Origin of the sequence: Clostridium sp. AM25-23AC, from assembly GCF_003435125.1 — a bacterium.
GTDB classification, from domain to species: domain Bacteria; phylum Bacillota; class Clostridia; order Lachnospirales; family Lachnospiraceae; genus Pilosibacter; species Pilosibacter fragilis.
The window spans coordinates 57672-115342 of the sequence record NZ_QWGI01000006.1 but is presented as its reverse complement, the minus strand read 5'-3'; the positions used below and the strand labels follow the sequence as shown (position 1 = coordinate 115342).

At 50.3% G+C, this 57671-nt stretch carries 42 protein-coding genes, 1 pseudogene and 1 other annotated feature (2 of these 44 cut by a window edge); of the genes and pseudogenes, 8 read left to right on the top strand and 35 right to left on the bottom strand.

The features are described from left to right. The 9 genes from pstC to DW677_RS05535 all read right to left on the bottom strand — a co-directional run. A protein-coding gene (pstC, locus tag DW677_RS05575; RefSeq protein ID WP_117485479.1) for a phosphate ABC transporter permease subunit PstC crosses the window boundary here: on the bottom strand, positions 1-364 show its start. Its footprint begins 620 nt before the window's first position; only the first 364 of its 984 coding nucleotides appear in the window; it begins with the start codon at positions 362-364; its stop codon lies off the left edge, out of view. A 167-nt stretch (positions 365-531) separates the two neighbouring features. Beyond that, a complete protein-coding gene (locus tag DW677_RS05570; protein WP_242992112.1) occupies positions 532-1488 on the bottom strand; it encodes a phosphate ABC transporter substrate-binding protein in 957 nt (318 codons plus the stop codon). 533 nt (positions 1489-2021) lie between these two features. Beyond that, positions 2022-3782, bottom strand: coding sequence for an LCP family protein (locus DW677_RS05565; RefSeq protein WP_242992111.1), 1761 nt, complete (start codon positions 3780-3782; stop codon positions 2022-2024). A gap of 16 nt (positions 3783-3798) precedes the next feature. Continuing rightward, on the bottom strand, positions 3799-5217 hold the full coding sequence (locus tag DW677_RS05560; protein ID WP_117469303.1) for an undecaprenyl-phosphate glucose phosphotransferase: 1419 nt from the start codon (positions 5215-5217) through the stop codon (positions 3799-3801). Between the two features lie 329 nt (positions 5218-5546). Then, positions 5547-6533: a glycosyltransferase family 2 protein gene (locus DW677_RS05555; RefSeq protein WP_117566640.1), complete on the bottom strand. Its 987-nt coding sequence runs from the start codon at positions 6531-6533 to the stop codon at positions 5547-5549. Next, the gene (locus DW677_RS05550) at positions 6530-8728 is read right to left on the bottom strand and encodes a glycosyltransferase family 2 protein (protein WP_117566639.1); all 2199 of its coding nucleotides are present in this window, start codon (positions 8726-8728) and stop codon (positions 6530-6532) included. Before DW677_RS05550 ends, DW677_RS05555 begins: the two co-directional genes overlap by 4 nt. Beyond that, the gene (locus tag DW677_RS05545) at positions 8725-9687 is read right to left on the bottom strand and encodes a glycosyltransferase family 2 protein (protein ID WP_015553360.1); all 963 of its coding nucleotides are present in this window, start codon (positions 9685-9687) and stop codon (positions 8725-8727) included. Before DW677_RS05545 ends, DW677_RS05550 begins: the two co-directional genes overlap by 4 nt. Positions 9688-9952: 265 nt before the next feature. Beyond that, positions 9953-10906: an NAD(P)-dependent oxidoreductase gene (locus tag DW677_RS05540; protein ID WP_117504181.1), complete on the bottom strand. Its 954-nt coding sequence runs from the start codon at positions 10904-10906 to the stop codon at positions 9953-9955. Between the two features lie 157 nt (positions 10907-11063). Further along, the gene (locus tag DW677_RS05535) at positions 11064-13040 is read right to left on the bottom strand and encodes a thiamine pyrophosphate-binding protein (protein ID WP_117566638.1); all 1977 of its coding nucleotides are present in this window, start codon (positions 13038-13040) and stop codon (positions 11064-11066) included. A gap of 499 nt (positions 13041-13539) precedes the next feature. Between DW677_RS05535 and DW677_RS05530 the strand changes: the two genes are divergently transcribed. Then, the gene (locus DW677_RS05530) at positions 13540-14862 is read left to right on the top strand and encodes a cell wall-binding protein (RefSeq protein ID WP_117566637.1); all 1323 of its coding nucleotides are present in this window, start codon (positions 13540-13542) and stop codon (positions 14860-14862) included. Between the two features lie 128 nt (positions 14863-14990). Here the strand turns inward: DW677_RS05530 and DW677_RS05525 are convergent, their stop codons facing one another. The 8 genes from DW677_RS05525 to DW677_RS05495 form a co-directional block, all read right to left on the bottom strand. Further along, the gene (locus tag DW677_RS05525) at positions 14991-15182 is read right to left on the bottom strand and encodes a hypothetical protein (RefSeq protein ID WP_117469206.1); all 192 of its coding nucleotides are present in this window, start codon (positions 15180-15182) and stop codon (positions 14991-14993) included. Continuing rightward, on the bottom strand, positions 15182-15328 hold the full coding sequence (locus tag DW677_RS18255) for a hypothetical protein (protein ID WP_015553355.1): 147 nt from the start codon (positions 15326-15328) through the stop codon (positions 15182-15184). The genes DW677_RS05525 and DW677_RS18255 overlap by 1 nt, the downstream gene beginning before the upstream one ends. Before the next feature lie 408 nt (positions 15329-15736). After that, entirely contained in the window at positions 15737-16528 is a 792-nt protein-coding gene (locus DW677_RS05520; protein WP_015553354.1) for an HAD family hydrolase, read from the bottom strand. Positions 16529-16538: 10 nt separating this feature from the next. Beyond that, complete coding sequence (tig, locus tag DW677_RS05515) at positions 16539-17726, bottom strand: trigger factor (RefSeq protein ID WP_181968305.1); 1188 nt, start codon at positions 17724-17726, stop codon at positions 16539-16541. A gap of 302 nt (positions 17727-18028) precedes the next feature. Next, entirely contained in the window at positions 18029-19420 is a 1392-nt protein-coding gene (locus DW677_RS05510) for an aminopeptidase (protein WP_117566635.1), read from the bottom strand. Between the two features lie 141 nt (positions 19421-19561). Beyond that, on the bottom strand, positions 19562-20017 hold the full coding sequence (dtd, locus tag DW677_RS05505; protein WP_015553351.1) for a D-aminoacyl-tRNA deacylase: 456 nt from the start codon (positions 20015-20017) through the stop codon (positions 19562-19564). Between the two features lie 109 nt (positions 20018-20126). Further along, positions 20127-20846 (bottom strand): GTP pyrophosphokinase family protein, encoded by a 720-nt coding sequence (locus tag DW677_RS05500; protein WP_117483783.1) that lies wholly within the window; start codon positions 20844-20846, stop codon positions 20127-20129. Between the two features lie 68 nt (positions 20847-20914). Beyond that, on the bottom strand, positions 20915-21811 hold the full coding sequence (locus tag DW677_RS05495) for a S1 RNA-binding domain-containing protein (RefSeq protein WP_015553349.1): 897 nt from the start codon (positions 21809-21811) through the stop codon (positions 20915-20917). A gap of 306 nt (positions 21812-22117) precedes the next feature. On the opposite strand from DW677_RS05495, the gene DW677_RS05490 reads away from it, so the two are divergent. Next, entirely contained in the window at positions 22118-22846 is a 729-nt protein-coding gene (locus DW677_RS05490; RefSeq protein WP_117566634.1) for a phosphatase, read from the top strand. Between the two features lie 130 nt (positions 22847-22976). Here the strand turns inward: DW677_RS05490 and DW677_RS05485 are convergent, their stop codons facing one another. The 3 genes from DW677_RS05485 to DW677_RS05475 form a co-directional block, all read right to left on the bottom strand. Then, positions 22977-23420 (bottom strand): hypothetical protein, encoded by a 444-nt coding sequence (locus DW677_RS05485; RefSeq protein ID WP_015553347.1) that lies wholly within the window; start codon positions 23418-23420, stop codon positions 22977-22979. 201 nt (positions 23421-23621) lie between these two features. Continuing rightward, positions 23622-25067: a HAMP domain-containing sensor histidine kinase gene (locus DW677_RS05480; protein WP_165859942.1), complete on the bottom strand. Its 1446-nt coding sequence runs from the start codon at positions 25065-25067 to the stop codon at positions 23622-23624. Further along, positions 25064-25768 (bottom strand): response regulator transcription factor, encoded by a 705-nt coding sequence (locus tag DW677_RS05475; RefSeq protein ID WP_015553345.1) that lies wholly within the window; start codon positions 25766-25768, stop codon positions 25064-25066. The genes DW677_RS05480 and DW677_RS05475 overlap by 4 nt, the downstream gene beginning before the upstream one ends. Positions 25769-26092: 324 nt before the next feature. On the opposite strand from DW677_RS05475, the gene DW677_RS05470 reads away from it, so the two are divergent. The 4 genes and pseudogenes from DW677_RS05470 to DW677_RS05455 all read left to right on the top strand — a co-directional run. After that, on the top strand, positions 26093-27538 hold the full coding sequence (locus DW677_RS05470; RefSeq protein ID WP_117504167.1) for an amidohydrolase: 1446 nt from the start codon (positions 26093-26095) through the stop codon (positions 27536-27538). A 451-nt stretch (positions 27539-27989) separates the two neighbouring features. Next, positions 27990-29129: a glycerate kinase gene (locus DW677_RS05465; protein WP_117504166.1), complete on the top strand. Its 1140-nt coding sequence runs from the start codon at positions 27990-27992 to the stop codon at positions 29127-29129. A 226-nt stretch (positions 29130-29355) separates the two neighbouring features. Continuing rightward, positions 29356-30324, top strand: a complete 969-nt coding sequence (locus DW677_RS05460; protein WP_117504164.1) for a D-2-hydroxyacid dehydrogenase — start codon at positions 29356-29358, stop codon at positions 30322-30324. Positions 30325-30541: 217 nt separating this feature from the next. Continuing rightward, a pseudogene (locus DW677_RS05455) lies at positions 30542-30706 on the top strand (sugar phosphate isomerase/epimerase); the annotation flags it as partial. Between the two features lie 169 nt (positions 30707-30875). Here DW677_RS05455 and DW677_RS05450 read toward each other — a convergent pair. The 15 genes from DW677_RS05450 to ftsH form a co-directional block, all read right to left on the bottom strand. Next, positions 30876-32081 carry a pyruvate kinase gene (locus tag DW677_RS05450; RefSeq protein WP_117566633.1) on the bottom strand — a complete coding sequence of 402 codons (1206 nt, stop codon included), beginning with the start codon at positions 32079-32081 and terminating at the stop codon, positions 30876-30878. Positions 32082-32311: 230 nt separating this feature from the next. Continuing rightward, positions 32312-32524 carry a FeoA family protein gene (locus DW677_RS05445; protein WP_015553338.1) on the bottom strand — a complete coding sequence of 71 codons (213 nt, stop codon included), beginning with the start codon at positions 32522-32524 and terminating at the stop codon, positions 32312-32314. Between the two features lie 442 nt (positions 32525-32966). Then, a complete protein-coding gene (gene tuf, locus DW677_RS05440) occupies positions 32967-34160 on the bottom strand; it encodes an elongation factor Tu (protein ID WP_015553337.1) in 1194 nt (397 codons plus the stop codon). 140 nt (positions 34161-34300) lie between these two features. Further along, positions 34301-36427, bottom strand: coding sequence for an elongation factor G (gene fusA, locus DW677_RS05435; RefSeq protein ID WP_117469197.1), 2127 nt, complete (start codon positions 36425-36427; stop codon positions 34301-34303). 15 nt (positions 36428-36442) lie between these two features. Continuing rightward, positions 36443-36913: a 30S ribosomal protein S7 gene (gene rpsG / locus DW677_RS05430; RefSeq protein WP_021905592.1), complete on the bottom strand. Its 471-nt coding sequence runs from the start codon at positions 36911-36913 to the stop codon at positions 36443-36445. A gap of 256 nt (positions 36914-37169) precedes the next feature. Continuing rightward, a complete protein-coding gene (gene rpsL / locus DW677_RS05425) occupies positions 37170-37589 on the bottom strand; it encodes a 30S ribosomal protein S12 (protein ID WP_117483763.1) in 420 nt (139 codons plus the stop codon). Positions 37590-37832: 243 nt separating this feature from the next. After that, positions 37833-38237, bottom strand: coding sequence for a PaaI family thioesterase (locus DW677_RS05420; RefSeq protein ID WP_015553334.1), 405 nt, complete (start codon positions 38235-38237; stop codon positions 37833-37835). A gap of 308 nt (positions 38238-38545) precedes the next feature. After that, positions 38546-39880: a hypothetical protein gene (locus DW677_RS05415; RefSeq protein WP_181968304.1), complete on the bottom strand. Its 1335-nt coding sequence runs from the start codon at positions 39878-39880 to the stop codon at positions 38546-38548. A gap of 59 nt (positions 39881-39939) precedes the next feature. Then, the gene (locus DW677_RS05405) at positions 39940-41106 is read right to left on the bottom strand and encodes a glycosyltransferase (RefSeq protein ID WP_242992110.1); all 1167 of its coding nucleotides are present in this window, start codon (positions 41104-41106) and stop codon (positions 39940-39942) included. A gap of 261 nt (positions 41107-41367) precedes the next feature. Continuing rightward, on the bottom strand, positions 41368-42438 hold the full coding sequence (locus DW677_RS05400) for a hypothetical protein (protein ID WP_117566632.1): 1071 nt from the start codon (positions 42436-42438) through the stop codon (positions 41368-41370). A 238-nt stretch (positions 42439-42676) separates the two neighbouring features. Continuing rightward, positions 42677-43846, bottom strand: coding sequence for a cation diffusion facilitator family transporter (locus DW677_RS05395; protein WP_117566631.1), 1170 nt, complete (start codon positions 43844-43846; stop codon positions 42677-42679). A 265-nt stretch (positions 43847-44111) separates the two neighbouring features. Beyond that, positions 44112-47783: a DNA-directed RNA polymerase subunit beta' gene (gene rpoC / locus DW677_RS05390; RefSeq protein WP_117566630.1), complete on the bottom strand. Its 3672-nt coding sequence runs from the start codon at positions 47781-47783 to the stop codon at positions 44112-44114. A 19-nt stretch (positions 47784-47802) separates the two neighbouring features. Next, a complete protein-coding gene (locus DW677_RS05385) occupies positions 47803-51666 on the bottom strand; it encodes a DNA-directed RNA polymerase subunit beta (protein WP_117505298.1) in 3864 nt (1287 codons plus the stop codon). A gap of 240 nt (positions 51667-51906) precedes the next feature. Beyond that, positions 51907-53118 carry a hypothetical protein gene (locus tag DW677_RS05380; protein WP_117566629.1) on the bottom strand — a complete coding sequence of 404 codons (1212 nt, stop codon included), beginning with the start codon at positions 53116-53118 and terminating at the stop codon, positions 51907-51909. 372 nt (positions 53119-53490) lie between these two features. After that, on the bottom strand, positions 53491-55341 hold the full coding sequence (gene ftsH / locus DW677_RS05375; RefSeq protein ID WP_021905601.1) for an ATP-dependent zinc metalloprotease FtsH: 1851 nt from the start codon (positions 55339-55341) through the stop codon (positions 53491-53493). Between the two features lie 320 nt (positions 55342-55661). Continuing rightward, positions 55662-55898 (top strand) — a binding site (T-box leader). Positions 55899-56096: 198 nt separating this feature from the next. Here ftsH and DW677_RS05370 point away from each other — a divergent pair. Next, positions 56097-57191 (top strand): ABC transporter substrate-binding protein, encoded by a 1095-nt coding sequence (locus tag DW677_RS05370; protein ID WP_117566628.1) that lies wholly within the window; start codon positions 56097-56099, stop codon positions 57189-57191. A 152-nt stretch (positions 57192-57343) separates the two neighbouring features. Continuing rightward, a protein-coding gene (locus tag DW677_RS05365; RefSeq protein WP_015553324.1) for an ABC transporter permease crosses the window boundary here: on the top strand, positions 57344-57671 show its 5' end (the start). It continues 563 nt past the right edge of the window; only the first 328 of its 891 coding nucleotides appear in the window; the start codon lies at positions 57344-57346; its stop codon lies off the right edge, out of view.

Below are 57671 nucleotides of genomic sequence, written 5' to 3'. Positions count from 1 at the left end.
CGACTACCGGGCGGTAGAATTTCTCTCCGAACTTCGGGGAGATCTCCGTGATGAAGATCGCTGATCCCAGGGAAAACGGAGTCGCGATAAGAAGTGCCAGGCCGCAGGTGCAGAGCGACCCAGCGATGAAGATCAGCGCACCGATGCTGCCGCCGCCTGCCATATTATCTTCCGGTGCCCAGTCTGCAGATCCTAAGAATTCCAGGAAGGAATGTCTGTAAACCAGGAATGTGGATGATCCCTTGTATACAAGGAACGCGCCGATCACGATCGTCAGAAGAATTACGAACAGTCCACAGACGGTCATCAGATCCCGCCACAGATATTCTCTGACGAACATGCTTTTTTCTTTACCATTCTTCATAAGTCCTCCTGCTTCCGATATTCGAAGCAAATTCTATCATAAATCATATCGGGGCGGGCCAGATTCGTCTGCCCCGCCCCTGTTTCGCAGCTCTCTTGTCCATGTCCTCTTTTTTCTTTCATCCGGTCGGATCATGGCTCACTGCCCGGTCTTAAGTTTTGTCTCAATTAATGCTCAGTATTTGTCATCTTGGAAGATACGCCGTATCCTAAGGATTCCATCTTTGCGCCGTACTCATCGGACATGATGTAGTCAAGGAATGCGCTTACAACTTCGTCCGGCTCACCCTTTGTATACATATGCTCAAATGTCCATACCGGATATTTTCCAGCGTATGTATTTTCAAGTGTCGGCTCTGCGCCATCGATCGCTACAGTTGCAACTCCCGCATCACCTGTCAGATAGGAAAGTGCTACATATCCGATCGCACCCTTTGTATCTTTTACATTCTGAAGAAGAACACCGGAATCATCTGTTTCCATGGAAGTATTGGAAGCTTCCTCGTTTCCGTCGAGAGCGTATTTCTGGAAGGTTGCTCTTGTACCGGAAGATGTCGGTCTTGTTACAAGGACAATGCTCTCATCCGGTCCGCCAACCTCTTTCCAGTTTGTTGTCTTTCCTGTGAAGATGTCGATGAGCTGCTGTTTTGTAAGATCCTCAACACCGCCTTCTTTTACATCGTTGTTTACGATCGGAGCCATTGTGACTACGCATACCTGATGATCAACAAGCTCTTTTGCCTGTGTCTCGTCAAGCTTTGCGGAGGCCTCAACATCGGAGTTACCGATATTTACGGTTCCCTCGGAAACCTGCTTTAAGCCCTCTCCGGATCCTCCTGCGTCGATCGTGATGGAAACGTCCGGGTATTTCTCGATAAACATGTCTGCTGCATCGTCAACCAGCGGTTTTAATGCGGAAGAACCTGCCGCTGTGATCGATCCTGTAAGATCTGCTTTTTTCTCTGCTGCTGTTGTCGCTGCTTCTTTTGCTGTCTCTGCTGCTGCCGCAGTTGTTGTCGCTGCTGCTGTCGTGGATGCTGTACTACTGCTGCTTCCGCATCCTGTCATCATGCTGACTGCTAATACTCCTGCACCTGCAAGTGCCATTACTTTTCTTGTTTTCATAATTCTTTTCTCCTCCTCAAAGGTCTTTGTTTTTGTTTTTTCGTAACTGTTCAGTAGGTCTGCGCACTTGCTGCGCTGACCGTAAGAAAACATAGGCTGGAAGGCAAAAATCCCATCAGCGAAGCTGATCTGGAATGGATTTTTGCACGTAACTATGAAGGTACTGAATAGTTACGTTTTTTCTTTCTCTGTACAGTATTATTTTTATCACGAATCCCCGAAACCAAAAACCATGGTTCGGTAACTACTTTGTATAATCTATGTAAATTGTAAATTCAGATTTTCGTTTGAAAATATAGCCGGGTAAAACCTTTCCACTGTGCCGGACTACCGCGAATTCAAAAAAATCAGCCATTTGTCGAGATTTTTCACAGTAGTACCGTTATCGCACAGGTATGGATATGGCCCGCTGCACGCAAAAAAAGACGCACCATCTGGTAGTCTGGAATATTTCTTCCAAATCAATCAGACGATGCGTCTTGATCCTTAAGATCCTATATTTCCTTTATAACCTTTTTGCCTGGCCCTTGTTTCTAAACTCCAGCAGCCGGACCTTCCGGTGCAACTGTTCCGCCTGGAACAGTCACAGAACTCGGTCCTTCTGTCTGGGCTGCCGGGCCGGCGCTTGTGGTCGCCTCCGGAACAGCGGTGGACTTTTCATATCCCGGTCCCACCGGATTCTCCGCTGTGGTCTCCTGCGGATTTGACGGACGGAACTCCTCCGTGGAAGTCTCCGCCTCATCTGTCGGGCTCACTGCGTGACTCTCTGTCGGCTTCACATAGATATTTCCATGCTCATCCGTCTCATAAGCGGCGCTGGTCTCATGGCTTCCGGAAGAAGTTTCGATCGGCTTGCCGTCCGGTCCTGTCTCAGTTTCACCCGTGCTCTCAGATTCCTTCTTGGATTCTTCGAGCATGGACTCCATCTGGGATTCTTCCTGACTCTCCTTCTTACTCTCCTCTTCAGCGGAAAGTGTTGTGGCCTCCGTCTCGCCCTTCGGGATATATCCCTGATCCGTCGCTACATGATCGATTTCCTTGCCAGCCTTATTCAGTCCAGTAAGTTCAGCGATCTTATTGCTGATCGTCTGGACCGTGCTGGATGGCTTGTAGTCCTCTTCACCATAGAGGAACTTGTGAAGGCTTGTAACATTGCTCACGAGTGTCTGCGGGATAACACAGGACAATTTCAGCTTGCCGATCTTCATCTTCTGCTCTCCGCGGGCTGCCGGGAATCCGGTCGTCTCACCGAGATGGTATTTCGTGACATTCTTCGCCATCGGAAGGATATCATTCATATTGATATTTGTCGCGCACATCGCGGACATATTGCCGATCAGGCTGTTTAATGTCGCAAAGTCTGCCTTTTTCGCCTTCTCGAATGCCTTCTGGATTACAAGTCTCTGGCGCTCTGTACGCGCATAGTCACTGTCCATCAGACGAAGACGTCCATAGGCAACGGCCTGTACGCCATCCAGATGGTTCACACCTGCTTTCTTTAACTGTACAGAACCAATTCCGGTACCTTTTACCGTCTCTGTGATGAACGCGTTGATGTAGTAGAACTCGGACTTACTGATATCGATGTCGACACCGCCGAGGATGTTGATCGCTGTTGCGACTGCCTTCCAGTTGAACGCTACATAGTGGGTGATGTTGAGATCCAGATTCTTATTCAGGGCTTTTACGGCCTGTTCCGGACCACCCATCGCATATGCCGCGTTGATCTTATTGTATGTGTTCTTGTCGCTCACATTCAGGTAAGTGTCGCGGAATACGGATGCCAGCTTGATCTCTCCGGTCTCACGATTTAAGTTCACGATCATGATAACATCGGACTGGTTGCCTTTTCCTGTGGAATTGTCACGGGAGTCCAGGCCAAATACCGCAATGGTCCAGTAGCCTTTTTCCATCTTATCTCTCATTTCCAGAGAGATGTTCTCATTCCGAACGTCCGCAATATCAAAATTATTCTGTCCGTTCATCTTTCCGAAGTTGTGCTGGATATAGCCGTATACCGCTGCGGCAAAACCCAGGACCAGAACGATCAGGGCGATCAGAACACCGATGATGATCTTTTTCTTCTTGTTTCCGTTTTTCCGTCTTCTGTGATTGTGGGAAGCTGCCCCATGGCTCTTTGCTGCGGCACGGCCTGCACGGCTTCCCGGGTCAGCACTCATAGAATACAGATCTTCCGTCCTGTGAGTGCGGCGTTTTGCGGACGTCTCACTCTCGCTCTCACGCCGTCTGCTCTTTCTGGCGCGGGAACGGTCTAATTCGTCTTCATAATTCATGTCATTTGTCCTCGTCTTAGTAAGCGTTTTTATTGATGAATCCCTTGAAAACCGTCAGGAACATGATCTTGAAATCAAGACCAAGTGTCCAGTTCTCGATATAATAGAGATCATGCTCGATCCGTTTAATGATCGAAGTGTCTCCACGGTAACCATTCACCTGCGCCCAGCCGGTAAGGCCCGGACGAACCTGATGCTTGATCATATATCGCGGGATTTCTTCCTTAAATTTTTCAACGAAAAATGGCCGTTCCGGTCTCGGACCCACAAGACTCATATCACCAATCAGGATATTAAAGAACTGCGGCACCTCGTCGATGCTTGTACGGCGGATAATTTTTCCGATGAGAGTTACACGGGCATCTCCCTTTGTTGTCCAGCGGCTCTTCTCCTTGCCCGGATCCTGAACCGTCATGGAACGGAATTTATACATTTTAAACGGCCGGTTGTGAAGGCCGACTCGTTCCTGACAAAAAATGATCGGTCCCGGAGATGTCAGCTTTATGAGCACTGCCACGATCAGCATGATCGGGGAGAAAAGTACGATCCCCACGATCGCACCCACGATATCGACGGCTCTCTTTACCATCGCATTCATCGGATCATTCAACGGAACGCGGCGGATATGGATCACCGGCAGGCCCTGGAGATCTTCCATATACGGGATCGTCGGGATAATGTTCCCGTAATCCGGGATAAACTTCGTGTGCACGCCGGATTTTTCACAGAGAGCAACGATATGGCGGAGTTTTTCATACTCGCTCAGGCTCAGTGTGACGGCGATCTCATCGAGACTGTTCTGCTCTAAAATATAGTCGAGGTCCTCGATGCAGCCGATGACCTTTACTCCCTTATACTCACTTCCGCGTTCCTTCGTATCATCAATGATCCCGCGAATCGTGTACCCCCATTCCGGATTCTTGTTTACCCGGTCGATAAACCCTTCCGCTGCGGAGGAATAGCCAACTAACAGGATATGTTTCTGATTGTATCCTTTTGAGCGCATGGAACGAAGCACGATCCGGATTCCATTCCGCTCAATGGTCATAAACGCCACGTTCAGCACATAGAAATATACGACCAGTCTCTGGGAGAAGTTGTAGAGATGCGGCTCTTTTCTTCCAAAGTACAGGATCAGACCAAAAATAAGGAGTCCGATCGTGTTTGCCTTGAATATCTTTCCGAATTCATTTCTGCGTCCGAGTACACGCTTCGGCGTGTACAGTCCAAAAAAGGAGTACAAAAGCAGATACGCCGGAATAATGACAAGGAGCGCGCCAAAATAAAAACCGACCTCAAGTGTCCGTTTTCCGAGCAGGTTCGCCCATCCGCTTCCGATTACGATAAACCATGCAAGCAGATAAGAGAATGCGGTCACGAAGGCGTCAAGCACAACGTGAAAACGGTTGAGGCTCTTCTGATTATCTTTGATCATATAATTTTCACCCTGTTTTCCAAGGAACATGCCGGTCAGAATTCTTTCCGTGGTCAGCGCATGCACAGCTGCGCCAGCCAATTCCCCACGGCAGGTATTTTCAACTATACCATGCCCCGGCAGACTGCCTTTCTAAGGTCACTCCTCCGGACATGGTACCGCCATCATAAAAAATATGCATACATAGTATACATAAAATTTACCCATTTGCATATAAACGATTTCTTAAGAAAATCTGAGATTTCCGTAAATTATTCGTTTATTTTGCATAAAAGCAGCCGTTCAGCCTATCCGCACTGAGCCGGCCGCACAGCGTCCGGCGAAGAATCTCAGACTTTCGCTCCAAGCTTCGCCGCCTGTCTCCTGGAAAACTCATAAACATAGACTGCGGTTCCGGCGATCAGCTCAAGCTGGATCCCGATCTCCCGCTGTATTCTTCCTTTAAAGGAAGGGACGCGTTTACAGTTCTTTAATGTTCTGATCCCCTCAAGGAATCCGGACACATAGTCTTTTCCGAATCCCATCTTTTTAAAAAACAGGAACTTTACAAATGTTCCCGCGAGAAGACACGGAGAATTTAAAAGTAACTGCCAGGTGCGCATATTTTTGTAATTCAGATACACATTATTCCTCGCGGCAAGCTTCACCTTAAAGGAATTATACTTCGATCCGCTTGTCCCGCTGCCTACATGGTACACCACAGCTTCCGGGCAGAATACGTTGTCATATCCGTAAAGCTTCGCCCGGTATCCCACATCGATATCCTCGAGGTAGGCGAAATGCATCTCATCGAAGTATCCGATGGTCTCAAACACTTCCCGGCGGTAGATTGCCGCACCGGCACACGCCGTAAAGACGCGGCAGCTCTTTTTATAAAGCTTTTCCGGACGCCCGACGCCCCGCTGGAACGCCCAGCCGAGGACGCTGTACATGTCTCCGGCATCGTCCATAAGATCCGGGTGGTACATCTGGATCATCTTGCTGCTGACGGAAAAGATCTTCTCCGACCGGTCCATGGCCCTCTCCAACGCTTCGACGTAGTGGGGAGCCACTTTTGTATCATTATTTAATAAGATCACATAAGGCGTATCTGCCGCCCTGATCCCCACGTTTACCGCACCGGAAAAGCCAGTGTTTTCCGGAAGAAAGATCGACGGGATCTCCCGCTCCTTCAGCCACTCCACGCTGCCGTCCGTGGAACCGTTGTCCACCACCAGGATCTTGAAATCCTTTGTCGTCTGCTTTTCCAGTGCCTCAAAGCACGGTTCCATAAACGAAAGTCCGTTGTAATTCGGAATTATGATCGTTGTCTTCATTCGTCTAACGGTACCTCCAGTTTATATGGTTCCCCGATTTTTTCCTTTTTCAGGTCACGCAGCGCAAAATTTGATTTTCTCAGTGTCAGGTTCGGATTGTAGTACGGATCTCCGTCTCTCAGGATCTCCGGCCAGCGCTTCGCGAAGGTGGCGATCTCACGGTTAAATCGCTCCACCTTCTCCGGTGTGTCCTCAAGTCCGCGGGACTTGGATTCATAGTGATGAAGCACCGCATAAGGCGCGTATACTACAAGTTTTCCGAGCTTTCTCACCTTCATGCAGTAATCAATATCATTGAAAGCCACCGCGAGCTCTTCTGTAAATCCCCCCACAGCGTCAAATACGGAACGCTTGCTCATCATGCAGGCCGCTGTGACCGCGCTGTAATCCTGGGCACACATCGCGCGGTTGAAATAGCTGTTCTCGGATTTATGAAGTCCGATAAACGTATGACCGGCGATACCGCCGAAACCGATAACAACACCGGCGTGCTGGATCGTGTCATCCTCATAGAGCAGTCTCGCACCGGCGATCCCCACGTCCTCCCTCTGGACAAAGCCAAGCATCTCTTCCACAAAATTCTTTGCGATCAGTTCGATATCGTTGTTCATGAACAGAAGGTACTCGCCCTTTGCGTGCTGTACGCCGAAGTTGTTGATCGCGGAGTAGTTGAACTCTCTCTCCCAGCGGACAACGTGCACGTTCGGGAACTCCTTCTGGATCTTCTCGTAGTAATCCCAGGTCGCCTGTTCCGTACTGTTGTTCTCCACGATGACGAACTCCAGGTTCTTATAGGTTCCCTCCGTCAGCATCGGGCGGATGCAGTTGTCGAGGTCCACGGTGTGGTCCTTGTTCGGGATAATTACAGAGACAAGCGGGTCATCCTTGATCTTAAACGTCGTGTGATAGATCCCGTAATCCACACCCTTTTCTACCTTTTCTGCCTCAATTCCCACTCTCTTATAGTGGTCCATAATGGCACGGGAACCGGCTGTGAAGGCATAAAGCTTGCTCTCGGGGTTGCTTGCCGTGGAATTTGGGTGGCAGCGCCAGTGATAGAGCACCTTCGGGATATGGCAGATCTGCTTTGCATTCTCTGTACAGCGGAAAATAAAGTCGTAATCCTGGGCTCCGTCATATTCCGGCCGGAAACCGCCGACTTTATCGAGCAGTTCTTTTTTCACCACAAACAGATGGCAGATATAGTTGACGCTCGTCAACAGGTCCGGATTGAAATCCGGCTTGAAATGCGGGTCGAACAGTTCATCCCCATCCATGTCAAGCTTGTCCTCATCGGAATAGAGGACATCGCAGTTTTCATTCTCATTCAGTTTTTTCGCGCACTCAAAGAGCGCGTTCGGTGTCAGACGGTCATCATGATCCGCAAGAACAATGAAATCACCTTCTGCCATCTCAAGGGCGACGTTCGTATTTCCGGAGATACCGCGGTTTTCCCCCAGTACCTGATAGCGGATCCTCGCGTCTTTCTCCGCATATTTCTTTAAAACATTCTCGACACTCTCACCCGCCGGGCTGCCGTCCGCGATGCAGAGTTCCCAGTTCGCGTAGGTCTGCTCCACGATGGAGTCCAGCATTTCCTTCAGGAATTTCTCCGGAGTCTTATAGACCGGGATCACGATCGAAAATTTCGGCATATAATCGAACTTCTTTTTCTTCTGCTCTTCCAGCTCTTCCTCTGACGGTTTCGTGAGATTCCACCACTCTGCGTAGTCGTAATCGTCATCAATCCCCTGGATCTTGTGCTTGGATTTTAAGATCAGGGCTTTCAGGCCATTTTCCTTTAAGAAGTCCCAGGCAACATGGACTGTCTCCATGTTCATAAGGTTCATGAGCTTCTGTACCTTGCGGTTTGCCGCGCCGGTTTTTCTGCGGATCGTCATATCGCTGTATTTCACACGGGTCGTCTTCTTCTCGCCGCAGATCACAAGATAATAATTCTTTCCATGTTCATACGGAAAACGGATATCAAAGCCGAGATCACGGTCGATGATCTTCTTATAATAGATCTGGCTCACGTCATCTCTTCTCGTCGGAACGATCTTTGCCTTCACCGGCTGTCCCGCTTCATCCTCGACCCGGTAGGTGATCACGGAATCCGGGTTGCTCTCAACAGCCCAGCCATTTAACTGGATCGTCTGCTCCCGGACTCTCATCACTTCAACACTGTACTTCATACTTCCTCCTGTGCACCGGCCGGTGTATCAAAATTGATGCGCTCCTCCTCCACAACGAGCGGGCGGTGCATCACACGGGTATTGATGCTCATGATATACTCGCCAAGCAGGCCGATAAAGAAGATCTGGACAGATCCAAGAAAACACATTCCGATGAGAAGCGGCGCCATACCTGCCATAAAGCGGTCCCAATATAAGAGTTTCATGATCAGATATATGACTGCTACGATAAAGCTCACGCCACCGCAGAAGGCGCCGAAAAAGGTTGCCAGGCGCAGGCCCGCTTTTGTGTAGGACGTAAAGCTGAGCATCGCCGCGTCATATAATTTATAGAAGTTATTGTGGGTCTTCCCCGCGCGGCGCTTCGGCTGCTCGTACGGGATCTCTTTTCTCTTAAAGCCCAACTCCGCAACAATCCCGCGAAGGAACGGGGTCGGATCGTTTAAGTTTCTTAAGACCTCGATAAACTGTCTGTCGTAGAGTCCGGAGCCTGTAAAGTGCTCGATCTGCTCCACGTCGGATAATTTCCGGATCAGTTTGTAGTAGCAGCTTCTGAGCCAGTACATCACCGGGTTCTCTTTGCTGCTCGTCTTGATTCCGATGACGATCTTATAGCCATTCTCCCACTCGTGGACATACTTCGGAATCAGTTCCACCGGATCCTGGAAATCCGCCACCATGGAGATCACGCAGTCACCGGTTACCTGAAGGATTCCATAATATGGAGAATTGAACTGTCCAAAGTTTCTCGCGTTGAAGATCGCCTTGATCTTCGGATTCTTCGCGCAGAGCATGCGGAGCAGTTCTCTCGTCTTATCGGTGGAGTCGTTGTCGATGAAGACCAGCTCATAGTCGTACTGAGGCAGTTCTTTTGTGATAATGCCGATGACCGCTTCGCTGATCGGAACGACATTCTCCTCCTCGTTATAGCATGGAATCAAAACGCTGATTTTTTTCATGTTATATTTTCTTCTTCCTTAAATTTTACCTGACCGGTACCTTCGGGCACCTTTGTCAGTTTCTTTCAGCAGTGCGGCGGGCGCCGATCTGCTGAACTTTTTTTCTAAATTGTTGCCTAGTCTTTAACTTTTATCATTGTAACCATTTTTTCTGTTTTGTCAATACTCGACGTATTTCGCGGCATTTTTTCCCAATCTGTGATCGGTCTGCATTTTCAACTGATTGCTGCCCTCTCTGCCACCCCAGAATTGCTTTCTCGTTCAGTTAAATGGTTCTCTTTCTGAGCGCGATCATCCTTGTAATTCCGGTCTTGAAATCGACCTCTGGCTTCCATCCCGTCACCGTCTCCAGCTTTTCGATGGACGGCATCAGATTGATCAGACCTTCGGCGTTCTCCCCGCGGGTGTTGTATTGGCTCTCGCCCTGTCCGCCGCAGAGTTCGTGGATCTCCTCCACAAATTCCTTTAATACCTTTGTCTCAGCACCGCCGAAGTTAAATACAGGATTTTCAAGTCCCTCAAACGCACTTTCCGGGGCTTCGCAGAGTGCCGCCATCCCTCTAGCCAGATCGTCGATATAGAGGAAATTCCACTTCTGGGTACATGCCCCCAGAGACATTTCCTTATTACTTAAGAATATGTCCAAACAGGACTCCACTAACGTCCACGGGTGGTCCCCGGGGCCGTAGGCGCTGAAGATCCTGGCGTGAATGTACCGCAGTCCCAGTTCATCACAGAGTTTTTCTCCCTTTTCCCGCATGGCAAGCTTCGCCTCTCCATACAGGGATTTCGGCTCGCAGACCGCGTCCTCCGTGATCAGATCCTGGTGCATTCCGTACTCCGCCTGGGAGCCGGAGAACAGGAACTTTTTACAGCCTAGGGCTTTCGCCGTCCGAATCGTCTCCAGAGAGATCTCCATATTCTTCTCCTGAAGCGCCTTGTCCGTTCTTGACACGCTCCCGGATCCTCCCCAGCCGAAATGGCAGAACACGTCCTGCGGTTTTGTCACTTTTTCTAAAAGTTTTTCCGGCTCGGAAAGATCATTTTCCGTCACGAGAAGACGCCCGGATAAAAGTGCCTCCTCATTTCCCTCAAGGATCGTATCAAGTTTTGAGGATTTGGGGCGCACAATGGCGGTCACCGTGTGCCCTCTCCGTAAGAGTTCCCGCACCGTTGCCGCGCCGACAAAGCTCGTCGAACCTGTCATGATGATATTCATATTCTGCTGCCCCTTTCCTCATTTAACGCTGATCAATCATCCATCTTATTCCCGATTGCCAGTATATTGTACATGATGTTACTGTATACGGGTAGGAATTTTCTGAACCATCTTGCATTTTCTTCTAAGTTCCATGTCCCAGGCACACTGAACCTTCTTATTTATTCTCTACTAACGGAATAATCATATTTTCCTTCAGCTCTTCCTCCGGAAGGAACGGAGCCAGATCCTCCAGCGGCACGGATACCATAGTTCCGTCCGGCAGCATCTTTGCGGCTGCCTTCGGCTCGAAGCCCTGTTTCATATCCACGAAGATCTCACAGATCACCGGACCCTCCATGGCAAGTGTCTTCTCCACCGCCTCGCCGAGCTCGCTGTTGTGGTGGGCTGCCACATACGGATAACCATATGCCCACGCAAGCTTCTCCATGCTCGGGAAGCTTAAGTCGTGGCTGTCCACGCCGATTCCCACTAGCGGCTCATGGAAGTGGGTCTTCTGGGTCTGGCGGATGGAGTGGTAACCACCGTTGTTGATCAGGAAGATCTTGATTCCCATATGATGGTGAACGATGGTCTGGAGCTCCTGAAGATTCATCTGGATACTTCCGTCACCTGTCACAAGGATGATGTCCTTTGTATGGTCTGCGACCCAGGCACCGATAGCTGCCGGAAGGTCGTAGCCCATGGACGCGATGGCAGAGTTGCTGATGAACCGCTGTCCTTTCTTCATCTCATAGGCATGTCCGCCTACCACGCACGCGGAGCCATTTCCCACAACGGTGATCTGATCTTCCTCGCCGCGCCTGCTGATCTCCTTGATCGCCGCGTAAACATTTGCTGGCTCGTCATCTCCAGCCTCATAGTGTTTCGGAAGAACGACCGGATATTTTTCTTTCCATTCCTGACATCGTCTGATCCACCAGTCTACGGCTTCTTTGTCCTTTGCTCCGCCGTTCGGATCGAACTCTTCCTCGTCGAGGACGAGCTCCAGCTTCTCGAGAAGATCCTTGACATCCGCATGGACCGGCATGTCAACATGGACCGTCGGTTTCTTTAACTCCTCGGCGTCGATATCATTGTAGATCACATAGGCCTCTCTCGCCCAGGTCGGGTAGTTATAGCCCACCTGACGGATCGAGAGACGGCTTCCCAACGACAATAAGAGATCGCTGTTCTGTACTGCAAAGTTTCCGGCACGGTCACCCATATGTCCGGCACGTCCCACATAGAGCGGGTCTGTGTCATACATGCAGTCGATGCTGTTCCAGCCAGTGACAACCGGGATTCCAAGCTTCTTTACGACTCTCGCGAATACATCGAATGCCTTTCCGATTCGGATTCCGTTTCCGGCGTTGATCACCGGGCGCTTCGCCTCGCGGACCTTCTTTAAGATTTCTCTCGCCTGCTCTACCGTCACAGGATCCGGCAGTTTCACACGTTTTTCGCCCTGTCCGCTCACATCGGACGGGATCATTGCCGGTTTCCCTTCAACTTTATTCATCATGCAGATCGTACATCCGGAACATCCGGTTCCGTGACCGGACCAGCCGGTTCCGCCTGCTTCGTAATCGTCCTTATCAAATCCGAGAAGCGCTTCCGTCTCAATGTATGCCCCCTGAACATTCAACGGAATATCGAGCCAGCACGGTCCCGGTCTTCCTGTCTGCGCCAGATAAAGTGATTTCTCCAGACAGAAACGGATCCGCATCGGGTCCAGCACCATCTCGCTGTACTTTGTCATGCAGTCGATCGCTTTTGTGATCTCGAATTCCTGATCCCCCATCGCACGGATCCCCAGTCCTGTGCTGTGGGCGGTCGTGTCATAGCGGACCTGTCCGGATAAAACGAGCATCGGGATCGAGTCGAGCCATCCGCCGACTACTCCGGTGATCGCGTTTGTTCCACCAGGACCTGTTGTCACGCAGAGAGCCGCGATCTTGTTATGGATCCTCGCGTAGGCCTCAGCCGCGATGGCACAGGCCTGCTCGTGATGGTTAAAATAACAGTGAAGTCCCGGCTGGTGTCCAAGCCCGTCATCCAGGTGCATCGCGCCTCCGCCCGTCACCATAAACGCGTCGGTGATGCCCTCGTCTACCAGCTTCTGGGCAATATAATCAGAAACCTTCATTCTCATAAGTGAAACCTTCTCCTCTCTCAAATCGACAAATTCAACCCTACAACTCTTCTCGTTTTCCTTTACCTGGGTGCATGGCTGAATTTGTACCAAATATACCTTTCTAGATTATACCATGCGGACCGCATACAGTCCAGTAGATCATATTTTTGTAAGGTTTTCAGTAACTGTTCAGTAGGTCTGCGCACTTGCTGCGCTGACCGTAAGAAAACCTAGGCTAAAAGGCAAAAATCCCATCGGCGTAGCCGATTTGGAATGGATTTTTGCATGTAACTGTGAAGGTACTGAACAGTTACGGTTTTCGCAGGTCCTCCCCGGCGGCACTCTCCGCCTTAATTTTCCGCATTTTCCATCCCATGAAATGCTTTCCACGGCGTTCCAGATATGCCAGGAACCTACACTGGAATTCGGCCTCCACAGCCTGTTATAATCAGCCCGTAAACGAAAACACCACGGCAAAACATTTCAATTTTCATATCAAAAAGGAGAGAAAACGATTATGAAAAAACAGACAAAGATCGCTGCGGTCTTATCCGCGGCAGCATTTATGATGATGGTCTCCGGCCTGCCGGTCTATGCGGCATCCTACGGCTGGGTGACAGAAGGTGACGCAAAGGTCTACTACGATGAGGACGGGTACCTCACCACCGATGCCTGGAGAAAGCGTGGAGAAGACTGGTTCTATCTCGGTGAAGATGGACAGATCGTAAAAAACGCGAAGATCGACGAGTACTATGTGGATGACGAAGGAAAGATGGTCACAAACGCATGGGTGGAGTTAAAGAATGAGGAAGATCCGGACTCCCCGGAGACACCGGATGCCTTCTGGTACTACTTTGAGAAGGACGGGAAGTCTGCTATCTCCAAGTGGGTGAAATTCGACTCCAAATGGTACTATTTCGATGAATCCGGCCATATGGCAACAGGAAAGACGGAGATTGACGGGGCGACCTACTACCTCGGAACAGAAAAAGACGGTTTCATGCGGACCGGCTGGATCCGTTTAGAGGAAAACGGCCACGCACCAGGCGCTTCCGAGAGCTGGTACTACTTCAATTCCGACGGCAAGATGGTGACCACCCAGTACGATAAGAAGATCGACGGAAGCTACTACACCTTCATCGACGGAAAGATGCAGACGGGCTGGGTCCTGATGCCGTCCAAGTCTGACGTAACAGACAGCAACGCCGCATCCCCGAAGATCACCGACTACCAGTACTACGGAGCAGCCGGGGACGGAAAGCGCGCCGAAGGTTTCCGCTCCATCGAGGGCATTTCCGGGATCCACGCTGCAGATGAGGTCTACACCTTCTACTTTAAGGCCGGAAAGCCGTATGTTTCCGATAAAAAGGGAAATTCCCTGTTCACCATCAACGCGAAAAAGTATGCGTTCAGTGACCTGGGAATCATGCAGACAGGCAGACAGATCGCGAACGTGGCGAACGATGAGATCGCAAACTTTTACTTCGGTGAGGACGGTATCGTAAAGACCGGAAAACAGGCGATCTACAACGAGGAGACCGGTGAGACCGAGAACTGGTTTTTCCACACCGACGGTGACAAGAAAGGACAGGGCTACCACGGGCTCCGCGACGGCATCCTCTACGTCTACGGAAAAAGACAGGACGCCACCGCCGACCAGAGATATGCACCGGCCGTCTTAAACGGTGTGACCTACCTCGTAGGGACCGCCGGAAACGTGCAGAAAGCATCCGCTTCCTCCACTTCCTCCGAGAAGCCGGAGTTAGGGCGCGGATATAAGGACATCAAAGACGCGAACGGCAAAATCTGGACCGTGGATACGGCCGGAATCGTGCAGTAACGCTGACCATCCACACCATAGATAAAGTTTGAGTCCTCTGGGACTCTTACAAAATGCATAATTGCAAAGGTGCCGGACTCTCTCGCTCAGAGTCCGGCACCTTTTATCTCTATACTGTAATTATCCTTTTATCTTCCTGCTTCTTCATCCCAACTGCCGTCCTCTTTTACAAGCCAGCCGTCCGGAGTTCTCTTCCTTGCGCACATAATTCCTCTGGTTCCGTCGGAGACAGGATTCAGATAATACCACCTTCCATCGATGAACTGCCATCTTCCGCTGATCTTCTCCCAGTGATACTCGCCTGCGCTGCCTTTCCTCACTATTTACTTTCCGTAATATACTCTTTCACCAGGCGGTTCAGTGTGCATTTCATCTGTACCACAATGTCCATCAGCCTGTCGTTCTCTTCGCGAAGCCTTTGGTTTTCTTCTTCCAGAGCATTTTTGCAATGTCTCTCCATGCTCATTGTTTTCGTCCCCCTTACGCCTCGTCAGCAGCCGCCCTTTCCTGCGTCCACTTCCTTTTACTTAAATATATAATACATTTTCCGGCAATTGAAAAGTGGTTTTTGAACGCAAGTTTCGACACGGTTCGAAGGACACACGATATGCATGGACAAAGTTCTGCGCCGCAAGACTCCTGCTGCCCACAAACGGCAGACCTCGTGCAACAGCGAAATCAATATAAAAAAGAATGTGCCTTGGCACATTCTCGCGCCTCGCGCGGTCGCTTGCGACAATCTACATCTTCGCGCGAGTGCGCATCTTTGGCACGTTAGTGCCTTTTTATGTAACAGGGAATTCCTCGGAATTTCCTGTTACATAAAAAAGCGGCAGTCCCACCAAAAAAAGCAAGACTGCCGCCAGATTTTCTCTTATATGATATGAAGCTGCTCAAACGCCCAGGCGATCCCGTCGTCTTCGACATCTTTGGTGATGAAAGTTGCGTAGGGCTCAAGCCCCTTCGCATGTTTCTCCATAATAATGCTGTTTCCGGCATACCGGATCATCGCCAGATCGTTCATGCTGTCCCCAAAGGCATAGGAATCTTCCCTCGCGATCCCATATCTCTTTAAGATCACTTCCATCGCCGTCGCCTTATCGTACCCCGTCGGCACGCACTCGTAGAGTCCGTGTCCCCGGTCGATGGCGGTCACGTCCGGTGCCAGGATCTTTAAAAAACCTTCCTCGTCACTGTTCTCGTCCGCAAGAACACAGAACTTATCAAAATCCACCAGCTCCGTATTCCAGTCCGCGCTGGCCAAGCCCTGGTTCTTGTAGACCACATTTTTCACATGCTCGATCTCGTCCATGTGGGAGACACCGGTCTGCACCGTACATGCCTTCGGTCCCTCTAAGATTCCGTCAAGTTTACACTCGAGGATCGCCTTTTGGAGCTCCCAACGGCGTTTTGCGGAGATTTTTCTGTGGAGCAGGGCTTTTCCCTCCGCCTCTATGTAGGTTCCACAGCCGCAGAGGTAACCGTCCACCGGTACTTTCCCCTCAACATCCTTCATCAGACATCTCGTCCTCCCGGAGTTGATGAAAACCAGGTGTCCGGCGCGGCGCGCCTCTGTTAAAGCAAGCGCCGCACTCTTCGGGAGCTCCTTCGACGCATCCACCAGGAGCGTCCCATCGATATCAAAAAATAATGCTTTTCTCTTCATGATCTCCGTATTAGTTTGCTGCGGAACTGCTCTCGCTCTCCTCCGCAGCAGTCTCTTTCTCTTCAAGAATATTCTCAGCCTCTGTTGTCTCGGCTTCTGTCTCCGGTGCCTCTACATATGTGGAGTTGTCGATCAGGTAGTAGTAAACAGCGCCCATGTCGAAAATCTGCTTTGCGGAATCCTCGCCGTAGGTCGTGATCATCTGCGCCGCGTTCTTGAAGTAGTTCATAACAGCGAGCTTATCTTTCTGTTCATCTGTCGCAGAAAGGTTCTCCTCTGCCTGGATCGCGTTTAAAATGATCTGCTGTTTTACAAGGTTCTCTGCTGTGTCGCGGAGTCCGTCCTCGTCCGTTCCCAGGAACATGCTGAGGAACTGATCGAACTCAAGTCCATAGCTGCTTGCATAGCTGGAATATGTGTTCTTTAACTGGTTGAACATATCATCAACGGCATCCGGGTCAGCTGTAACCTCGGAGTTGTTGATGACCTCGTTTAAGAGCTCACTTCCTGCCGCGTTGAAGAACTGGCTGTCAGCCTCTGCCTGAAGCTCCGCACGTACTTCCTCTTTTAACTGGTCAAGAGTCGCTGTATCGTCGTTGTAGTAACGTTTTGCGAGATCATCATCCACCTTGCTGTCGGCCTCAGATTTTAACTGGTTTAATTTTACATGGAAGACGACTTCCTGACCTGCGAGGTCAGCGCTGCCGTAGTTGTCCGGGAATTTTAAGTTTAAGTCTTTCTCATCTCCGACATTCATGCCGATGACGCCGTCCTCAAAGCCGTCGATAAATGTGCCGCTGCCAAGCTTCAGGTCAAAGCCCTTTTCGGTTCCGTTTGCAAATGCCTTGCCATCCTTTGTGCCGGAATAGTCGATATTTGCGGTGTCACCTTCCTGAGCCGGGCGTCCCTCGATGGTTACCGGGTACTCCGCGCAGAGTTCTTTTAATCTTGTCTCGATCTTGGCGTCAGTAACTTCCTCTTCCTTTGCGGAGAAGGTCAGGTTCTTGTAATCTCCGAGAGTGACGCTCTCCTCGTCGTGAAGTTCTTCCTCAGATTTTGTCTCAGTCTCAGTTGGCGCGGATGCTGTCTCCTCTACAGCCGCGGAGCTGCTCTCAGCATTCTGATTCTTATTTCCGCATCCTGTTGCAATCACTGCAGCTACAGCAACGCAGATACCTGCTTTTATAATTTTTTTCATATTCTTGTTTCCTTCCATTCTGTCTCAATTTCCCCGCGCACCGCCCATTTTCCGGGTCACCCGCGCGTGATATTTATTCTAACATACCGCCACGCGAAAAAAAAGGGTGTTCACAGAATTTTAAGATATTAGTGTCCAAAGGTCTGAAGTCCGCCGCAAGCTTGCTTGCAGGAGGATTTTGGATCTTGGTATCAGAGAGGTCAAAAGACTTTTTGACCTCAACATCATTTTAAGAGAAAATCAAAAAGCATCCTGTAAGGATCATATCATCATGATCCCGCCAGGATGCTTTTTACTATCTCTTATTTGTAGAACGCACAAAACGCCTTATATGTATTGTACACATCAAGCTTCGAAGCCAGCTCAAACGGCGCATGCATGGAAAGGATCGGAACACCGAGATCCACGACATCCACATCCATCATCGCCACAAACTGGGCGATGGTTCCGCCGCCGCCCGCGTCAACGGCTCCGAGTTCGCCAGTCTGCCAGTAAACGCCATTCTCTTCCATGATACCGATGACCTTTGCCATAGTCTCCGCGCTGGCATCACTGCTGCCGGATTTTCCTCTCGCGCCTGTGTACTTTGTGAGCACACAGCCTTTGTTTACATAGCTGGAATTTCTGTTCTCGTAAACGCTTGCGAACGTCGGATCATATGCCGCGTTTACATCGGAGGAGAGGCAGATGGAATGGCGCAGAACCGTCTTTGTGTCCGCCCCAAAGCTCTCTGCAAGGTCCTCAACCGCATGGTGGACGTAGTCGGAGTGAAGTCCCGTATTTCCGACGGAACCGATCTCTTCCTTATCTGTAAGGATCGTGAATGTGGTGTGCTCCGGGTTCTCCGCAGCAATCTCCGCCATCAGCGCTGTATACGCGCACACACGGTCATCCTGTCCATAGGAACCGATGAGGCCGCGGTCCAGTCCGATATCAACGGCCTTGTATGCCGGAACCATCTCGATCTCCGCACGGGTGAAATCCTTCTCCGTGATTCCGTAGCGGTCATTCAATAACTTCATCGCAAGGAGCTTCGCCGGATTCTTGATCTTATCGTTCTCCTCGTCATGGTACGGGATGGAGCCGATGATGATGTTCAGCTCCTCGCCCTTTAAGCCCTCGCCGAGCTTTCTTCCGTTCTGCTCTGCCGCAAGGTGCGGGAGAAGGTCTGTCACGCAGAACTGCGGGTCGCCTTCTTTCTCGCCGATGGAGACCTCAACAGTCTCTCCGTCCGCCTTCATAACAACGCCGTGCATGGATAACGGCACAGTGCCCCACTGATATTTGCGGATTCCGCCGTAGTAGTGCGGCTTTAAGTAGGCGATCTCGTCCTTTTCAAATAATGGGTTCGGCTTTAAGTCCAGGCGCGGGGAATCGATATGGGCGCCGTTCATGCGCAATCCCTCGTTCAGATCCTTTGTTCCGATGGTGGAAGCGATGATCGCTTTCTTTCGGTTTACCCAGTAGATCTTGTCGCCCGGCTTGTAGGACGCCTTCGGGTCAAATTCCTTGTATCCGGCGTTCGTTAAGAGCGATACCGCTTTTTTCACACATTCTCTCTCGGTCTTTCCCTCATTTAAGAATGTCTTGTATCCCTCGCAGAAATTCTGCGCCTCCGGAATCTGTTCCGGCGCTTTTTCTCCGATGTGCGGAGCTTCCCAGAGAAGTGCTTTTTCCAGATCTTTGCCGTTCATGCTAAAAACCTCCGTATGTGTATTTTATGAATTATAACAACTCACTCACGCTGCCTGGTCCGAATCAGTCTGTTTTATGGAAACCATTTTCGACCTGGACACATGTTCCAATTCCTGCATGCAGCTGTCGTGTCTTATCTCTTACTTTGTAAGCAGATCTTTACTGTCGAGCATCAGTGTAAATGGACCATCGTTTAGCAGGTCCACCTTCATATCTGCCCCAAACTCCCCATGTGCCACCTTCTCCACATGCATCCTGCACCGCTCCATAAAATATTCATAGAGGCGGTTCGCATGATCCGGCGCTCCAGCGTCAGTAAAGCTTGGGCGGTTGCCCTTTCTGCAGTCCGCGTACAGCGTAAACTGGCTCACAACAAGGATCTCGCCGTCCACATCCTGGAGCGAGCGGTTCGTCTTTCCGTTCTCATCCTCAAAAATGCGGAGCTTGCAGATCTTGTCCGCCATCTTGTCCGCAATGCTCTCGTCATCCGTGTCGGAGACGCCGAGAAGGATCAGGAATCCCTGTCCGATGGATCCCGTCTCCTGTCCGTCCACATGGACCGACGCGTGTTTTACTCTCTGTAATACGACTCTCATGTTTCCTCCGGCGCTCTGCCTGCACTCCATTTTCCGTACCGGCAGATCCGCCCACAAATTTTATATTTTCGCTGCTGGAATTCCCTGTCTTAACAAGAGCGGAAACGGCCTACGTTGGACCGTTTCCTGCAAGTTCTTCCTGTCTTTTTTCTGCCTTTTCCCGCTCGCGGCGCTTTTCTTCCTCAACACGCCGCTCTTCCTCCTCGACCGCCATGATCGCCTGGTTTAAGGAGAACATCTTCATGTCCAGCATATCCACCATATCGGCACAGGACTTCAACTCCCGCTCCAGATAATCCGGCGCTTTTCCTTCAAATTTATAAGCGATCTTGTGCTCTAGGGATGCCCAGAAGTCCATGGCGATAGTCCGGATCTGGATCTCGACCTTCGTGTCCCGCTTTCCTTCCGACAGATAGACCGGGATCGTCACTACCATATGGTAGCTCTTATATCCGTTCGTCTTCGGATATTTAATGTAGTCCTTAACATGCAGGACCGTGATATCCGCCTGTCTTGCGATCATATCCGCAATCGGATAAATATCGGACATAAAGGAACAGATGATCCTGATTCCCGCGATATCATTTAAGTGCTCCACCATGTTTTCAATCGTGACTTCACATCCATCGTTCTTCAGCTTTTTCACGATGCTCTCCGGTGTCTTCAACCGGGAAGTGATATGTTCGATCGGATTGTAATTGTATAACTGGATAAATTCATTGTTTAAGATCTCGATCTTCGTGTTGATGGATTTTAACGCGGAGCTGTATAAAAACATTGTTGATTTCCACTGATCGATCTGATCAAAGCCTCCAGACTCTTTCGTCATGCTGACGCCCCCTTTCTTTGCAGCCGGGAACGTTCCGTCCATGCGACCATGTCTTCACGCGTTCTCTGCTACAGCTTCAGACCCTTTAAGAGATCCGCAAGACCTGTGCTTGCCTGACCTTCTTCCTTATATCCGTAGGTGTCCTCAGCTTCTCTCTCCTCTTCCTCCTCGATCAGCTCCTTCATAGACAGACTGATCTTGTTGTTTGCGGTGGAGATAATTTTTACACGTACTTCCTGTCCCTCTTTCAGAACAGCGCCCGGATGTTTGATCCTCTTTGTGCTGATCTGGGAGATATGGAGGAGACCGGTAAGTCCGTTCTCAAGCTCTACAAATGCGCCGTAGTCCTTTAAGGTCTCGACGGTACCCTTCATGACAGCGCCGACTTCGCATTTTGCAATTTTTTTGTTTGTCTCTTCCTGTTTCTTCTCTCTGGCTGCCTCGCGGCCGGATAATACGAGGCGGTGTGTCTCCTCGTCGGCGGTGATAACGGTTACCTCGATGGTCTTTCCGTCGAATTCCTTTAAGTCTTCCACATACTCGTCGCTCAGGCGGGAAGCCGGAATAAATCCGCGGATTCCTTCCAGGTACGCAACGGCGCCGGCGTTTACGATCTCTGCGATCTTTACCGGGACAACGGTGCGCTCTTCCATCATATTTTTCAGCTTATCCCACGCGAGGACCTGATTTGCTTCCTTCTTTGAGAGGACCATATTTCCCTCGCCGTCGTTTGTCGCCATCACGGTGGCTGTGATCTCGTCGCCCGGATGGATCATCTCTGCCATGTTGAAATCAGGATCTTCGCTCAGGTCGTCCTTGCGGATCACGCCGTCCGCGTAAGCCTTCAAGTCCACGATCACCGCGTCATCTGTCACATCGATCACGGTACCTGTCACAACATCGCCAACTCTAATTTTTTTAAGGGAGGCTTCCAGCTCCTCTTTGTAATCGTCCATGGATTCCATATGTCATCTCTCCTTTTCTCACCATCTGCCCTTACGCCGTCGGACGGCATAATTATGAATAGTAATTCCTTTCTCTATTTAACCATATTCTGTGAATATTTGCCATAGTTTTCACAAAAAAATCATGATAAAATGTGCATAGTAATTACTGTACACGGGTAGGAGTTTTCTGAGCTGAAAATTCCGTACAATACAGTGGCGGTAGTGGATTTTGCCGATCTGGAATGCGAAGCATCGGCAAAATCAGTTACTGTTTGCGCAAAGCGTGAGCAGTAACGCATAGTATATATTTTGGAGGCACTCACCATGAAAGATTATGCTGACCTGCATACCCATACCATCGCCAGCGGACATGCCTATGGAACCATCACGGAGATGGTCCATGCCGCCGCTTTAAAGGACCTGCCGATCCTCGGCATCACCGAGCACACCCCATCCATGCCCGGAAGCTGTGGGGAGATGCAGTTTTGTAACTTCAAAGTGATCCCGCCGGTCTTGGAGGGCGTCCGCCTTTTATTCGGCTGTGAGTTAAATATCGTAGATTATAAAGGAACCATCGACCTGTCGGAAAAGATGTTAAAGCGGTTATCCTACACCGTTGCCAGTCTCCATGACCTCTGCTTAAAGCCGGGAACAAGGGAAGAAAACACCTTCGCTGTCGTCACAGCATTAAAAAATCCATATGTCACGATCCTTGGACACCCGGATGACGGAAAATTCCCGCTGGACTACGAGGCGGTAGTGAAGACCGCAAAGGAGCACCACCGGATGATCGAGCTCAACAACACATCCCTGACCCCGGGCGGATCCCGCATCCACGCATACGAAAATGACCGGATCATTCTTCCGCTCTGTGCGAAATACAAGGTTCCGGTTATCATGAACAGCGATGCCCACTTTACGACGGCTGTCGGGGAACATGGACGGGCGGAGGCCCTCTTAAAGGAGTTAAACTTTCCGGAGGAACTGATCGCAAACTATCATCCGGAGATCCTAAAGGAATATATTCCGGATTTAGCTGACTTCCAGGGTTGAATCATCTGATAAAAGGGGGCTTGCCTTTACTGCTGGCAGCATATTTCAGCTGTCTGACAGCACAAAAAACGGCTGCGAAGTTTTATTTCACTTCACAGCCGTTTCCTCTTTCGTAAAAATCATTCCAGAATTACTTCAGCAGTTTGTCGACCTTCGCCCACAGTGCCTGCAGTTCCTTCTGATCGCTCAGACGGTCTTTCTGGATCCGGATAATATTCTCCAGCGCCGCATTCGCGCCGTCCGCATTTAACTTCTCGTCACAGGTCTTCTTCGCCTTTGTGTACGGGTCCATGCTCTCCTGATCCTCTTCCTGCTCTGCCTGGAGCTTCCGGATCTTCTCCACAAGCTTTACCGCCTCGTCCGACGGGTTCTTTACATCCTGCCAGTTTAAAAGGTGGGTGTTGTTCTCCGCGTTGATCGTATCCAGTGCAATACTGTTCTTTAACATCGTTTTCCAGTTGTCCGAGATCGCCGTCTCATACGTCTGCTTCGCAGTCTTATTATCCGCAAAAGCTGTCAACGGCATTCCCGCAAGACATACCAGAAGACCGAATAAAAATAAAATCCTCTTCATCTTCGTGTCCTCCTCATTGCAAGCTGATAATCAATCTCTTGACACTTTCGTGCTCCCGAGATACTAAAACATCTGAAACCCACCCGATTTTACTTTTTATTCAATAGGTGGATATTTTCCATGTTCCGTTCATTCAAAGAATATCTGCAAATGTCTGCTTATCACACTTACAAGTCCACTCTCTGAACTGTTATCATCTTATCACACTTCTGTCCATTCTTCTACGGCAAAGCTGCGGCAATCCTGCGGCAGTATGATCGTAAATATGGCACCTTCCGGCGAGGCTTTTGCCGCAATATCGCCTCCCATGTACTCCATGGAGCGTTTTGCGATGGAAAGCCCCAGCCCGTGATTTCCGTTCTTCCCTTTATAAAAGCGATCGAACAGATGAGGAAGATCGTCTTCTAGGATTCCCGGCCCGTCGTCCCGGATCGTGATCTTTAGCTGCTCCCCGTTCTCCTCCACTGAGATCCAGACCATCTCCTTAGCGTAGCGGATACAGTTTGATGTCACATTCGAGAACGCCCGGCCTAAAAGCATCACATCCGAGATAATCTTATGCTCATCCCCCGGCAAAAATTCCAATTTTATTTTTTTCTGGTACGCAAGTCCCTCGAGGCGCTCGATCTGGTCCTCGATGTACTCCCGGATCCCCATCTCCACCGGCACAACCTGGTACCGCATCTGGTCCATTCTCGTCAACGTCAGGATCCCGTCAACAACTTCCGTCAGGCGGCTGCTCTCGTCCAGGATCACGCCTGCTGCCTGAGAGACGTCCTCAAAGACACCTCTCTGGATTCCCTGGGCATAACCGCTGATGGACATAAGCGGCGTTCTGAGCTCATGGGACGCGTTCTGGAAAAACACACGCTCCGCCTCGTCCGCCTTTAAGAGGTTATCCTGCATCTGGTTGATCTCATTTTCCAGCTCGTAGAGCTCCTTTACGTTGGTTCCGGTCTCGACTTTCTTAAACTTCTTCTCACCGATTCCCCGGGCTGCTTCGCAGAGACGGCTCACCGGAGTCGAAATACTTCCCGCGACGAACCAGAACAGCACAATGGACACGCCCGCCATCGCTCCCATGATCATGAACACCAGTCTCGACACCTCATTTAAGATCACGCTGGTATCGTGGATCGGACAGTATAAGAGCACATTCTGGACATGACCGGGCCGATTCTGACCCACATCCAGGAAATAGAGCATATATTTTGTGTCACCGATGGTCTCCTCCGTGATCTCCCCGCTCTCGAACGCCGGATCATTTCCGGTCATTCTCGTCAGGAACTCCGAGTACATCTGGGTCATCTCCGGCTGGTCATCATAGTTTTTCGGATACAGCACCCGGTACTTGTTTCCGATCACCAGCATCTTCGACTCCCCGGACTCCGTCTGGGCCGCGTTCCGCAGGGCATTTAGGAGACTTCTCCTGTCATCCTGCGCATTTGTCTCGTCCGGCACGTCCAGGTTCCTGTACTCGTCCGCCAATTCCTCCACCGTCTTCACCATCTGCCCCAGGTCACGCTTCGCGTTGTAGTTCATATGTCCGTCCAGCGCATAGCTGAACACGAACCACGCCGCAACCGGGAACGCGATCAGAAGAAGCATCACCGGAAGGAATATCTTCATCCGGATACTTAATTTCATGCCTCTCCTCCACTCGTCAGGCGGAATCCGTAGCCCCATACGGTCTCGATCTTCACGGTGCTCTTCTGGTCCTTCAGTTTCTTCCTGAGACGCTTCACCATGTCATCCACGGCGCGGGTGTCAACTTCCCTGCTGTCCACCTTCCAGAGAGATTTTAACAGGTCATCACGGCTCGCCGCATGTTCCTGGCGCTCCAGCATATGGCACAGGAAGTCGAATTCCAGCGGTGTCAGGGCAAAATCTTCGTCCTTTAACTTCGCGGCACGGCGCTTCGGGTAGAGCTTGATATCCCCGATCTCATAGGAATCCTTCGCCTCTTCCTCCTGTCCGGAGAATGTGTCCACGCGGCGGAATAACGCCTTGACTCTCGTCACAAGTTCCAGCGGCAGGAACGGTTTTACCATGTAATCGTCGCTTCCGAGAGTGATTCCGGTGATCCGGTCTAACGGGGAATCCTTTGCAGAGACAATGATGATCGGAACATGGCTCGTCTTCCGGATCTGGGTGCAGACCGTGAGGCCATCCATCCCCGGCATCATGATATCGAGGATGCAGAGATCCGGCGCTTTTTTCTGGAACGCGTCAAGAAGGGACTCGCCATCCCCGAAGCACTCCACCTCATATCCCTCTTTTTCCAGGAAATTTTCTATCAGAAAACAAATGTTTTTTTCATCATCCGCCACATAGATCAGCTTTGGCATAATTTTCCCTCCTGTATTTCTATTATCTGCCAGAATGCGCAGCCCATTCCGCCGCCTTTCGGCAGTCTGCGTTCCCGAGTTTTAGCTTCTTTGTTAACGCCCATTATACCATGCCTTTCCTTGCATGGTAAATACCTGCCGCAGAATTGCCGCACGACCGCCCGGAACAGAGGACAAAACTTCGCAGAAAATTTTCCGCAAGACTCCTTTTTCCATTGTACTTTTCAGCAAACTGTTGTAAACTAACTCTATATCACAGCGCAGTGCGAAAGAAATGTTTTTCCCACTCGCCATCCAACATTTTCAGAAAGGACGGAATCTCACATGAATAAAGACCTGGAATTTCTCACCCGCGTGATCGACGAAAAATCCGCGAAGATCCTGGATGCCAACGATAAGATCTGGGAGTATGCCGAGCTGGCGTTCCATGAGACAAAATCGGCTGCCCTGTTAAAATCAATCTTAAAAGAAGAGGGCTTTGCCTTGACGGAAGGCGATGCCGGAATCCCGACCTGCTTTACCGGAACCTTTTCCTACGGAACAGGAAAACCTGTCATGGGAATCCTCGGCGAGTATGATGCCCTGTCTTCCTTAAGCCAGAAGGCCGCTGACCCGCACAAGGAACCTTTAAAGGAAGGCGCTCCGGGACATGGCTGCGGCCACTGCGCGCTCGGTACCGGCGCTCTCGCCGCTGCCCTGGCTGTCAGGGAATACCTGATCGCCAACAAGAAGGACGGAACCATCATCTACTTCGGCTGCCCGGCTGAAGAAGGCGCAGGTTCCAAGCAGTTCATGGCCCGCGCAGGCATGTTCGACGATGTCGATTTCGTATACTCCTGGCACCCGGCAACAAAGAACGCCGTCGAGTGCAATCACAGCAACGCCATCATGGGCGCAAACTTCTATTTTAAGGGTGTTGCGTCCCACGCAGGCGCAACCCCATACCTCGGAAGAAGTGCCCTGGACGCCGTTGAACTCATGAACGTGGGCTGCAACTACCTGAGAGAGCACATGATCCCGGAAGCGAGAATCCACTACGCTTACATCGATGCCGGCGGAACCGCCCCGAACGTCGTACAGGATCACGCGACGATCCGCTATGAGGTCCGCTCTCCGTGGGTCTACCAGGTAAAAGAGCTCTTCGAGCGCGTAAAAAATGTTGCCCGCGGCGCATCCATCATGACCGATACCACCTTTGAGTGCGAGCTTTCCATGGCGTTCACCGAATATCTTCCAAACAACGCCCTGGCGGCGGTTGCGGACGAGTGTTTACAGGAAGTCGGCGCTCCGAAATGGGATGACGCGGATTACAGGATGGCAAAGGAATTCTTAAATACCTACCCGGCGACCACCCTGGAAAACATCAAATCCCAGATCATTGAGACTTACGGGGAAGACCGCTTAGAGGAGATTCTTGAAAGGCCGCTGGATTCCGAGATCCACCCGTTCAACCCGGATAAGATCAAGCTGACCGCCGGCTCTACAGATGTGGGTGATGTCGGATACGCCGCCCCTACCTTAAATATCAATATTGCCACCGCATGTATCGGAAATGTCGGACACTCCTGGCAGATGGTTGCCCAGTCCTGCAGCCCGTTAGCCCACAAGGGACTCCTGACCGCAGCAAAAGTCCTGGCTCTCTCCTGCATCCGCACCATGGACCGCCCGGATGTGATCGAAGCCGCAAAGAAAGAACTCCACAAGAGAAACGGTGGACACTATACCTGCCCGCTGCCGGATTCTGTTGAGCCGCCGTTAGATACATACTAAACCGTCGATTCACGGTTCTCCGCAGACTCCATCTTTCACAATTTGAAACTGCTTTATCTGTAAAATCATGTCTGTGTGAGTTCAGTCTTTCATACAAAAAACGGATATTTTGTTACAGTTCAGCCATGCGCTGGTTTGAATGAGAAAGTGTGTTGCAAGCTTGCTTGCATAAGCACTTTTTCATCCAAATCAGCATATGGTGGAACCACCAAGCTTCTTGTTTTCATGAATATGAAAACAAGAAGATGTAATGGCTGAACTGTAACGATATTTTTCAGTAAGTTGATCAGGGTACATGTTCGTATCCTGATTTTCTGTTATAATGATAATATTTCAATAGCCTGTTCCTATACGGAACTAACCGGAAAGTATAAGCTCTCGACTTAAAATCCATGCTTTATCAGCCACTCAATACAGTGGTTCTACTGTGTATACAAGGGAGGAATGGAACATGAACATACTGATCGCCGCAGATTCCTTTAAAGGAAGCTGCTCTGCCAGACAAGTGACCGATACCATTGAACGTGCCGCAAAAAATGTAATCCCGGATGTGACCATCACAAAGATTCCTGTCGCTGACGGCGGAGAGGGAACCGTTGATGCCTTGGTTGCTGCCATGAGAGGAACAAAAGTCAGCGTTCCTGCCCATGATCCTTTGGGGCGCCCAATAACCGCCGAGTATGGACTTCTCCCGGACGGCAGCGCCGTGATCGAGACCGCTGCGGCGTCCGGACTTACCTTATTAAAACCTGAGGAGCGGGATGCCCTGCACGCGTCCACCTTTGGAACGGGCGAGCTGATCCGTCACGCCCTGGAACATAGAGTTAAAAAGATCATCTTAGGTCTCGGCGGAAGCGCCACCACCGACGGCGGCGCCGGGCTGGCAGGCGCCCTTGGAATCTCGTTTCTCGATAAGGATGGGAAGGAACTGGAACCAGGCGGTGTCCACTTAAGGGAACTTGCCTCGATCTCCACGGATGGGCTTTTGAGGGAAGCCGCCGGATGCAAGTTTTTGGTTGCCTGCGATGTAAAAAATCACCTTTGCGGAGCCCTCGGAGCAGCTGCCGTGTTCGGACCTCAGAAAGGGGCTGATGAGGAGCAGGTGAAGATTCTTGACGCGGCGCTCGCTCACTATGCCGCAGTTTTGAAGGATAAACTCCACTGCGCTGCCGCCGACACCGACGGGAGCGGAGCGGCAGGCGGCCTGCTCTGCGGAATTCTCCCGTATTTCCCGGTGACGATCTGCTCGGGAATCGACCTGGTTCTGGATCTCACGGATTTCGATGAGCATGTGAAGCAGGCGGACCTTGTAATTACGGGCGAAGGACGGATTGACTTCCAGTCCGCGCTGGGAAAAGTTCCTGTCGGTGTCGCTGAACGCGCCAAAAAAGTCCGGAATGTGCCGGTGGTTGCCATCGCCGGGGCGAAAGGCGACGGATGCGAAACGCTTTATAATTTCGGGATCGATGCGATCTTCGACACGGTTCCGGGCGTCATGTCGTTGGAGGATGTGATGAGTCATGCGGAGGAGAATCTGCTGAATACTGCTGAGAATGTGCTTAGACTGTTTCAAATTGGAAATTTAAGATAAATATAGCGGTCTTTGATTTCTTTCGATGGTTTTTATAACCTGTAGGCACTTCATGACCGAGAAAGACTACCGGGAATTGGGGACTCAAAATTTTTATCAGCCTCAAATCAGGTGCATGAAACTTATATTTTCACTTTCTGAGCCTTTTGGCGGATACTCTTCTGTGTTTTATCTGCTTCTGTGTTTTATCTGCCCACAATTTTTTCAAAAAAGGAGACGATTATATATGAAGCTTGTAGTTTTAGATGGATATACAGAAAACCCGGGCGATTTAAGCTGGGACGCGTTAAAAGAATTCGGTGACCTCACCGTCTATGACAGAACTTCCTTCACAGAATCACCTCTGATCACTGAACGTATCGGTGATGCCGAGATTATCATCACAAATAAGACCCCGATCTCCCGTGAGACCATCGACAAGTGTCCGCGTATCAAGCTGATCGCGGCTCTCGCCACCGGCTACAATGTCATCGACTATAACTACGCCGCTGAAAAGGGAATTCCTGTTGTGAATGTTCCGACATACGGAACCGCCTCTGTCAGTCAGTTCTCCATCGCTCTTCTCCTTGAGGTCTGCCATCACATCGGCCACCATGACAAGACTGTCCATGAAGGAAAATGGGCTGAAAGCATTGACTGGTGCTACTGGGACTATCCGCTGATCGAGCTGGAGGGAAAGACCATGGGCATCATCGGCTTCGGGCGCATCGGTCAGGCTGAGGGACGCATCGCGAAAGCTCTCGGCATGAACGTCATCGCCTATGACCTCTACCCGAATGAATCCGGCCGCGCGATCGCGGATTACGTTACCCAGGATGAGCTTTTCGCGAAGGCTGACGTGATCTCCCTGCACTGCAATCTGACACCGGAAAACGCAGGACTCATCAACCGGGAAAATATCGCGAAAATGAAGGACGGCGTGATTCTTCTGAACAATGCCCGCGGGCAGCTTGTCAACGAGGTGGACCTCGTAGAAGCGCTTGCTTCCGGCAAAGTCGCTGCCGCCGGTCTCGATGTCGTTTCCACTGAGCCGATCAAGGCTGACAACCCGCTCTTAAAAGCTCCAAACTGCATCATCACCCCGCATATTTCATGGGCTCCGAAGGAAAGCCGCAGGCGGATCATGGACTGCACTGTGGAGAATATCCGGGCGTTCTTAAACGGAAAACCGGTTCATGTAGTGAACATGAAATAATTTTGACTGGGCATATCAGGCTTTTTAGCGCCACTGTGTCACAGGAAATTATCTGGAATTTCCTGTGACATTTCATTTCAAAAATTCCTGTCGTCATTTGCTATCCAGGAGAAAGGAAATGTTCCGTTCCTTACGATACTGAACTACATTTAAAATTATGAATGAATCGATCCACAAATATTTCCGCGTCGGTGCGCTCCAATGGATGAGTTTTCCCGACAAAGCCTCCCTCATGGAACCGGCTCCATACGCGGCAAAATTCGGCGCCGAGATGCGGATGACCCACAACAATTTCGGTCTTCTCGTAGATCTCTCCCACATCCCGGTCACCCATGAGACCAGCCAGTTCGTCTTCCGCACGCTCCGCCCTTACATCACCCATTTAAAAATACGTTCCATCCCGGTGTGCCAGCGGTTCTTTCTAAGCTCTGGATGAAAGAATCGTACCTGCCGTAGATGGAACGTATTTTTTCGCTTTCTAGTCGTTCTACTTATTTTTTCTTTCTGGATTTTTCGCACGTCAAGTGCATCAATTTGTTAAACAATTGCAATTATTTATCTATTTTTTTCTTCTCCGCGCTTCTCACCGTATTCACCATATACCGGATGACTTCCACCGGGTAATCTCCGACCGCAGTCTCCCCTGTCACCATGATTGAAGCAGCGCCATCCATCACAGCATGGAAGATATCATTTACCTCCGCACGGGTCGGGACAGGGCTGCGCTCCATGGAGGCCAGCATCTGGGTCACTACCATGAACGGCTTTCCCGCCGCCCGGCACTTCTCGGAGATCTGGCGCTGGACACCCGGAAGGTCCCAGAGATGAACGGCATTTCCAAGGTCACCCCTGGCGATCACGATCTCATCCGCCGCCGGAAGAAGTTTCTCCAGTTTCCGGACGCCATCCATGTTTTCGATCTTCGCGAAGAGCCTGATATCCTCCGCTCCCGCCTCCCGAAGCGCCTCTTTTACGCACTCCAAGTCACTGTGATCTCTCACAAATGGCTGCATGACACCGGTCACGCCCATCTCTTTTGCGATCTTAATGTTTGCAAGGTCAGAATTTGTCAGCGTCGGCGGATAGATCTTCGCGCCCGGAAGAGCCGCGCTCTTTCTGCTCTTTAGGAGACCGCCCCAGAGGACCTTTGCGAAATAACGCTTTTCCTGAGTGTTTTCTCCACCATTCTCGGTCACATTTTCCGCTTTTTCCACAATTTTTAAATGGATCTTCCCATCGTCCAGAAGAACTTCCTGACCCGGAATCAGGTATGGGAAGGTGAGTTCCGGCAGCATGATCTTCGCATACTCTCCAGGTGCTTTCACATGGTCACGTTTATTTTGGGACCGATCAGCGTTTCCAGAACCTTTTCCAAATGTATTTTTCTCAGCTGGTATTTTCTCGATATCTTTATTTTCAGATTTCTGTGCGATTTCTTTTCTATCTGCCCCACTTACTGAGGAATCCTTCACTTTTTCTGGGATTCCGCATATCTCTACAATATCCCCATTCTTCAACGAAACAGGCTCAGAGATGGTTCCGGTTCGCAGTTCCGGTCCCTGAAGGTCCACGAGAAGCAGCGGTTTTACCCCGCATTTTTCTGCTGCGCGCTTCATCTTTCCAATCAGATCCCCTGACTCTGCGAGCGTAACATGGGACAGGTTCAGCCGCATTCCTGTCATTCCCAGTGAAAACATCTCCGCCAGCACCTTCTCGCTTGCGCACGCCGGTCCCAGCGTTCCGTATATATTCACCATCTAAACGTCCTCCTGATCCTTATTCTTCCTCAAGCATATCATAAGGCGGCGGGATTGTCATCCAGTTTCCCGGCGGGAAGAACTTTTCCCGACTTTCCTGGCTACAGAACCTGCCACCGGCAGCTTTTTCCAGATGCATGGCAATATAAAAGGTGCGCCAGACCTTTTTTCTCTGTCCGCCACACCTTCTTTTATCGAAGATCCCATTCTTTATTTATCTTTCAAAAACCTTAAACCTGGATTCTATCCGCAACTTCACATCCGATCGCGACTCTGCACATGTCATTTCCAATGATCATCCAGTCATTGTTCCGCAGGATCACATCGATCGGGTTTCCCTCGCAGAAATCGTGGCGATGAAGAAAATCCATCACCTTCTGGTTTCCGAGCATCCACTTAATTGTATAACGTTCCCCTGATTTTGCCGTTGATAAAGCCTGCATAATAACGCCCCCTGATCCTATGCTTTACAATTGTTTTATCGGATATTGTCTGTAAATTTATATGAATTTATTCATTTTGTATCTTCTTTTTATAGAATACTCCTCAAACTATTGGTTAGTCAAGCGTAAAATCAGTTAGGTGCATGTAATCTTTTCGTTTACGGCAAAATCACAAATTCGGTACTGCTAACATAGCATATATTGTTTTTGTAACAGAAAAACCCGCAGAACAAAGTTCTGCGGGTCTCTTACGCTTGGACACAAATATCTCACGGAGATACTATATTTATTTTTTTCCGGTGTCATCTTCTTGTCCGCTTTGCGTCCAAGAAGCCGCGCTTAACAGCGCTATAAAAAGTTATTTCACGATCCGCCCAGGAATGAGTAAACTCCTTCCTGAGCTCCTCATGAAAAACTTTTTGCACCTCTGTATTATATCCGATTACTCGATGATTGTAGCAACTCTACCGGAACCAACAGTTCTGCCGCCCTCACGGATAGCGAAACGAAGACCCTGCTCCATAGCTACCGGATGGATAAGCTCGATTGTCATCTCAACGTTGTCGCCCGGCATGCACATCTCTGTACCTTCCGGAAGCTCGCAAACGCCTGTAACGTCTGTTGTTCTGAAGTAGAACTGCGGACGATAGTTGTTGAAGAACGGTGTATGACGGCCACCCTCGTCTTTAGTAAGAACGTAAACCTGAGCTGTGAATTTCTTGTGGCAGGTTACGGAACCCGGTTTAACAAGACACTGACCTCTCTGGATCTCTGTTCTCTGAACACCACGAAGAAGAGCACCGATGTTATCACCAGCCTGAGCCTGGTCAAGGAGCTTACGGAACATCTCGATACCAGTTACAACTGTCTTACGAGTCTCCTCGTGAATACCAACGATCTCAACCTCATCGTTGAGTTTAAGAGTACCACGCTCTACACGGCCTGTAGCAACTGTACCACGACCTGTGATTGTGAATACATCCTCGATCGGCATAAGGAACGGCTTATCTGTGTCACGAACCGGATCCGGAATGTAGCTATCTACAGCGTCCATAAGTTCCATGATCTTGTCGCCCCACTCACCGTTCGGATCCTCAAGAGCCTTAAGAGCGGAACCCTGGATGATCGGAGTGTCATCGCCCGGGAACTCGTACTCGTTAAGAAGATCTCTGATCTCCATCTCTACGAGCTCAAGAAGCTCCGGATCGTCAACCATATCGCACTTGTTCATGAATACTACGATGTACGGTACGCCTACCTGACGGGAAAGCAGGATGTGCTCTCTTGTCTGAGCCATAACACCATCAGTAGCAGCTACAACGAGGATAGCACCATCCATCTGAGCAGCACCAGTGATCATGTTCTTTACATAGTCAGCATGGCCTGGGCAGTCAACGTGTGCATAGTGTCTCTTCTCTGTCTGATACTCAACGTGAGCTGTGGAGATTGTGATACCACGTTCTCTCTCTTCCGGAGCTTTATCGATATCTTCAAAGTTCTCAGCTGTGTTACCTGCAACTCTTGCTGCAAGAACTTTTGTGATTGCTGCTGTTAATGTTGTTTTACCATGGTCAACGTGTCCAATGGTACCAATGTTACAATGCGGTTTGGTTCTTTCAAACTTAGCTTTTGCCATTTTAAAACGTCCTCCTTAATTTTGCGCCCATTGGGCTATCATATTTAACTTAGGCTGAATACTATTATATTCCATTCGAAAAAGTTTTTCAAGCCTATTCTTGCTATATGCAAGAGGAAACCGGAAATAATCCCGTGGGATTATTTCGCAGCGCCCTTTCTCTCAGCGATGATCTTCTCCTGAACGCTCTTCGGTACCTGCTCGTACTTCTCGAAGAACATGGAGTAGTTACCACGACCCTGTGTTCTGGAACGAAGGTCTGTGGAGTAGCCGAACATCTCAGCAAGCGGAACATATGCCTTAACCATCTTGCCGCCGCCGATATCTTCCATACCCTCGATACGTCCACGACGTGCGTTAACGTCACCGATAACGTCGCCCATGTACTCCTCAGGCATTGTAACCTCTACCTTCATGATCGGCTCAAGAAGTACCGGGTTACCTTTCGCCATAGCATCCTTGAATGCCATGGAACCAGCGATGTGGAATGCCATCTCGGAAGAGTCGACCTCATGGTAAGATCCATCATATACATCTGCAGCTACGCCGAGTACCGGGAATCCGCCAAGGATACCGGCCTTTGTAGCCTCTTCGATACCTTCGCCGACAGCCGGAATGTATTCCTTCGGAATAGCACCGCCGACAACGGAAGAAGTGAACTTGAATGTCTCTTCGCCGTTCGGATCCATCGGTGTGAAGTGTACTTTACAGTGACCGTACTGTCCACGACCACCAGACTGCTTCGCGTACTTGCTGTCTACGTCAACAGCCTTAGTCATTGTCTCTTTATAAGCAACCTGCGGAGCACCAACGTTAGCCTCTACCTTGAATTCACGAAGGAGACGGTCAACGATGATTTCCAGATGCAGCTCACCCATACCGGAGATGATGGTCTGGCCTGTTTCTGTATCAGTATGAACACGGAATGTCGGGTCCTCTTCAGCAAGCTTTGCAAGAGCCTCGCCCATCTTATCCTGTCCGGCTTTTGTCTTCGGCTCGATTGCGATATCGATAACCGGCTCCGGGAATACCATGGACTCAAGGATTACCGGATGCTGCTCGTCACAAATTGTATCACCAGTTGTTGTGGACTTGAATCCAACTGCAGCGGCGATATCACCGGAGTAAACCTTGTCAAGCTCGTGTCTCTTGTTTGCATGCATCTGAAGGATACGGCCAACACGCTCTTTTTTATCTTTTGTTGCGTTTAATACGTAGGAACCGGAGTTCATTGTTCCGGAGTAAACACGGAAGAATGCAAGCTTACCTACGAACGGGTCTGTCATGATCTTGAATGCAAGTGCGGAGAACGGCTCATCATCGGAAGAATGACGAACTACTTCGTTGCCCTCAAGGTCAACGCCCTTGATCGGCGGGATGTCAAGCGGAGACGGCATGTACTCGATGATCGCATCAAGGAGCTTCTGTACGCCTTTGTTTCTGTATGCTGTACCGCAGCATACCGGAATTGCCTGACACTCGCAGGTTGCTTTACGAAGAACCTTCTTCATCTCATCAACGGTCGGCTCCTCACCCTCAAGATACTGCATCATGAGGTCATCATCGAGCTCGCAGATCTTCTCAACGAGTTCGCTGTGGTAAAGCTCTGCATCATCTGCCATATCTTCCGGAATGTCTGTTACGGAGATATCATCGCCCTTATCATCATTGTAGATGTAAGCCTTCATCTCGAAGAGGTCGATGATTCCCTTGAACTCGTCTTCCTTACCGATCGGGAGCTGGATGCAGATCGCGTTCTTGCCAAGTCTTGTACGGATCTGATCTACACAGCCGTAGAAGTTTGCCCCAAGGATATCCATCTTGTTGATGAATGCCATTCTCGGTACGTTGTAGGTATCAGCCTGACGCCATACGTTCTCGGACTGCGGCTCTACACCACCCTTTGCACAGAAAACGCCAACAGCGCCATCAAGTACACGGAGGGAACGCTCAACCTCAACAGTGAAGTCTACGTGGCCTGGTGTATCGATGATGTTGATACGGTGCTCAAGTGCGCCAGCCTTCGGCTTTGTCTTTTCCTGAAGAGTCCAGTGACAAGTCGTAGCTGCGGATGTGATCGTGATACCTCTCTCCTGCTCCTGCTCCATCCAGTCCATGGTAGCTGTACCTTCGTGAGTATCACCGATCTTATAGTTAATACCAGTATAATAAAGGATACGCTCTGTCGTTGTTGTCTTACCAGCATCGATATGAGCCATGATTCCGATATTTCTGGTTCTCTCTAACGGATATTCTCTTCCAGCCAAGGATCTTTCCTCCTATTAGAATCTGTAGTGAGCAAATGCCTTGTTAGCCTCAGCCATCTTATGCATTTCCTCTTTCTTCTTTACAGATGCGCCAGTGTTGTTAGCTGCATCCATAATCTCGTTTGCAAGTCTCTCTACCTGGGTCTTCTCGCTTCTCTTACGGGAATAGAGAGTGATCCAGCGAAGGCCTAATGCCTGTCTTCTCTCCGGCTTAACCTCGATCGGTACCTGGTATGTTGCACCACCGATACGTTTTGCCTTAACCTCGAGAACCGGCATGATGTTGTTCATAGCCTCTTCGAATACTTCTACAGCGTCCTTACCGGTCTTCTCAGCGACCTCTTCGAAAGCGCCGTAAACAATTTTCTGAGCAACGCCCCTCTTACCATCAAGCATGATGTTGTTGATCAGCTTGGTTACAACTTTGTTGCTGTAAAGCGGGTCTGCTAATACGTCTCTTTTCTGAGTATGTCCTTTACGTGGCACGTTACTTCCCTCCTTAATTATAAAAATTATATCATCGGTACTCACATGTTTCCATAAAATGTGTTCGCGCGCGGTTTTCTATCTATCTCCTGCAACCACAGGTCAAATACCACCGGCACTAATATGCGTTGTACGCATTCACTTTATTCCTGTTAGTGATCCCTATGCGGTTGTTCAAGTTTCTATCGACCGCCACTTAAGACGGGAAACTCGAACTCCGCTTCGCTACGTTTGAGTAGCAATAATTGCTTCGCAATTATTTTTTATCTTTCGGTCTCTTTGCGCCGTACTTGGAGCGAGCCTGTCTTCTGTTGGCAACGCCTGCAGTATCAAGAGTACCTCTGATGATGTGGTATCTGGTACCCGGAAGGTCCTTAACACGACCACCACGGATCAGAACAACGGAGTGCTCCTGAAGGTTATGTCCCTCACCCGGGATATAGCTTGTTACTTCAATACCGTTGGAAAGACGTACTCTGGCAATCTTTCTAAGAGCGGAGTTCGGCTTCTTAGGAGTTGCAGTCTTAACAGCTGTGCATACACCTCTCTTCTGCGGAGCAGATGTATCTGTGGCTTTCTTATGAAGGGAATTGTATCCTTTCTGGAGTGCCGGAGCTGTAGATTTCTTTACAGTAGTCTCTCTACCTTTTCTTACTAACTGGTTAAATGTTGGCATTCTTTTCACCTCCTGTGATATTGACTGTTGGTTGCTGCTTTCAGCCTTTATGCGCACAAAAAACGGGACGTACCCGATGCACGCCCCATTATTATATACAGAGTTTTTCTGCATGTCAAGGAGAAACCTTAAATTTTCTTTGAAAATACGGCGTTTTTCGATCATGACACGCCTGGATGAGTTGTCTCAAATTTATCTCTTGTGATTTTGACAGGTTTGGCCTGTTTTTCTCCTGCCAGGAGACTACTCTCCAAGACAGAACATGTCCACGGTCACATCAGCGAGAAGATCTCCCTTTTCATCTGTCACTTCACTGCGGACGATTGTGATGGATCTGCCGCGGCGGATCAAGATGCCTTTTGCATAGACCGTTCCTTCCGATACGTTCCGGATAAAGTTTATATGGGCACTCTGGGTCACATATTTTCTTCCGTCGGCTCTGGCCGTGAGGCCTGTTACCACATCTGCCAGAGCATAGAGCATTCCGCCATGGACCATGCCCATCAGGTTTGTCACGCCGTGAGTGATCTTCATACTGATCTCACTGCATTCCGGGGAGATCTTTTCAATCTTCATATTGGTATATCCCATAAATGGATTGTGTTTTACATACTCGTCCGGGTCGAGGACGTTCCATGTTTCTTTCATGACTTTTTCCTCCTTCTGCGTTCCGGCAGTGTCAATAATCCCATCGCACAGCCGGTCCGGAATAGATTTTTGCCCGCAACTGCAAAGGTACTGAACTGTTACAAGCACTGTATATTTTCAGACAGGATTTTACCATACCAGAAATTTTCATGCAAGACCCCCGGTGCGATTTGATCCCCCCCGATGCGATTTAGTCCACATCCGATACACATTCTGGAACGATACCGCTCCCGGGCTGAACCGTTACAAATCTCTTTCGATCCTGAGGGAGACCGCATCTGCGGTCTCCTCTTTTAATCTATCCTTCGTTAGGGATTGGGTGCCAGAAGTCCAGCCGTTCTCAGATTTGCAAGTAATTCATTAAACTGATTCACCACGTTCTCCGAGTCTGTGGCATTTGCCACCGGAGCGGCCGCTGTCACTGTCCCTGCGGGACCTGTCGGACCGGTTGGCCCCTGTGGACCCATCGCACCTGTCGCTCCCACTGCTCCTGCCGGACCCATCGGGCCCATCGCACCTGTCGCTCCCACTGCTCCTGCCGGACCCATCGGGCCCATCGGACCTGTCGCTCCCACTGCTCCTGCCGGACCCATCGGGCCCATCGGACCTGTCGCTCCCACTGCTCCTGCCGGACCCATCGGGCCCATCGGACCTGTCGCTCCCACTGCTCCTGCCGGACCCATCGGGCCCATCGGACCTGTCGCTCCCACTGCTCCTGCCGGACCCATCGGGCCCATCGGACCTGTCGCTCCCACTGCTCCTGCCGGACCCATCGGGCCCATCGGACCTGTCGCTCCCACTGCTCCTGCCGGACCCATCGGGCCCATCGGACCTGTCGCTCCCACTGCTCCTGCCGGACCCATCGGGCCCATCGGACCTGTCGCTCCCACTGCTCCTGCCGGACCCATCGGGCCCATCGGACCTGTCGCTCCCACTGCTCCTGCCGGACCCATCGGGCCCATCGGACCTGTCGCTCCCACTGCTCCTGCCGGACCCATCGGGCCCATCGGACCTGTCGCTCCCACTGCTCCTGCCGGACCCATCGGACCCATCGGACCTGTCGCTCCCACTGCTCCTGCCGGTCCCATCGGGCCCATCGGACCTGTCGCTCCCACTGCTCCTGCCGGACCCATCGGGCCCATCGGACCTGTCGCTCCCGGCGCTCCTGCCGGACCCATCGGACCTGTCGCTCCCACTGCTCCTGCCGGACCCATCGGGCCCATCGGCCCTGTCACTCCCGGCGCTCCTGCCGGTCCCATCGGGCCCATCGGGCCTGTCGCTCCCGGCGCTCCGTCAAATCCCGGAAACCCCTGTGGACCTCTCGGTCCTTCAGGCCCCGGGCATCCCTGAGGGCCTCTCGGACCCTGCGGTCCCCGGCAGCAGCAGGTTCCGTGTCTCCAGCCATATCCCCAGCCGCTTCCGCAATTTCCACCACAGCCGCCTCTTCTGTTTCCTCCGCAGCCACAATTCCCACCGCAGCCACCTCTTCCATCTCCGCCACAGCCCTGCGTTCCGTCCCAGCGGTCTCTTCCGTCTCGGCCACAGCAACAGTTCCCATCCCAGTGTCCTCTCTCGTCTCCACCCCGGCAGTTCTCTGCTCTGCAGTCCTCGTTCTCCCAGAAATCATATTCATAATTGCGCATGATCAATTCCCCTTTCAGCATATTTTCCTTGCGGACATCCCATACAGGTTGTTCGCTTACTATAATCTATGCTGCCCGTCCGAAACTGCTACTTCTGCGATTTTTTGTCCAAAACTCCGGCTGTCACCTCTCTGTCTCCGTTCAATTTGCTGCACTTTTCTTTTCTCAAAATATTTCCTGTTTAACTGGCATGTCTCCGTCCCCGGCCGGCACCTCTCCGCCAGCTCATTATACCGTTCCGCCGTTTTCCATTCCCCCAGCCTGTCGTAGCAGACACACATCTGCAGATACGGAATATATCCCCGGCACTCCGGCATCACGAAACCGTCCTCCCCGGTCCACCTTCCGGTCCGGACTGCCTGCCCGTACCAGAAAATTGCGTCGCGATAGCGCCTGGCCGAGAAGAACCACCATCCGAGATCACAGCAGAGCTCCGGCTTCGGGATCCCCTCAGAAAGTCCGGAAAGCAGAAACTTTAGTGCCCGGTCCCGATCTCCGATCCGGTACATACAGTACGCCCCATGCCTGCAGGCATCCACCCGGTCTTCCCGCCAGCCATCCGGCAGTTCCAGATATTCCGAAAATACGGAAGCGGCATCCCGGTATCTTCTGTGGTAATATAATTCCTTTCCGTAATAATACTGATCCCGCGGAGATAGTTTCCCCTTCTCCCGGAGCATCTGCTCAAATATCCGAAGATTCCTATCCGGATCCCCTGTCCCCACTTTCCGGTGCTCGATCATGATATCTTCCCGCACTACTTTTCCAAAGGGTTCCACCGCCTCATGGATGCGCCCTTTCCATACGGCTTTTCCGCACCGTCTTAAAAGGCGTTCTCTATAAAAGAAAAATGACGGTGCGCCATCCCCGTCATATCCAACCGCGTATTTCATCATCACTACATCCGGCCGTTCCATATCCAGCCGTCTTTTCAGATCCATCAGTTTTCTCCACTCTTCCTGCCTTATCACATCATCTGCATCCAGCCAGAACAGGTAATCCCCCGTTCCCCTGGAAAAAGCAAAATTTCTCGCCGCTGCAAAGTCATCCTTCCATTTAAAATCATAAACCTTGTCCGTAAAAGAAAATGCGATCTCCTTCGTCCGGTCCGTAGATCCCGTGTCCACAATTATGATCTCATCCGCAAATCCCCGCACGCAGGACAGGCATCTTCCGAGGACCTTTTCCTCATTGCGCACGATCATGCATAGGCTGATGGATACCATAATCTCTCCCTCTTTGTCCTGTTTCTTCTATCTTAATATATGAGAGATGCTCCAATCTGCTATTCTCCCAGACGCAGTAACGGGCAGATCTCATTACAGTTGAAACTCCATTTCTGCAAAGCCTGCCGCTTCCATCTGTGAACAGGGATTTCCTGTGGCACAAAAAGGCGCTGATCTGCCATGACCTCTCAGCCATACGCAAACCAGCGCCATTTACACTTCACTTTTTAACATGCCAGACCGGTCCCGATTTTACTGTCCCTATTCCGCATCTGCCACATAAGCCACAGCAATATCTTCGTAGCCATCTGTAGATGGAATCTCAAAATAAACTTTCTTGCCCGGATTCTTATATGTCATATTGATATCCATCTTATAGTTCATCTCATCAGCTTCGGATGTTGTATGATCTGTGACACTCATTCCGTAGTCCATAAACATCTTCATAGCCTCGCAATAGCCATCCTTGTTGACCGTCATCTCGCCGTTCGACTCATTGATCTTCATGTCCAGAGTGACCCCAAGCTCCTCGTAGGTCTCTGCGGTCGCGCTGGTAACTGCGGTCAGGATCTCGTTGATCTTCTGGTCATCAATAGTGAATGCAAGTTTCCTTGTGTCACCGCTTGTATACATTCTCAAGCCTTTGACAACATCCGTATCCAGATCCATGTTGATCTGTGTGGCCTGAGCTTTCGCAGCTTCCAGATCCATGGCCTGCCTGTACTTGATGCCCATAGTGTTCACATACATGTATCCGTCTGTGTAGAACATATCGATCGGCACTGCGGTTCCAAGCGTATCCGCGGTACCCTTGCATACAAACTGCATGTCTCCGTTCGCGTCCTCTTTCATCATCAGCTTCATATTCATGGACATATCAATATTCTGTCCGAGATAAGACATGGTGATCGTATAGTCCACATCGATATTCGCGCTCGGGAGAGACTCGCTAAGCTGCTGTGCTTCCTCATAGACCTTCAGCGCCTCCGGATCGTTCTCCGCGACAGCGGTCGGAACTGCCTTTACCTGGGTAACACCATTTACGCTCCAGGCACCATTTTTGTCGATCTCATATCCGTCCGCATGACTCGTATTTGTCTGCGCATATCCGGCATTCATCTGCAGATAACCGGAATTTCCGAAATAATAGCACTGTGCCCAGCCATCATGATCACCATCGATCCAGTACCAGCCGTTCCGGCAGTAGGAACCGTCATCGTTCTCATACCACCAGCCGTTCATATCCTCGTGCCATTCGCCCGCGAATGCCGGGAAGGACAGTGCCATTGCTAACGGCATCGCTGCAGTAAGGATCATTTTCCACTTTTTCATAAGAGAGACCTCCTTAAAATTCAACAACCGCATCGGTCATCTGCACAAGTTTCCAGATGCCGGAGCGCCTGTTCTGTCACCCATCTGCCCACATACTTCCGTGAGTTCCATATCTCAAGTATAGCAGTTCAACCATGCAATCGCAAACCCTTTTTCCTGTAGACTTCTTACGTTTTCTTTAACTGCAAAAATCCGGCAAAGCGCTTCTGCACACTCTGCCGGATTCAATCTTTTTTCTTTATTCCAGATATGACTGCTCTGCCTGTATGACTGCGTAATAATCATCCCATTTCTCTGAGATCAGTTTCTCGATCCCCTGTTTTACCTCTTCGTTCGTTTTCCCATACTGGAATGGGACCACCGCGTCGAAGATCAGGTTCGTATGAGTCGGCCCCTGGATCATGCGGAAATCATGGATGGTGACGCCCGGAAAATGTTCGTTGATCATGTCAACAACTTCCTTTTTTGTCTCATTGATCGCCTCGTTATTCACGACGATCGGATCCATGTGGATCACGGCCTCACAGCCAAGTTTTTCCTTCAATTCCTTCTCGATCCGATCGATCACATCGTGGATCTCAAAGATATCGCAATCCCCTGACACTTCCCCGTGGAGGGATATCATGCGCCTCCCCGGGCCGTAATCGTGGACCACTAGATCATGGATCCCAAGGATCTCAGGATGAGCCATAACGATCGTCCTGATCTCATTTACAAATTCTCTGGAAGGCGGTTCTCCGAGAAGCGGATTCAGGGTATCCTTCGCCGCGCCAAATCCTGCATACAATACAAAGCATGCCACCAGGCAGCCGCACCATCCATCGATACTAATGCCTGTCACATGGGCCACAGCCATGGAGATCAGAACCGCCGTTGTCGCGATGGAATCGCTCATACTGTCCATAGCCGTCGCTTTCATGGTCTCCGACTGGATCTTTTTGCCGACTGTCCGATTGTAAAAGCACATGTATCCCTTTACACAGATGGAGACCACAAGGATCCCCACCGCCAGAGCGCCTGTCTCCACCGGCTCCGGATGAAAGATCTTCTTTATGGAAGTTTTGAAAAGCTCGATTCCCATGAGAATGATGACCATGGAAACTCCAAATCCGGAGACATACTCGATGCGCCCGTGTCCAAAGGGGTGATCCGCGTCAGCCTTCATGCCGGAAAATTTAAATCCCACAAGAGATATAAAGGATGATCCTGCATCTGACAGGTTATTGAATGCATCCGCCGTAATAGCGATGGATCCACTGATCACACCCGCCAGATATTTTCCGGCAAACAGAAATACATTGAGCGCGATGCCCACAATACTGCAGAGCATGCCGTAGGCACGGCGCACATCGCTGTTCCCGAATTGATCTCTGTTTTTAATAAATAAGCCGGACAGTATCGTAATCATGTAAAACACCTCCATCGGTCCGCACACTTGCCGCGCCAAGCCAAAAATCAAGAAATTGTAATTCAGGTCTTCTCACATTCAGCACAGAAAGCCCATCGGCTCGCCGAATCGTTACAAGTTGCTTTCTTCTAACCATCTGTATACTCAAACAGCGAGGAAAAACATGATCTTTCATGTTCTCCTCGCTGTTCTTATATGCCTCAGCATACGGAAAAGTTCCTGTTTCCAGAAAGCTTTCCGATATATTTATTTGTCAAAATACCGATCACTCATCGACATCCTGTGTATCATCCTCGTTGAGAATGATCTTATCTGCTTCCTCAAGCGGAGCATCCGTCTCCTCCTGCGGTTCTTCAGCAACCGGTGCTTCCTGCTCCGGCTTCTTCTCCTCGATCTCGCCTGTGCTGAGCTTGATATTGCGGTAACGCTTCATTCCGGTACCAGCCGGGATCAGCTTACCGATAATAACATTCTCTTTCAGACCGATCAGGTGATCGACCTTACCGTTGATCGCAGCCTCAGTAAGAACCTTTGTGGTCTCCTGGAAGGATGCGGCAGATAAGAAGGAATCGGTCGCAAGGGATGCCTTTGTGATACCGAGCATGACCTGTTTGCCCTCTGCCGGCTGTTTGCCTGCAGCGATGAGCTCCTCGTTCATCTCGTTGAAATCAAGAACATCCATGGATACGCCCGGAAGAACGTCGGAATCGCCGCTCTCCTCGACACGGATCTTCTTTAACATCTGACGCACGATCATCTCGATATGCTTATCGTTGATCTCTACACCCTGTAAGCGGTAAACGCGCTGCACCTCACGGATCATGTAATCCTGTACGGCACGAACGCCCTTAACCTTTAACAGGTCGTGCGGGTTGATGCTACCCTCTGTAAGAACGTCGCCGGCCTCGAGAACCTGTCCGTCCGCAACTTTGATTCTGGAACCATAGGGGATCAGATAAGTCTTGGAGTTTCCTGTCTCCTGGTCCGTAACGATGATCTCACGTTTTTTCTTTGTATCTTTAATTGTAACAACACCACCGAATTCAGCGATGATCGCAAGTCCCTTCGGGCGTCTGGCCTCGAAAAGCTCCTCGACACGGGGAAGACCCTGTGTGATATCGCCGCCGGCAACACCGCCGGAGTGGAATGTACGCATGGTCAGCTGTGTACCAGGCTCACCGATGGACTGTGCGGCAATGATACCAACAGCCTCTCCGACCTGTACCGGCTGGCCTGTCGCCATGTTTGCGCCGTAGCACTTGGAGCAGACACCGATATGGCACTTACATGTCAGGACTGTACGGATCTTAACAGTATTTCTGCCGAGCTTCTCAAGAACCTTGATAACGGCTGCGGCACGTTTCGGTGTACACATATGGTTAGCCTTAACAACAACTTCTCCGGTATCCGGATCTGTGATCGTCTCAGCGATATATCTGCCTGTCAATCTCTCCTGCAGCGTCTCGATGGTCTCTTTACCGTCCGTAAAGCCCTCGATCTCCATGTACGGGATCGTTCCCTTGCTTTCACAGCAGTCTGTCTCACGGATGATAAGGTCCTGGGATACGTCAACAAGACGTCTTGTCAGGTAACCGGAGTCGGCTGTACGAAGAGCGGTATCGGACATACCTTTTCTCGCACCATGTGCGGAGATGAAGTACTCAAGTACGTCAAGACCTTCACGGAAGTTGGACTTGATCGGGAGTTCGATCGTGTGACCGGTCGTATCCGCCATGAGTCCTCGCATACCGGCAAGCTGCTTGATCTGCTTATCGGAACCACGGGCTCCGGAGTCCGCCATCATGAAGATGTTGTTGTATTTATCAAGACCTGTCAGAAGGTCATGTGTCAACTGGTCATCGGTTGCTTTCCATACATCGATAACTTCTTTGTAACGCTCTTCCTCTGTGATAAGACCACGGCGGAAGTTCTTAGCGATACGGTCAACGGTAGCTTCTGCGTCTGCAAGGAGCTGCTTCTTTGTTGCCGGGACAGTCATATCGGAAATGGATACGGTCATAGCTGCTCTTGTGGAGTACTTGTAACCGATCGCCTTGATATCGTCCAGGGTGATCGCTGTCTGGATCGCTCCGTGTGTATTGATGACTTTCTCGAGGATCTGCTTTAACTGTTTCTTCTTTACGAGGAAATCGATCTCCGGCTTTAACTCGTTGCCCGGGATCGTTCTGTCTACAAATCCAAGATCCTGTGGGATGATCTCGTTGAAGAGGATACGTCCGACAGTTGTATCAACGATACCAGACATTGTTCTTCCATCCGGAAGAGTCTTTGTCACACGGACTTTGATTCTTGCGTGAAGAGTAACGGCACCGTTCTCATATGCAAGAAGTGCTTCGTTCGGGCTCTTGAAGAACATTCCCTCGCCCTTTGCGCCCGGTCTCTCCTGTGTCAGATAGTAGATACCGAGAACCATATCCTGGGAAGGAACGGCTACCGGACCACCATCAGACGGCTTTAACAGGTTGTTCGGGGAGAGAAGAAGGAAGCGGCACTCTGCCTGAGCTTCCATGGTAAGCGGAAGGTGAACCGCCATCTGGTCTCCATCGAAGTCCGCGTTGAATGCGGTACAAACGAGCGGATGAAGCTTGATCGCCTTACCTTCTACAAGGATCGGCTCGAACGCCTGAATACCAAGACGGTGAAGAGTAGGAGCACGGTTTAACATAACCGGATGCTCTTTGATTACATCCTCAAGTACGTCCCAGACCTCTGTCTGGAGGCGCTCAACCATCTTCTTCGCGTTCTTGATGTTATGTGCGGTTCCGTTAGCAACGAGTTCCTTCATAACGAACGGTTTGAAGAGCTCGATCGCCATCTCCTTCGGGAGACCGCACTGATAGATCTTAAGTTCCGGTCCAACGACGATAACGGAACGTCCGGAATAGTCAACTCGCTTACCGAGAAGGTTCTGACGGAAACGTCCCTGTTTACCCTTTAACATATCGGAAAGGGACTTTAACGCACGGTTTCCAGGACCTGTAACCGGTCTGCCGCGTCTGCCGTTATCGATCAGGGCATCAACGGCCTCCTGAAGCATTCTCTTCTCGTTGCGGACGATAATATCCGGAGCACCGAGCTCAAGAAGTCTTGCAAGACGGTTGTTACGGTTGATGATTCTTCTGTATAAGTCATTTAAGTCGGATGTCGCGAAACGTCCACCGTCAAGCTGAACCATCGGACGGATATCCGGCGGGATAACCGGAATCACATTCATGATCATCCACTCCGGTCTGTTTCCGGAGCTGCGGAATGCATCTACGACCTCAAGACGTTTGATGATTCTCGCTCTCTTCTGTCCGGATGCCTCCTGGAGAGCTTTTCTAAGCTCTTCGGAGTCTTTATCCAGATCGATATTCTTTAAAAGTTCCTGAACAGCCTCAGCACCCATTCCCACACGGAATGTGCCGTAGCCGTACTTTTCAACAGCATCACGGTACTCTTTCTCAGAAAGGACCTGTTTTAACTGAAGGCCGGTATTGCCGGCATCCAGAACGATATAGGAAGCGAAGTACAGGACTTTCTCGAGGACTCTCGGAGAGATATCCAGAATCAGGCCCATACGGCTCGGAATACCTTTAAAATACCAGATATGGGATACCGGAGCAGCAAGCGCAATGTGTCCGATACGCTCACGGCGGACGCTGGATTTTGTTACCTCAACGCCGCAGCGGTCACAGATAACACCTTTATATCTGATTTTCTTGTATTTACCACAATGACACTCCCAGTCCTTGGTCGGTCCAAAGATTCTCTCACAGTACAGACCGTCTTTCTCCGGCTTTAAGGTTCTGTAGTTGATGGTCTCCGGTTTCTTAACCTCACCATGGGACCATTCCAGAATCTTTTCCGAAGAGGCAAGTCCGATACGGATCGCGTCGAATGTCATCGGCTGATAAGTTTCATTTGTCTCAGGCATGAACGGTACTCCCTTCTAATTATTTGTCGTCATCCTCGGTATAATCGTCATCGACATAGTCGTCTTTGGCACCGTCGTTTGTATAGTCATCGTCTTCCACATTGACAAGCTCGTCGCCCTTGAATTCCTGCTTCTGGAATCCGTAGTCGGATAAGTCTTCCTTATCGTTGTAGCGGCGGTCTCCCTCGATGATGGAACGAAGGTCATAGTTGGTATCGGAGTAGTCGATGTTCTCAGACATATCGACCTCTTCACCGTTGTCACGCAGCACTCTTACGTCCAGTCCGAGAGACTGTAACTCTTTTAAGAGTACCTTGAAGGACTCCGGAATACCCGGCTCCGGAATGTTCTCGCCCTTGATGATCGCCTCGTAGGTCTTTACACGTCCTACAACATCATCGGACTTCACAGTCAGGATCTCCTGAAGGGTGTAAGCCGCACCGTAAGCCTCAAGAGCCCAAACCTCCATCTCACCGAAACGCTGTCCGCCGAACTGTGCTTTACCACCTAACGGCTGCTGTGTTACCAGTGCGTATGGACCTGTGGAACGGGCATGGATCTTATCATCAACCAGGTGATGCAGTTTCAGGTAGTGCATGTGTCCGATCGTAGTCGGGCCATCGAAGTATTCACCTGTACGTCCGTCGCGGAGCTGTACTTTACCGGTACGGCTGATCGGAACGCCTTTCCAGAGAGCACGATGGTCAAGGTGCTCGCCGAGGTATTCCATCGCATCCGGACGAAGGATATCCTTATATTTCTCCTGGAATGCATCCCATTCCATGTTTACATAATCATTTGCAAGCTCCAGTGTATCCTGGATATCGTTCTCGTCCGCGCCATCGAATACCGGTGTGGAAACGTTAAAGCCGAGTGCCTTTGCAGCAAGGCTTAAATGGATCTCGAGGACCTGTCCGATGTTCATTCGGGACGGCACGCCTAACGGGTTTAATACGATATCGAGCGGACGGCCATTCGGAAGGAACGGCATATCCTCTACCGGAAGTACACGGGAGACAACACCCTTGTTACCATGACGGCCGGCCATCTTATCACCGACAGAGATCTTACGTTTCTGTGCGATGTAGATGCGGACTGTCTCGTTTACGCCAGGAGCAAGCTCGTCGCCGTTCTCTCTTGTGAAGAGTTTCGCGTCGATGATGGTTCCGTATGCGCCGTGCGGTACCTTTAAGGATGTATCGCGGACCTCTCTTGCCTTCTCACCGAAGATTGCGCGGAGAAGTCTTTCTTCTGCAGTCAGCTCGGTCTCTCCCTTCGGAGTTACCTTTCCGACTAAGATATCACCGGCACGTACCTCAGCGCCGATGCGGATGATTCCTCTCTCATCCAGGTCTTTTAATGCGTCCTCACCAACACCCGGAACATCTCTTGTGATCTCTTCCGGTCCTAACTTGGTGTCACGGGATTCGCATTCATATTCTTCAATATGAACAGATGTGTATACATCGTTCATAACGAGTTTTTCGCTTAAGAGAACCGCATCCTCGTAGTTGTAACCTTCCCAGGTCATGAATCCGATCAGCGGGTTCTTACCAAGTGCGATCTCTCCATCCTTTGTGGACGGTCCGTCTGCGATAACCTCGCCCTTCTCTACATGGTCTCCCTTGTAAACGATCGGCTTCTGGTTGTAGCTGTTGGACTGGTTGCTTCGTGAGAATTTGATCAGGCGGTAAACATCGCGGTTTCCGTCAGAATCTCTCTTGATCACGATCTCATTGGACGCGGAGCGCTCAACAACGCCGGCATTCTTTGCAACAACGCAGACACCGGAGTCAACGGCAGCCTTGCCCTCGATACCGGTACCAACGACCGGAGCTTCTGTGGAAAGAAGCGGTACTGCCTGACGCTGCATGTTGGATCCCATCAGGGCACGGTTCGCGTCATCGTTCTGTAAGAACGGGATCATGGATGTAGCGACAGAGAATACCATTCTCGGGGATACGTCCATTAAATCGATCTGTCTCTTCTGGAAGGAGGAAGTCTCCTCACGGAAACGACCGGATACGTTGTTGTGGATGAAGTGGCCTTCCTCATCGAGCGGCTCGTTCGCCTGTGCTACGATGTAGTTATCCTCTTCGTCCGCGGTCATATAAACGACTTCATCGGTAACACGCGGGTTTGCCGGGTCAGTCTTATCTACGACACGGTACGGAGCCTCAACGAAACCGTACTGGTTTACCTTTGCATAGCTCGCAAGGGAGTTGATCAGACCGATGTTCGGTCCCTCAGGAGTCTCGACCGGACACATACGGCCATAGTGGGTGTAGTGTACATCTCGAACCTCGAATCCCGCACGTTCTCTGGACAGACCGCCCGGTCCTAACGCGGAGAGACGTCTCTTATGCGTAAGCTCGGATAACGGGTTGTTCTGGTCCATGAACTGGGATAACTGGGAGCTTCCGAAGAACTCCTTCACTGCTGCGGTTACCGGTTTGATATTGATCAAGGACTGCGGAGTGATTCCGTCGATGTCCTGTGTCGTCATTCTTTCGCGTACCACACGCTCCATTCTGGAGAGACCGATGCGGTACTGGTTCTGAAGCAGCTCGCCGACTGCACGGATACGACGGTTTCCAAGATGATCGATATCATCCTTTACGCCGATGCCGTACTCAAGGTGCATATTGTAGTTGATGGAAGCAAGGATATCTTCCTTCGTGATGCACTTCGGAACGAGCTCGTGGATGTTGCGGCGGAGTTCTGCTTTCAGCTCTTCCTCGTCATCCCCTGCTTTTTCCAGAATCTCTTTTAATACCGGGTAGTATACTAATTCTGTAATACCTACTTCTTCCGGATTAAATGTTACGTATGCGGAAAGATCTACCATGAGGTTTGAGAGAACCTTCTCTACACGTTCCTCAGTCTGGATCCATACGTACGGGATCGCTGCGTTCTGGATCGCGATCGCCTGGTCCTTTGTGATTGCCTTTCCTGCTTCGGCAAGGATTTCACCTGTAGATGTATCGACGATATCCTCAGACGGAATCTGTCCTACGATACGGTTCTTCATGTGGAGCTTCTTGTTGAATTTGTATCTGCCGACCTTCGCGAGATCGTATCTTCTCGGATCAAAGAACATACCATTTAACAGGCTCTCAGCGCTGTCAACGGACAGCGGCTCGCCCGGACGGATCTTCTTATATAATTCAAGGAGACCATCCTGATAGTTGTCGGATGTATCTTTTCCAAAGCTTGCGAGAAGCTTCGGCTCTTCACCGAAGAGATCGATGATCTCGGCGTTTGTTCCATATCCGAGCGCACGAATCAGGACTGTAACCGGGACCTTTCTCGTACGGTCTACACGGACATAGAACACGTCGTTGGAATCGGTCTCATACTCTAACCATGCTCCACGGTTCGGGATCACGGTACAGGAGTATAATTCCTTACCGATCTTATCATGATCGATTCCATAATATATACCTGGGGAACGTACCAACTGGCTGACGATAACACGCTCGGCACCGTTAATAACGAAGGAGCCGGTATCTGTCATTAACGGCAGATCGCCCATGAAAATCTCATGTTCATTGATTTCATCTTTATCTTTGTTGCAGAGTCTCACCTTAACCTTTAAAGGTGCCGCGTAAGTCGCATCACGCTCTTTGCACTCTTCGATCGTATATTTGATGTCATCTTTGCACAGCGTGAAGTCTACAAACTCCAGGCTCAGATGTCCAGCAAAGTCAGCGATCGGAGAGATATCGTCAAAGACCTCTTTCAGGCCCTCGTCGAGGAACCACTGATAAGAATCCTTCTGGATCTCGATCAGGTTCGGCATCTCAAGAACTTCTTTCTGTCTTGAGAAGCTCATTCTTACGCTCTTGCCGGCCGGCACCGGACGCATTCTGCTTTTCTCCATTTGACGTTTCACCCCTGTTTTCTTTCTCTATAATCAATAGCCAATTTTGGGCATACTGGTACCATATGCACATGATACCACAATAGTGCACATTTCATACTATCATGGGTTTGTCAATCTGTCAAGCACTTTTTTACAAGGTTTTCCTGGACGTTGTTCACGTAAATAAAAGATGTGCTGCAGAATCTTTCAGATGATCCTGCAGCACATCTTTTATCAATCTATATAATTTTTACCATTCTACTCTACGCTTGTGTAATACCCCGGCGCATACATCTGGATCGAATAAAAATCATCCCCTGACGGGCTTTCTTTACTTGCAAAAATCTCCGGTCCATAAGCTGTGGTAAATCCGTTGACACTGTCATCTGTCTTACTAACGATCATATCCTCGGTATTGATCAGTTCCTGATATACCTCCTGTCCGCTTAGATCCGTATCCAGATAGCCGAATTCCTGGAATGCAGCTTCCAGCACGTCCACGATCTGGTAAAAGGCCTCCTCATTGCTGCTGTAGGCACCGATCCCATGGAGATCGTCCGTTGCCGTGTCAGCGTAGATGGTAATGCTTCCCACATACTCCCCGTCACGACTCAGATAATAGGCCTGATCTGTGTTGTACCAGCTCATATCGTCCGAAGCATAGTTGTAGCTGTATGTGTCCTCCATCGACCACTCAGAAAATCCGTACTGCGGCAGGAGCCGGTCCAGGGCGGCCGTCACATCCGCAAGCTGGGCGTCATAGTGACCGTAGTTTGTACAGTTTGTTCCGATGGCCCGCACCTCCTCGTCGGAGAGCTCGCCCTCTCCAAGGACCCCCACGGCATTGGAATCTGCAGAGGACCAGAGATCGCCGCTGGACGAGTCGAAGATGTTCTCGATCCCGTAGATCGATTCCCTGATCGCATGGGTGATAAGAAACAGCAGGTTTCCGCCGACGGAAAATACCAGCCAGATGATCACGACGATCAGAATGCCGGTAAACGGCTTCTTCCGTCCACGTTCGGAGTTTACACGGTCCATGATGTTCTTCTCGGACTGGCTGCTGTAAGTTCCACTCTGGCAGGTATCTGCCTGGCTGCGGTACTGTTCAAGCTGGCTCTTCATATGTTCGAACGCATTCCGCTGTCCCGTCATCCGTTTTCCCATATTCTGGAATGGATCCGCTGTCTTCTTCTCCCGATTTGTCTTTTTCTTTCCGCCCTGTATTCTGGTTGATGTCCCATTCCCTTTAAATATGCCCGCGTACGAATCTGTACCGGACGTGCTGCTTCCAGGGTATTCGCTTCCGCCATCATGGTACAGGCAGTCTGACTCATGGCGAGGATGTCTCTCATTTAAATAGTAATCCACATCCTGTACATATGGATGCCACACGATCCTTTTGCATCCGCTGCAGTATAGACCCGATGTCATTTTCTGGTCGCAGTATGGACAATATTTCTGTTTCATCCGTTGTTCCTCCTGTCGGTATTCCTCTTTTCAGGTCATTTTAATTTTGTATTTTAAGCCCAACAGCTAAATTTCCACTCTCATTTTAACATAGGTTTCCGGTATACACAATCGAGATTTTACATCGTCAGCCCGATGCCTGATTCTTGTTACAGTACACGGGCACTCCTTGCCCGCGCACTGTAACAGGATTTTGCCGATGCTTCGCATTCCGAATCGGCAAAATCCACTACCACCACTGTATTGTACGGAATTTTCAGTTCAGAAAATTCCTACCCATGAAAAGTAACTGATTCTTTTCCCAAAACGAAAAAAGACTCAGAGCAGCCACTTTGCATGGTCTCTGAGTCTTCTCACACTGATATACTGCTTTTACCGGTTCAGGATCTCCATAAATTCTTCTCCTGTGATCGTCTCCTTCTCGAGAAGATATCCGGCAAGTTCGTTTAATTTTGCTGCATGGTCTCTTAAGATTCCCATTGCCTTCTCGTACTGTGCCTTCACGGTAGCGATCACCTCGTCATCGATGGCTTTCGCTGTCTCCGGTGAGCATGCGAGGGAGGTGTCTCCGCCAAGGTACTGGTTCGTCACGGTCTCAAGGGCAACCATACCGAACTGGTCGCTCATACCGTAGCGGGTCACCATAGCGCGGGCAAGCTTTGTGGCCTGTTCGATATCGTTGGAGGCACCGGTCGTGATAGAGTGGAACATAAATTCCTCCGCCGCACGGCCGCCGGTCAGGGTTGCGATCTTGTTAAGTGCCTCCTCCTTGCTCATAAGAAGGCGCTCGCCATCCTCCACCTGCATCGTATAGCCGAGAGCACCCGATGTTCTCGGAATAATTGTGATCTTGTGGACCGGAGCGGAATTGCTCTGGCACGCTGCAACGAGGGCATGACCGATCTCGTGATAAGCGACGATCCGGCGTTCATTTTCCGATACGGACGCATTCTTCTTCTGATAACCGGCGATAACAGTCTCAACGCTCTCCTCCAGGTCAGCCTGGGATACAACGCGGCGTCCCATGCGGACGGCACGGAGCGCGCCCTCGTTGATAATGTTCGCAAGCTCGGCACCGCTGGCTCCGACAGTCGCTCTCGCGATGGCGTTAAAGTCAACGGACTCATCCATCTTGACATCTTTTCCATGTACCCGCAGGATCGCCTCACGGCCTTTGAGATCCGGGAGTTCCACCGGAATTCTTCTGTCGAAACGGCCCGGTCTCAAAAGAGCCTTATCGAGGGTCTCTGGACGGTTTGTGGCCGCCAGGATCACAACACCCTTTCGTCCGTCGAATCCGTCCATCTCTGTAAGAAGCTGGTTTAAGGTCTGCTCACGCTCATCGTTTCCGCCCATGCCGCTTCCGTCACGCTTTTTACCGATGGTATCGATCTCATCGATAAAGACGATACACGGCGCTTTCTCATTTGCCTGCTTGAAGAGGTCCCGGACCTTCGCGGCACCCATGCCGACGAACATCTCAACAAACTCAGAGCCGGAGATTGAGAAGAACGGAACATGCGCCTCACCGGCAACAGCCTTTGCAAGTAATGTTTTACCTGTTCCTGGAGGGCCTACGAGGAGCGCGCCCTTCGGAAGTGTGGCACCGATATCGGAATATTTTTTCGGATCATGAAGGAAATCAACGATCTCCTTTAAGGCGTCCTTCGCCTCCTCCTCACCTGCGACATCCGCGAATGTAACACCGGTCTCACTCTCCGCGTAGATCTTTGCATTCGATTTTCCAAATGTCATCGCGTTTCCGCCCATGCGCTTCGCCATGCTGCGGCTTAAGATCTGTCCAAGTCCGATCATGATCATGAATGGAAGGATCCAGTTTGTGAAGACTGCCATGATAGCGGATTCCTTCCGCGGGATCACCTTGTCGAAGGTCACTCCCTTACTGTATAACCGTTCTGTCAGATCCGGATCATCCCAGAGACCTGTCTTGTAGATCTGCTGTTTCCCATTGCTGTCTTTTGTGATGAATACGATCTCGCCGTTCGTGTCATCTTTTTCCACCTGTGCGACCTGTCCGTTGTCCACCATGGTCAGGAACTCGTTGTAGCCGACTTCCTTTACCTGGCTTTTCAGTGCGGACGGGAATACGAGTCCGTTTAACAGGACCGTCATGACCAGAATTATGATCATATAATAGAAAAATCCCTTAAATGAATTGAGATCATTCGGGTTCGGCTTTTTTCCGCCGTCTTTGGTACCCATACGTCTGCCTCCTTGATTTTCATTTTTCTGCAGAGCTTTTCATCGCATCCGAGCCTCTGCTGTTACTTTTTCTGCCTTTTACATGCTTTGTTTTCTGAAGATCTGCGTGAGATGACACCCTGTCATTTCGTGTGATATTTATCCTATATCAGGAAACATTGAAAGTCAATGGAATTTATGGAAGTTTCTGAAATGTTATATTTTTTTTAGAAATTACCATTTTTCTTTCTGTCCGGCGGAGTTTGCAGGTTTCCAAACTTTTTTTATTGTTCTTCTTGACAAACAATCCTTTTCGTACTATGATACCCATAACCAAACAAGAAAAACCGTTGAGAAAGAGGAGTACATTTTCGATCGTGTTTTCACAGAGAGCTGCAGGCGGTGGGATTGCAGTATTGCACTGGAAATGGAATGGACTTTCGAGGGCAGTCCTGAATTTTAGTATGGACTGACGGCTACCGCAGTCGTTAAGAGAGCGGCGTATATGTTGGTATACGAAAAAAGCGGACCGAAAGGTCAAATTGAGTGGCACCGCGGATATGAAATTCGTCTCAAGCATCAGATTCTAAATCGATATCTGATACTTGGGATTTTTTTTATACAAAAATAAGTGCTCTGCACCGTACAACATCCCGATCCCCAAAAACCTTCGCTCCACACCTCCAACAACTACTCGGCAAAACGGCGGTCGCCGCAACAGGACCTGCCGCAGCTGCAAAACATCTTTATCAAAAGTAGAAGAGGAGAACAAAATTATGAAAAAATCCATCAAAGCAATCATCGCAGCAACCTTCACCGCAGCACTCCTTGCAGGCTGCTCTTCTAACACAGCTTCCACAACAGCTGCTGAGACAACGACAGCCACAGCAACAGAAGCTGCCGCAGAGACAACAACGTCTGAATCCGCAGACGCAGCAGATACAGCTCTTGCAGACGGTTCCTACACCATCGGCATCAACCAGTTCGCAGTCCACGGCTCTCTCGACAACTGCCGCGAAGGCTTCCTTGAGGGGCTTGCAGAGAACGGTATCGTTGAAGGAAAGAACCTTACCGTATTAGAAGAGAACGCACAGGCTGACCCAGGGTTAGCAGCACAGATCAGCACAAACTTCGCCGGACAGAAGGTGGATCTCATCTGCGCGATCGCAACACCGAGCGCCCAGAGTGCATACAGCGTCGGCAGAAAGAACGACATCCCGGTCATCTATACAGCCGTTACGGATCCGGTTGCAGCCGAGCTCGCAAACGCTGACGGAACTCCGGTTGGCAAAGTGACAGGTACCAGCGACAAGCTTCCGGTCGAGCAGCAGCTCGAAATGATCCGCGCGATCCTTCCGGATGCGAAAAAGATCGGAATCATGTATACAACAAGCGAAGTAAACTCCGCTTCCACTCTGGCTGAGTACAAGGAAAAAGCCGCTGACTACGGTTTCGAGATCGTTGAATCTGGCGTTTCCTCCGCAGCAGACATTCCACTCGCTGCTGACAGCCTCTTAGAGCAGGTCGACTGCTTAAACAACTTAACAGATAACACCGTCGTTGCCTCCCTTCCGCTGATCCTTTCCAAGGCAAATGCGAAAAACATCCCGGTATTCGGAAGTGAGATCGAGCAGGTCAAGATTGGCTGCCTCGCTGCTATGGGACTTGACTATGTAGATCTTGGAAAGCAGACAGGACGCATGGCTGCAGAAGTTTTAAAGGGCGAGAAGAAAGCAAGTGAACTGAACTTCGAGGTGATCGAGACTGCTGCTTTCTACGGAAACTCCAAAGTCGCTGAGGATCTTGGAATCACTTTCCCGGAGGATCTTGCTTCCAACGCAAAAGAGTTATTCACTGAGATCACACAGTAGTTCAACAAATCTCATCCACTTTTAATAAGGAAGTCGGATGATCGGCAACATAAACCATCATGGTCCGGCAAAGCGATTTTCCGCTTCTGCCGGACTTTGCAGCAACATGTAATTGCGGGATTTTCCCCAGTTACTGATTTTCGGAGGATATCATGGCAATCTTATTAGGAATCTTTGAGGAAGGGCTGATCTACGCGATCATGGCCCTGGGCGTCTACATCACCTACAAGATCCTGGACTTCCCGGATCTGTCGGTTGACGGAACTTTCCCTCTGGGCGCAGCGCTGACCGCGGGACTGATCGTAAAAGGAGTTTCCCCAGTGTGGGCACTTCCGCTCTCCTTCTTTGCGGGTGTTCTCGCCGGATGCGTGACCGGTGTCATTCATGTAAAATGTAAGGTCCGCGACCTGTTTTCCGGTATCATTGTCATGACAGCCCTCTACTCCGTAAACTTAAGGATCGCCGGAATGAAGGCAAACC

Bases quoted from the DNA above. Each gene is read 5' to 3' on its own strand.
- DW677_RS05570 (WP_242992112.1), bottom strand. From the start codon at position 1,488: ATGAAAACAAGAAAAGTAATGGCACTTGCAGGTGCAGGAGTATTAGCA.
- DW677_RS05565 (WP_242992111.1), bottom strand. From the start codon at position 3,782: ATGAATTATGAAGACGAATTAGACCGTTCCCGCGCCAGAAAGAGCAGA.
- DW677_RS05560 (WP_117469303.1), bottom strand. From the start codon at position 5,217: ATGATCAAAGATAATCAGAAGAGCCTCAACCGTTTTCACGTTGTGCTT.
- DW677_RS05555 (WP_117566640.1), bottom strand. From the start codon at position 6,533: ATGAAGACAACGATCATAATTCCGAATTACAACGGACTTTCGTTTATG.
- DW677_RS05550 (WP_117566639.1), bottom strand. From the start codon at position 8,728: ATGAAGTACAGTGTTGAAGTGATGAGAGTCCGGGAGCAGACGATCCAG.
- DW677_RS05545 (WP_015553360.1), bottom strand. From the start codon at position 9,687: ATGAAAAAAATCAGCGTTTTGATTCCATGCTATAACGAGGAGGAGAAT.
- DW677_RS05540 (WP_117504181.1), bottom strand. From the start codon at position 10,906: ATGAATATCATCATGACAGGTTCGACGAGCTTTGTCGGCGCGGCAACG.
- DW677_RS05535 (WP_117566638.1), bottom strand. From the start codon at position 13,040: ATGAGAATGAAGGTTTCTGATTATATTGCCCAGAAGCTGGTAGACGAG.
- DW677_RS05530 (WP_117566637.1), top strand. From the start codon at position 13,540: ATGAAAAAACAGACAAAGATCGCTGCGGTCTTATCCGCGGCAGCATTT.
- DW677_RS18255 (WP_015553355.1), bottom strand. From the start codon at position 15,328: ATGAGCATGGAGAGACATTGCAAAAATGCTCTGGAAGAAGAAAACCAA.
- DW677_RS05520 (WP_015553354.1), bottom strand. From the start codon at position 16,528: ATGAAGAGAAAAGCATTATTTTTTGATATCGATGGGACGCTCCTGGTG.
- tig (WP_181968305.1), bottom strand. From the start codon at position 17,726: ATGAAAAAAATTATAAAAGCAGGTATCTGCGTTGCTGTAGCTGCAGTG.
- DW677_RS05510 (WP_117566635.1), bottom strand. From the start codon at position 19,420: ATGAACGGCAAAGATCTGGAAAAAGCACTTCTCTGGGAAGCTCCGCAC.
- dtd (WP_015553351.1), bottom strand. From the start codon at position 20,017: ATGAGAGTCGTATTACAGAGAGTAAAACACGCGTCGGTCCATGTGGAC.
- DW677_RS05500 (WP_117483783.1), bottom strand. From the start codon at position 20,846: ATGACGAAAGAGTCTGGAGGCTTTGATCAGATCGATCAGTGGAAATCA.
- DW677_RS05495 (WP_015553349.1), bottom strand. From the start codon at position 21,811: ATGGAATCCATGGACGATTACAAAGAGGAGCTGGAAGCCTCCCTTAAA.
- DW677_RS05490 (WP_117566634.1), top strand. From the start codon at position 22,118: ATGAAAGATTATGCTGACCTGCATACCCATACCATCGCCAGCGGACAT.
- DW677_RS05485 (WP_015553347.1), bottom strand. From the start codon at position 23,420: ATGAAGAGGATTTTATTTTTATTCGGTCTTCTGGTATGTCTTGCGGGA.
- DW677_RS05480 (WP_165859942.1), bottom strand. From the start codon at position 25,067: ATGAAATTAAGTATCCGGATGAAGATATTCCTTCCGGTGATGCTTCTT.
- DW677_RS05475 (WP_015553345.1), bottom strand. From the start codon at position 25,768: ATGCCAAAGCTGATCTATGTGGCGGATGATGAAAAAAACATTTGTTTT.
- DW677_RS05470 (WP_117504167.1), top strand. From the start codon at position 26,093: ATGAATAAAGACCTGGAATTTCTCACCCGCGTGATCGACGAAAAATCC.
- DW677_RS05465 (WP_117504166.1), top strand. From the start codon at position 27,990: ATGAACATACTGATCGCCGCAGATTCCTTTAAAGGAAGCTGCTCTGCC.
- DW677_RS05460 (WP_117504164.1), top strand. From the start codon at position 29,356: ATGAAGCTTGTAGTTTTAGATGGATATACAGAAAACCCGGGCGATTTA.
- DW677_RS05450 (WP_117566633.1), bottom strand. From the start codon at position 32,081: ATGGTGAATATATACGGAACGCTGGGACCGGCGTGCGCAAGCGAGAAG.
- DW677_RS05445 (WP_015553338.1), bottom strand. From the start codon at position 32,524: ATGCAGGCTTTATCAACGGCAAAATCAGGGGAACGTTATACAATTAAG.
- tuf (WP_015553337.1), bottom strand. From the start codon at position 34,160: ATGGCAAAAGCTAAGTTTGAAAGAACCAAACCGCATTGTAACATTGGT.
- rpsL (WP_117483763.1), bottom strand. From the start codon at position 37,589: ATGCCAACATTTAACCAGTTAGTAAGAAAAGGTAGAGAGACTACTGTA.
- DW677_RS05420 (WP_015553334.1), bottom strand. From the start codon at position 38,237: ATGAAAGAAACATGGAACGTCCTCGACCCGGACGAGTATGTAAAACAC.
- DW677_RS05415 (WP_181968304.1), bottom strand. From the start codon at position 39,880: ATGCGCAATTATGAATATGATTTCTGGGAGAACGAGGACTGCAGAGCA.
- DW677_RS05405 (WP_242992110.1), bottom strand. From the start codon at position 41,106: ATGGTATCCATCAGCCTATGCATGATCGTGCGCAATGAGGAAAAGGTC.
- DW677_RS05400 (WP_117566632.1), bottom strand. From the start codon at position 42,438: ATGAAAAAGTGGAAAATGATCCTTACTGCAGCGATGCCGTTAGCAATG.
- DW677_RS05395 (WP_117566631.1), bottom strand. From the start codon at position 43,846: ATGATTACGATACTGTCCGGCTTATTTATTAAAAACAGAGATCAATTC.
- rpoC (WP_117566630.1), bottom strand. From the start codon at position 47,783: ATGCCTGAGACAAATGAAACTTATCAGCCGATGACATTCGACGCGATC.
- DW677_RS05385 (WP_117505298.1), bottom strand. From the start codon at position 51,666: ATGGAGAAAAGCAGAATGCGTCCGGTGCCGGCCGGCAAGAGCGTAAGA.
- DW677_RS05380 (WP_117566629.1), bottom strand. From the start codon at position 53,118: ATGAAACAGAAATATTGTCCATACTGCGACCAGAAAATGACATCGGGT.
- ftsH (WP_021905601.1), bottom strand. From the start codon at position 55,341: ATGGGTACCAAAGACGGCGGAAAAAAGCCGAACCCGAATGATCTCAAT.
- DW677_RS05370 (WP_117566628.1), top strand. From the start codon at position 56,097: ATGAAAAAATCCATCAAAGCAATCATCGCAGCAACCTTCACCGCAGCA.